This window comes from Halobacillus kuroshimensis DSM 18393 (genome assembly GCF_000425705.1).
Classification (GTDB): domain Bacteria; phylum Bacillota; class Bacilli; order Bacillales; family Halobacillaceae; genus Halobacillus; species Halobacillus kuroshimensis.
Genome location: NZ_AUDY01000008.1, coordinates 851031 through 908701, shown reverse-complemented (window position 1 = coordinate 908701; position 57671 = coordinate 851031). Strand labels below are relative to the sequence as shown.

The 57671-nt window shown below is 46.7% G+C and carries 64 protein-coding genes and 1 other RNA gene (2 of these 65 cut by a window edge); 57 read left to right on the top strand and 8 right to left on the bottom strand.

Going from position 1 to position 57671, the window contains the following annotated elements; all coding sequences use genetic code 11:
* The 16 genes from H615_RS0106590 to nth form a co-directional block, all read left to right on the top strand.
* Positions 1 to 261 carry the 3' portion of a nucleotide pyrophosphohydrolase gene (locus tag H615_RS0106590; RefSeq protein ID WP_035531332.1) on the top strand. It extends 69 nt beyond the left edge of the window, so the window shows 261 of its 330 coding nt (coding positions 70–330); its start codon lies beyond the left edge, outside the window; its stop codon occupies positions 259 to 261.
* Positions 261 to 1061, top strand: coding sequence for a 4-hydroxy-tetrahydrodipicolinate reductase (gene dapB, locus H615_RS0106585; protein WP_027954400.1), 801 nt, complete (start codon positions 261 to 263; stop codon positions 1059 to 1061). Before H615_RS0106590 ends, dapB begins: the two co-directional genes overlap by 1 nt.
* A gap of 15 nt (positions 1062 to 1076) precedes the next feature.
* Positions 1077 to 1490 (top strand): methylglyoxal synthase, encoded by a 414-nt coding sequence (gene mgsA, locus H615_RS0106580; protein WP_027954399.1) that lies wholly within the window; start codon positions 1077 to 1079, stop codon positions 1488 to 1490.
* A gap of 7 nt (positions 1491 to 1497) precedes the next feature.
* Positions 1498 to 2628 (top strand): N-acetyl-alpha-D-glucosaminyl L-malate synthase BshA, encoded by a 1131-nt coding sequence (gene bshA / locus H615_RS0106575; protein WP_027954398.1) that lies wholly within the window; start codon positions 1498 to 1500, stop codon positions 2626 to 2628.
* On the top strand, positions 2618 to 3817 hold the full coding sequence (locus H615_RS0106570) for a CCA tRNA nucleotidyltransferase (RefSeq protein WP_027954397.1): 1200 nt from the start codon (positions 2618 to 2620) through the stop codon (positions 3815 to 3817). Before bshA ends, H615_RS0106570 begins: the two co-directional genes overlap by 11 nt.
* Complete coding sequence (locus tag H615_RS0106565; protein WP_027954396.1) at positions 3793 to 4785, top strand: biotin--[acetyl-CoA-carboxylase] ligase; 993 nt, start codon at positions 3793 to 3795, stop codon at positions 4783 to 4785. Before H615_RS0106570 ends, H615_RS0106565 begins: the two co-directional genes overlap by 25 nt.
* Positions 4778 to 5599, top strand: coding sequence for a 3-methyl-2-oxobutanoate hydroxymethyltransferase (panB, locus tag H615_RS0106560; protein WP_027954395.1), 822 nt, complete (start codon positions 4778 to 4780; stop codon positions 5597 to 5599). Before H615_RS0106565 ends, panB begins: the two co-directional genes overlap by 8 nt.
* A gap of 10 nt (positions 5600 to 5609) precedes the next feature.
* Positions 5610 to 6476, top strand: a complete 867-nt coding sequence (gene panC / locus H615_RS0106555; protein WP_027954394.1) for a pantoate--beta-alanine ligase — start codon at positions 5610 to 5612, stop codon at positions 6474 to 6476.
* Between the two features lie 19 nt (positions 6477 to 6495).
* A complete protein-coding gene (panD, locus tag H615_RS0106550; protein WP_027954393.1) occupies positions 6496 to 6888 on the top strand; it encodes an aspartate 1-decarboxylase in 393 nt (130 codons plus the stop codon).
* Between the two features lie 80 nt (positions 6889 to 6968).
* Entirely contained in the window at positions 6969 to 9776 is a 2808-nt protein-coding gene (dinG, locus tag H615_RS0106545; protein ID WP_027954392.1) for an ATP-dependent DNA helicase DinG, read from the top strand.
* Between the two features lie 72 nt (positions 9777 to 9848).
* Complete coding sequence (locus H615_RS22015; RefSeq protein WP_084163023.1) at positions 9849 to 10019, top strand: YpmA family protein; 171 nt, start codon at positions 9849 to 9851, stop codon at positions 10017 to 10019.
* Positions 9982 to 10509, top strand: a complete 528-nt coding sequence (locus tag H615_RS0106535; protein WP_051254607.1) for a cell wall elongation regulator TseB-like domain-containing protein — start codon at positions 9982 to 9984, stop codon at positions 10507 to 10509. Before H615_RS22015 ends, H615_RS0106535 begins: the two co-directional genes overlap by 38 nt.
* Before the next feature lie 12 nt (positions 10510 to 10521).
* A complete protein-coding gene (locus H615_RS0106530) occupies positions 10522 to 11706 on the top strand; it encodes a pyridoxal phosphate-dependent aminotransferase (protein WP_027954390.1) in 1185 nt (394 codons plus the stop codon).
* A gap of 21 nt (positions 11707 to 11727) precedes the next feature.
* Complete coding sequence (gene asnS / locus H615_RS0106525) at positions 11728 to 13020, top strand: asparagine--tRNA ligase (protein ID WP_027954389.1); 1293 nt, start codon at positions 11728 to 11730, stop codon at positions 13018 to 13020.
* Positions 13021 to 13113: 93 nt separating this feature from the next.
* Complete coding sequence (locus H615_RS0106520) at positions 13114 to 13809, top strand: DnaD domain-containing protein (RefSeq protein WP_027954388.1); 696 nt, start codon at positions 13114 to 13116, stop codon at positions 13807 to 13809.
* Between the two features lie 9 nt (positions 13810 to 13818).
* On the top strand, positions 13819 to 14478 hold the full coding sequence (gene nth, locus H615_RS0106515) for an endonuclease III (protein WP_027954387.1): 660 nt from the start codon (positions 13819 to 13821) through the stop codon (positions 14476 to 14478).
* Between the two features lie 36 nt (positions 14479 to 14514).
* Here the strand turns inward: nth and H615_RS0106510 are convergent, their stop codons facing one another.
* Positions 14515 to 17187, bottom strand: a complete 2673-nt coding sequence (locus H615_RS0106510; protein WP_027954386.1) for a PBP1A family penicillin-binding protein — start codon at positions 17185 to 17187, stop codon at positions 14515 to 14517.
* Between the two features lie 17 nt (positions 17188 to 17204).
* The gene (gene recU / locus H615_RS0106505) at positions 17205 to 17795 is read right to left on the bottom strand and encodes a Holliday junction resolvase RecU (RefSeq protein ID WP_027954385.1); all 591 of its coding nucleotides are present in this window, start codon (positions 17793 to 17795) and stop codon (positions 17205 to 17207) included.
* A 491-nt stretch (positions 17796 to 18286) separates the two neighbouring features.
* Here recU and H615_RS0106495 point away from each other — a divergent pair, with 491 nt between their 5' ends.
* On the top strand, positions 18287 to 18553 hold the full coding sequence (locus tag H615_RS0106495; RefSeq protein ID WP_027954384.1) for a hypothetical protein: 267 nt from the start codon (positions 18287 to 18289) through the stop codon (positions 18551 to 18553).
* Positions 18554 to 18606: 53 nt separating this feature from the next.
* Entirely contained in the window at positions 18607 to 18969 is a 363-nt protein-coding gene (locus H615_RS0106490) for a DUF1798 family protein (RefSeq protein WP_027954383.1), read from the top strand.
* A 47-nt stretch (positions 18970 to 19016) separates the two neighbouring features.
* Here H615_RS0106490 and H615_RS0106485 read toward each other — a convergent pair whose 3' ends face one another.
* Positions 19017 to 22082 carry an efflux RND transporter permease subunit gene (locus H615_RS0106485; protein WP_027954382.1) on the bottom strand — a complete coding sequence of 1022 codons (3066 nt, stop codon included), beginning with the start codon at positions 22080 to 22082 and terminating at the stop codon, positions 19017 to 19019.
* A gap of 172 nt (positions 22083 to 22254) precedes the next feature.
* Here H615_RS0106485 and H615_RS0106480 point away from each other — a divergent pair, with 172 nt between their 5' ends.
* The 7 genes from H615_RS0106480 (at position 22255) to H615_RS0106455 (ending at position 27839) form a co-directional block, all read left to right on the top strand.
* Positions 22255 to 22656 (top strand): cytidine deaminase, encoded by a 402-nt coding sequence (locus H615_RS0106480; RefSeq protein WP_027954381.1) that lies wholly within the window; start codon positions 22255 to 22257, stop codon positions 22654 to 22656.
* Between the two features lie 252 nt (positions 22657 to 22908).
* On the top strand, positions 22909 to 23424 hold the full coding sequence (locus H615_RS0106475) for a CotD family spore coat protein (RefSeq protein WP_027954380.1): 516 nt from the start codon (positions 22909 to 22911) through the stop codon (positions 23422 to 23424).
* A 94-nt stretch (positions 23425 to 23518) separates the two neighbouring features.
* The gene (locus H615_RS0106470; protein WP_027954379.1) at positions 23519 to 24085 is read left to right on the top strand and encodes an SLOG family protein; all 567 of its coding nucleotides are present in this window, start codon (positions 23519 to 23521) and stop codon (positions 24083 to 24085) included.
* 81 nt (positions 24086 to 24166) lie between these two features.
* Positions 24167 to 24478 (top strand): cell division regulator GpsB, encoded by a 312-nt coding sequence (gene gpsB / locus H615_RS0106465; protein WP_027954378.1) that lies wholly within the window; start codon positions 24167 to 24169, stop codon positions 24476 to 24478.
* Between the two features lie 94 nt (positions 24479 to 24572).
* Positions 24573 to 24950, top strand: an RNA gene (gene rnpB / locus H615_RS22010) — RNase P RNA component class B.
* A gap of 112 nt (positions 24951 to 25062) precedes the next feature.
* Positions 25063 to 26217 carry a THUMP domain-containing class I SAM-dependent RNA methyltransferase gene (locus tag H615_RS0106460; RefSeq protein WP_027954377.1) on the top strand — a complete coding sequence of 385 codons (1155 nt, stop codon included), beginning with the start codon at positions 25063 to 25065 and terminating at the stop codon, positions 26215 to 26217.
* Between the two features lie 122 nt (positions 26218 to 26339).
* Positions 26340 to 27839: a carboxypeptidase M32 gene (locus H615_RS0106455; protein WP_027954376.1), complete on the top strand. Its 1500-nt coding sequence runs from the start codon at positions 26340 to 26342 to the stop codon at positions 27837 to 27839.
* 41 nt (positions 27840 to 27880) lie between these two features.
* Here the strand turns inward: H615_RS0106455 and H615_RS0106450 are convergent, their stop codons facing one another.
* On the bottom strand, positions 27881 to 28429 hold the full coding sequence (locus H615_RS0106450) for a hypothetical protein (RefSeq protein ID WP_027954375.1): 549 nt from the start codon (positions 28427 to 28429) through the stop codon (positions 27881 to 27883).
* A 120-nt stretch (positions 28430 to 28549) separates the two neighbouring features.
* Between H615_RS0106450 and H615_RS0106445 the strand changes: the two genes are divergently transcribed.
* The 5 genes from H615_RS0106445 (at position 28550) to H615_RS0106425 (ending at position 31770) form a co-directional block, all read left to right on the top strand.
* Positions 28550 to 29317 (top strand): SDR family NAD(P)-dependent oxidoreductase, encoded by a 768-nt coding sequence (locus tag H615_RS0106445; protein WP_027954374.1) that lies wholly within the window; start codon positions 28550 to 28552, stop codon positions 29315 to 29317.
* 169 nt (positions 29318 to 29486) lie between these two features.
* Complete coding sequence (locus tag H615_RS0106440) at positions 29487 to 30566, top strand: type III polyketide synthase (RefSeq protein ID WP_027954373.1); 1080 nt, start codon at positions 29487 to 29489, stop codon at positions 30564 to 30566.
* Positions 30567 to 31076, top strand: a complete 510-nt coding sequence (locus tag H615_RS0106435) for an isoprenylcysteine carboxyl methyltransferase family protein (RefSeq protein ID WP_027954372.1) — start codon at positions 30567 to 30569, stop codon at positions 31074 to 31076.
* A 90-nt stretch (positions 31077 to 31166) separates the two neighbouring features.
* Positions 31167 to 31343, top strand: a complete 177-nt coding sequence (locus tag H615_RS22290; protein ID WP_156896448.1) for a hypothetical protein — start codon at positions 31167 to 31169, stop codon at positions 31341 to 31343.
* A 145-nt stretch (positions 31344 to 31488) separates the two neighbouring features.
* Positions 31489 to 31770 carry a DUF6123 family protein gene (locus tag H615_RS0106425; protein WP_027954371.1) on the top strand — a complete coding sequence of 94 codons (282 nt, stop codon included), beginning with the start codon at positions 31489 to 31491 and terminating at the stop codon, positions 31768 to 31770.
* 11 nt (positions 31771 to 31781) lie between these two features.
* On the opposite strand, the gene H615_RS0106420 is transcribed toward H615_RS0106425, so the two are convergent.
* The 3 genes from H615_RS0106420 to H615_RS0106410 form a co-directional block, all read right to left on the bottom strand.
* Positions 31782 to 32192 (bottom strand): ribonuclease HI family protein, encoded by a 411-nt coding sequence (locus tag H615_RS0106420; protein ID WP_027954370.1) that lies wholly within the window; start codon positions 32190 to 32192, stop codon positions 31782 to 31784.
* A gap of 11 nt (positions 32193 to 32203) precedes the next feature.
* Positions 32204 to 32881, bottom strand: coding sequence for a queuosine precursor transporter (locus tag H615_RS0106415; RefSeq protein ID WP_027954369.1), 678 nt, complete (start codon positions 32879 to 32881; stop codon positions 32204 to 32206).
* A 150-nt stretch (positions 32882 to 33031) separates the two neighbouring features.
* A complete protein-coding gene (locus H615_RS0106410) occupies positions 33032 to 33232 on the bottom strand; it encodes a cold-shock protein (protein WP_027954368.1) in 201 nt (66 codons plus the stop codon).
* Positions 33233 to 33562: 330 nt separating this feature from the next.
* Between H615_RS0106410 and H615_RS0106405 the strand changes: the two genes are divergently transcribed.
* The 22 genes from H615_RS0106405 to H615_RS0106300 all read left to right on the top strand — a co-directional run bounded on the left by H615_RS0106405 (position 33563) and on the right by H615_RS0106300 (position 52636).
* Positions 33563 to 35233: a formate--tetrahydrofolate ligase gene (locus H615_RS0106405; RefSeq protein WP_027954367.1), complete on the top strand. Its 1671-nt coding sequence runs from the start codon at positions 33563 to 33565 to the stop codon at positions 35231 to 35233.
* A 50-nt stretch (positions 35234 to 35283) separates the two neighbouring features.
* Positions 35284 to 36138: a DUF72 domain-containing protein gene (locus tag H615_RS0106400; protein WP_027954366.1), complete on the top strand. Its 855-nt coding sequence runs from the start codon at positions 35284 to 35286 to the stop codon at positions 36136 to 36138.
* An 8-nt stretch (positions 36139 to 36146) separates the two neighbouring features.
* On the top strand, positions 36147 to 36770 hold the full coding sequence (locus tag H615_RS20965) for an HD domain-containing protein (protein ID WP_051254605.1): 624 nt from the start codon (positions 36147 to 36149) through the stop codon (positions 36768 to 36770).
* The gene (locus tag H615_RS0106390) at positions 36760 to 37719 is read left to right on the top strand and encodes a thymidylate synthase (RefSeq protein WP_027954365.1); all 960 of its coding nucleotides are present in this window, start codon (positions 36760 to 36762) and stop codon (positions 37717 to 37719) included. The genes H615_RS20965 and H615_RS0106390 overlap by 11 nt, the downstream gene beginning before the upstream one ends.
* A gap of 22 nt (positions 37720 to 37741) precedes the next feature.
* The gene (locus H615_RS0106385; protein WP_027954364.1) at positions 37742 to 38239 is read left to right on the top strand and encodes a dihydrofolate reductase; all 498 of its coding nucleotides are present in this window, start codon (positions 37742 to 37744) and stop codon (positions 38237 to 38239) included.
* A complete protein-coding gene (gene mobA / locus H615_RS0106380) occupies positions 38236 to 38850 on the top strand; it encodes a molybdenum cofactor guanylyltransferase (protein ID WP_084163021.1) in 615 nt (204 codons plus the stop codon). Before H615_RS0106385 ends, mobA begins: the two co-directional genes overlap by 4 nt.
* 88 nt (positions 38851 to 38938) lie before the next feature.
* Complete coding sequence (locus H615_RS22005; RefSeq protein WP_084163020.1) at positions 38939 to 39115, top strand: twin-arginine translocase TatA/TatE family subunit; 177 nt, start codon at positions 38939 to 38941, stop codon at positions 39113 to 39115.
* A gap of 31 nt (positions 39116 to 39146) precedes the next feature.
* Complete coding sequence (tatA, locus tag H615_RS0106370) at positions 39147 to 39335, top strand: twin-arginine translocase TatA/TatE family subunit (RefSeq protein ID WP_027954362.1); 189 nt, start codon at positions 39147 to 39149, stop codon at positions 39333 to 39335.
* A gap of 110 nt (positions 39336 to 39445) precedes the next feature.
* The gene (gene tatC / locus H615_RS0106365; protein ID WP_084163067.1) at positions 39446 to 40174 is read left to right on the top strand and encodes a twin-arginine translocase subunit TatC; all 729 of its coding nucleotides are present in this window, start codon (positions 39446 to 39448) and stop codon (positions 40172 to 40174) included.
* A gap of 109 nt (positions 40175 to 40283) precedes the next feature.
* On the top strand, positions 40284 to 40502 hold the full coding sequence (locus H615_RS0106360) for a YozE family protein (RefSeq protein ID WP_027954360.1): 219 nt from the start codon (positions 40284 to 40286) through the stop codon (positions 40500 to 40502).
* Positions 40503 to 40511: 9 nt separating this feature from the next.
* On the top strand, positions 40512 to 41666 hold the full coding sequence (locus H615_RS0106355; protein WP_027954359.1) for an exonuclease SbcCD subunit D: 1155 nt from the start codon (positions 40512 to 40514) through the stop codon (positions 41664 to 41666).
* Position 41667: 1 nt separating this feature from the next.
* Positions 41668 to 44784, top strand: coding sequence for an AAA family ATPase (locus tag H615_RS0106350; protein ID WP_027954358.1), 3117 nt, complete (start codon positions 41668 to 41670; stop codon positions 44782 to 44784).
* Positions 44785 to 44971: 187 nt separating this feature from the next.
* On the top strand, positions 44972 to 45658 hold the full coding sequence (locus tag H615_RS0106345; protein ID WP_027954357.1) for a uracil-DNA glycosylase: 687 nt from the start codon (positions 44972 to 44974) through the stop codon (positions 45656 to 45658).
* A gap of 63 nt (positions 45659 to 45721) precedes the next feature.
* Entirely contained in the window at positions 45722 to 46315 is a 594-nt protein-coding gene (vrrA, locus tag H615_RS0106340) for a VrrA/YqfQ family protein (protein WP_027954356.1), read from the top strand.
* An 88-nt stretch (positions 46316 to 46403) separates the two neighbouring features.
* Entirely contained in the window at positions 46404 to 47363 is a 960-nt protein-coding gene (msrB, locus tag H615_RS0106335; RefSeq protein WP_027954355.1) for a peptide-methionine (R)-S-oxide reductase MsrB, read from the top strand.
* Between the two features lie 75 nt (positions 47364 to 47438).
* On the top strand, positions 47439 to 48017 hold the full coding sequence (locus H615_RS0106330; protein WP_027954354.1) for a TetR/AcrR family transcriptional regulator: 579 nt from the start codon (positions 47439 to 47441) through the stop codon (positions 48015 to 48017).
* 109 nt (positions 48018 to 48126) lie between these two features.
* Entirely contained in the window at positions 48127 to 48726 is a 600-nt protein-coding gene (locus tag H615_RS0106325) for an alpha/beta hydrolase (RefSeq protein ID WP_027954353.1), read from the top strand.
* Positions 48727 to 48795: 69 nt separating this feature from the next.
* Positions 48796 to 48999 carry a DUF6501 family protein gene (locus tag H615_RS0106320; protein ID WP_027954352.1) on the top strand — a complete coding sequence of 68 codons (204 nt, stop codon included), beginning with the start codon at positions 48796 to 48798 and terminating at the stop codon, positions 48997 to 48999.
* Positions 49000 to 49134: 135 nt separating this feature from the next.
* A complete protein-coding gene (locus H615_RS0106315; protein ID WP_027954351.1) occupies positions 49135 to 50724 on the top strand; it encodes an amidohydrolase in 1590 nt (529 codons plus the stop codon).
* A 77-nt stretch (positions 50725 to 50801) separates the two neighbouring features.
* Positions 50802 to 51350, top strand: a complete 549-nt coding sequence (locus H615_RS0106310) for a histidine phosphatase family protein (RefSeq protein ID WP_027954350.1) — start codon at positions 50802 to 50804, stop codon at positions 51348 to 51350.
* 166 nt (positions 51351 to 51516) lie between these two features.
* Positions 51517 to 51756, top strand: coding sequence for a ferredoxin family protein (locus tag H615_RS0106305; RefSeq protein ID WP_008640010.1), 240 nt, complete (start codon positions 51517 to 51519; stop codon positions 51754 to 51756).
* Between the two features lie 139 nt (positions 51757 to 51895).
* Positions 51896 to 52636, top strand: a complete 741-nt coding sequence (locus H615_RS0106300) for an SDR family oxidoreductase (RefSeq protein WP_027954349.1) — start codon at positions 51896 to 51898, stop codon at positions 52634 to 52636.
* Between the two features lie 127 nt (positions 52637 to 52763).
* On the opposite strand, the gene H615_RS0106295 is transcribed toward H615_RS0106300, so the two are convergent.
* Positions 52764 to 53039 (bottom strand): acylphosphatase, encoded by a 276-nt coding sequence (locus tag H615_RS0106295; protein ID WP_027954348.1) that lies wholly within the window; start codon positions 53037 to 53039, stop codon positions 52764 to 52766.
* Between the two features lie 78 nt (positions 53040 to 53117).
* On the opposite strand from H615_RS0106295, the gene H615_RS20960 reads away from it, so the two are divergent.
* From H615_RS20960 to H615_RS0106270, 5 genes are all read left to right on the top strand, one after another.
* Positions 53118 to 54089, top strand: a complete 972-nt coding sequence (locus H615_RS20960; protein ID WP_035531323.1) for a P1 family peptidase — start codon at positions 53118 to 53120, stop codon at positions 54087 to 54089.
* A 5-nt stretch (positions 54090 to 54094) separates the two neighbouring features.
* A complete protein-coding gene (locus tag H615_RS20955) occupies positions 54095 to 54976 on the top strand; it encodes a gamma-glutamylcyclotransferase family protein (RefSeq protein WP_051254604.1) in 882 nt (293 codons plus the stop codon).
* Positions 54969 to 55823, top strand: a complete 855-nt coding sequence (locus tag H615_RS20950; RefSeq protein ID WP_051254603.1) for an alpha/beta hydrolase — start codon at positions 54969 to 54971, stop codon at positions 55821 to 55823. The genes H615_RS20955 and H615_RS20950 overlap by 8 nt, the downstream gene beginning before the upstream one ends.
* Entirely contained in the window at positions 55804 to 56850 is a 1047-nt protein-coding gene (locus H615_RS0106275; RefSeq protein WP_027954347.1) for a C45 family autoproteolytic acyltransferase/hydrolase, read from the top strand. The genes H615_RS20950 and H615_RS0106275 overlap by 20 nt, the downstream gene beginning before the upstream one ends.
* A gap of 71 nt (positions 56851 to 56921) precedes the next feature.
* Positions 56922 to 57671, top strand: the start of a protein-coding gene (locus H615_RS0106270) for a dynamin family protein (RefSeq protein WP_027954346.1). It continues 2838 nt past the right edge of the window; only the first 750 of its 3588 coding nucleotides appear in the window; the start codon lies at positions 56922 to 56924; its stop codon lies off the right edge, out of view.

The window sequence follows — 57671 nt, the reverse complement described above, 5'->3', positions numbered from 1 at the left end:
TTCTCACCTCTCAGCCTTCAGGCAAGGCTTACAGAAGAAGTTGGAGAAATGGCAAGGGAAGTTAATCACCGGTATGGGGAGAAACCTAAGAAAAAGACAGAGAAGGATAAAGCATTGGAAGAGGAGCTTGGCGATGTAATCTTTGTACTGACTTGTTTCGCGAACTCTCTTGATATCGACCTGTCAGAGGCATTTGAGCAGTCCATGAGCAAAATTGAAACACGGGACAAAGACCGTTGGACCAAAAAGGAGGAAGAGTAATGAAAACGATTAAGGTGATTGTAGCAGGACCTCGTGGTAAAATGGGCAGTGAAGCCTTGAATATGATGCAACGGGAGCAGCACCTGAGCCTGGCCGCATGTATTGACAGGGAAAATGACGGCATCAATGTCAAGGATATCCACGGACTCCCTGACTTGGACGCTTTGATCTACACGGATGCTGAAGCCTGCCTGAATGAGGTGGAGGCGGACGTACTGATCGATCTTACGACACCGGATAACGGGTATATCCATACAAAGCTTGCGCTGAACAATGGGGTGCGTCCGGTGGTCGGCACAACTGGGTTTACACAGGAGCAGCTTCAGGAATTGACCAGCCTTGCCGAAGAAAAACAGCTGGGTACCGTAATTGCTCCGAACTTCGCCATCGGCGCCGTTTTAATGATGCAGTTTTCCAAATGGGCCGCCAAGCATTTTCCTTATGTCGAAATCATTGAAAAACATCATGACCAGAAGCTTGATGCTCCATCAGGGACAGCGGTGAAAACGGCGGAATTGATTAAGGAAGTCCGCAATCCTCATCATCAGGGCCACAAGGATGAAAAAGAAACTCTGCCGGGCGCCCGTGGTGCTGATGAAGAGGGGATGAGAATTCATAGTATGCGTCTTCCGGGGCTCGTCGCTCACCAGGAAGTCGTCTTCGGTGGACTTGGGGAAACACTCACAATCAAGCATGATTCCATTCACAGGGAATCCTTCATGAGTGGCGTAAAGCTTGCTGTTGAAAAAGCTGTTGAACTGGATACGCTGGTTTATGGATTAGAGCATCTACTCGATTAAAAGGGGAGATTGACCATGAATATTGCTTTAATTGCCCATGATAAAAAGAAAGAAGATATCATTCAGTTTACAAAAAAGCATGCCGGTGTTTTTTCGAAGCATGAACTTTTCGCAACGGGTACTACAGGTATGCGGATTGCGGATGAAACGGGATTGGACGTCACACGTTTCCAATCCGGTCCGCTCGGCGGGGATCAGCAGATTGGAGCGAGAATTGCAGACGAACAAATGCAGATGGTCATTTTTTTCAGAGACCCGCTTACCGCCCAGCCTCATGAACCGGACATCAGTGCTCTTCTGCGCCTTTGTGATGTCCACCAGATTCCAGTTGCAACGAACCTGGCAGGCGCAGAGATTATGGTAAGAGCTCTCGATCATGACGATATTGAATGGAACAGCATCATAGAAGAGAACAGAAAACAGGAGTGAACGTAGTATGGCTAAAATAGGAATCACCTGCTACCCGACTGTCGGGGGATCAGGTGTCATCGCAACAGAACTGGGAAAGCTGCTGGCTGAAAATGGACATGAAATACATTTTGTGGCCTCACAGGTACCTTTCCGGCTGAACCGGGTGTATCCGAATATTTATTACCACGAGGTGGAGGTCAGCAGCTATCCTGTGTTTCAACATCCACCCTATGATTTGGCATTAGCAGCAAAAATGGCGGATGTCATCAACCGTGAAGAACTGGATATTCTTCATGTGCACTATGCGATGCCGCATGCGGTCTGTGCTATTTTAGCCAAGCAGATGTGTAACCGTGATGTGAAAATCATAACGACCCTTCATGGGACGGATATTACTGTACTGGGGATCGATACGAGCCTCCAGGAAATGATCAAATTCGGTATTGAGCAGTCTGACCGTGTGACCGCTGTATCCCATAGTCTCGTGGAACAGACGCAAGAAATGCTACATACAGATCGTTCCATTGATGTCATTTACAATTTCGTGGATGAACGTGAATATTACCGGAAGTCGAACCAGCACTTGAAGGACCATTACGGCATCAAGGATGAGGACGCTGTCCTGATCCACATCTCCAATTTCAGGAAGGTGAAGCGGGTGCCTGATGTGATCCAGACCTTTGCTAAAGTCCGGTCGGAAAGACCTGCAAAGCTCCTTCTCGTCGGTGACGGTCCGGAGTATTCCGCCTGTTATCAGCTTGTACAGGACCTCGGATTGGATGAGGATGTATTATTCCTTGGGAAGCAGGAAAATGTCAGTGATCTGCTTTCTATTGCTGATCTTAAGCTTCTCTTGTCCGAAAAAGAGAGCTTTGGGCTGGTTCTTCTTGAGGCGATGGCCTGCGGTGTTCCGTCCATCGGCACCAATATCGGGGGGATACCGGAAGTTATTGATCACGGTGAAACGGGTTATATAGCTGAACTGGGGAATATTGAACAGACGGCATATTTCGCCAATAGAATCCTGGCTGACAAGGACCATCATCACCAAATGTCTGAACGGGCGAAAACCGTTGTGCAGGATAAATTTGCCACAGCAACCATTTTGAATGAATATGAAGAATTGTATCGGCAGGTGCTCGCTGATGAAGCATGACCCTCTTTTTGAACAGGCCTTTGAGGTGATGCAGAGAATTGAGGAAGCCGGTGGAGAAGCATATATAGCCGGTGGTGCTGTTAGGGATCATGTAAGTGGTAGAGCGGTTGGTGACATCGATATCGCTTCATCTCTGCCTCCTTCGAAAATCCAGGAAATCTTTGAAAAGGTCATTCCTGTAGGTATCGAGCACGGCACGGTCATCGTCAGACACCGGTCCACCTCCTATGAGGTGACGACATTCCGTACAGAATCCGGATATGAGGACTACAGGCATCCCGATGAGGTGACCTTCGTCTCTGATATTCGAACAGATCTTGCCCGGCGGGACTTTACGATGAATGCAATGGCTATGGACCGACACGGTAGGATCATTGATCCTTTTGATGGTAGGAAGGCGATAAAGCATAAACAGATCAGGGCTGTCGGCAATCCTTACGACCGATTTCAGGAAGACCCTTTACGAATGATGAGGGCCGTCCGTTTTTCGAGCCAGCTTTGTTTTGAAGTGACAGGCACCACAAAAGAGGCGCTTGTAAAGCAGGCTTCACTACTCGCGAACATCTCAATGGAACGAGTTGCAGAAGAGACAAGAAAAACCTTCGCTGGTCAAGGCATAAAGAATGCATTGGGGCTTCTTGATGAAACTGGTCTGTTTCATCAGCTTCCTTTCCTTGAAGATATGGGCCTCCAGAAAAATCCTCCGCTTAGTCCTTTGAAATCGTGGCCCGAGATCGCTGTCTTCCTCTGTCTTCAGGATTCTTCTTTTTCTGTATCTGCTTTTCTTAAAACGTGGAAACGATCGAATCAGGAAAAAAGAGAGACGGATCAACTGAAGGAAGCCATGAACCTTTATACGGATGCAGATGATGTGACCTCATGGCTGGCCTACTGTCTTCCGGAATCATTGTACAGTTCATTTGACCGTGTGACGGAAGCGGCAGGAATGGACCGTGGCATAAAAGAACGCCTGTTGGATCGGAAGCATCACCTGCCAATATGCGATAGGAAAGACCTTGAGTTTGAGTCGGTGGACTTGATTGCCCTGCACCCGGATAAAAGGAAAGGCCCCTGGATATCAGAAACGATGAAGGCCGTGGAGCGCCGTGTAGTCGAAGGGGTGCTGGAGAACGATTATGAAAAAATAAAGGAGTGGGTCATCACATGGAATCCACCCGGAAACATTTGATTGAATTATTGACGAAGCAGGAAGGTCATATATCCGGCCAGCAGTTATCTGAACAGCTGAATATATCAAGGACTGCTGTATGGAAGCATATGAATGAATTGAAAAAAGACGGCTATGAAATCGAAGCGGTTCAACGGAAAGGGTATAAAATCCACGGGTTCCCGGACAAGATCAGCGAAAACACATTACAGTGGGGTCTTGAAACCCGGTGGATGGGACACCAGTTGTATCATTATGATCAGGTGGAGTCCACCCAGGAAATTGTCCATCATATGGCCAAGCAGGGGAAACCACATGGAACCGTTGTGGTCGCCGATGAACAGGTCGGAGGGAAAGGACGGATGGCCCGGAGCTGGGACTCACCGAAAGGGAAAGGGATTTGGATGAGCTTTCTGCTCAAGCCGGATCTGCCACCCGTGGAAGCGCCGCAGTTGACCCTTCTTGCGGCTACGGTCATTGCTAAAATGATTGATGAGCGCTCCGGTCTTGAGCCACAGATCAAGTGGCCGAACGATGTGTTGATCCATCACAAAAAGGTGTCGGGGATTCTTACAGAAATGCAGGCGGAACAGGATACGATCCAGTACATAGTGCTTGGCATCGGCATGAACGTCAACCAGGAGGAGGAAGACATCCCTTCTGACATCCGTTATAAAGCCTCTTCCTTTAAAATCGAATCCGGCCGTGATTGGAACATACAAAAAACGATCCAGCATTTTCTTACATTGTTTGAATCCTCCTACGACCAGTTCATCCGTGATGGTTTTCAATCGGTCAAGGAAGACTGGGAGAAGTATGGATATAAGATCGGGGAAAACGTCACGATTTCGACGATGAAAGAGACGTGGGAAGCGACTCTTCTGGGAATCGAACCGGATGGAGCTCTGCGCGCCAGGAGAAAGACAGGGGAAGAAGAGAAATTATATTCAGCGGAAATTCATTGGGGAGAAGGTGGATATCTTGCTTAACAAACAGCAGTTCCTTCAAATGAAACACGATCAAGAAAAAATAACGATGGTGACAAGCTACGATTATCCTTCTGCGAAACTAGTTGAAGCGGCGGGGGCTGATATGATTTTAGTCGGAGACAGTCTTGGTATGACCGTCCTCGGTTATGAATCCACGATTCCTGTGACCGTCGAGGATATGATCCATCACGGGAAAGCGGTCAGCCGCGGGGCAGGCCAAACCTTCAAAGTTGTAGACATGCCGTTCATGTCCTATCACATTTCCACAGCCGATACACTCAGCAATGCGAAAAAGCTTTACCAGGAAACGGGCGCACAGGCTTTGAAACTGGAAGGAAGCGGAGAAGTCTCTGAAACCATGGCTAAGCTTGTCAAAGCCGGCATTCCGGTTGTCGGACACATAGGACTGACGCCGCAGTCGGTCAATGTGCTCGGTGGTTACAAAGTGCAGGGAAAAGACAAGGAAACCGCTGCGCGTTTATTGGATGAGGCATTGGAAATCGAGAGGGCCGGGGCGATGATGCTCGTTCTCGAATGTGTACCTCGTCAGCTGGCCTCCTTAATAACCGAAAAACTGAATATCCCTACCATCGGTATTGGAGCGGGAGCCGACTGTGACGGGCAGGTTCTCGTCTATCATGATATTCTCAACTATGGAGTGGGGCGTCTTCCTAAATTTGTCAAGTCCTACACCGATGGAAATCAAGCTTTTGGTGACGGGATTTCCCGCTATGTACAAGAGGTTAAAAACGGGGAATTTCCTGAGGAAAAACATACGTTTACAATGAATATGTCGGGTCTTCCAAAGGAGTAAGTGATTGGGAATGAAAGTATTAGGTAACATTAGAGATGTACAGCAGCATGTGAAACAGGTGAAAAAGGAAGGACGCACCGTGGGATTTGTTCCAACGATGGGTTACCTTCATGAAGGACATCTGAAGTTGATCGAGACCGCCCGGAGCGAAAATGACATAGTCATCCTCAGCATCTTCGTCAATCCACTGCAGTTTGGAGCTGGAGAAGATCTGGATACATATCCCCGCGATGAAGAGCGGGACAGAAACCTAGCTGAAGAACACGGCGTGGATGTTTTATTTTTACCAACCACAGCCATGATGTATCCGGAGCCCATGTCAATTCAGCTGTCTGTCACGAAAAGGACGGACGTGCTGTGTGGGAAAAGCCGGCCCGGACACTTTGACGGGGTGGCCGCTGTTTTGACTAAATTATTCAACATCGTCATGCCTGATCAAGCTTATTTCGGGATGAAGGATGCTCAGCAGGTGGCAGTGGTTGATGCGCTGATCAACGACTTCAATTATGATATCCAACTCGTCCCTGTAGCTACAGTACGTGAGGAAGACGGCCTTGCCAAAAGCAGTCGTAACGTCCACCTCACAGCGGGGGAAAGAGATGAGGCCCCGGCGATTCAGGAATCCCTGCAGGTAGGAAGGCAGATGGTGGAGGATGGGGAGAGGAGCCCCGCCCGAATCATAGAATCGGTTACAAAGTTTCTCGAAAGCAGAACTCGTGGTAGAATAGACTATATTGAATTACTATCTTATCCTGAATTGACATCTGTGGACGTCATAGACAGGCCTGTTATTCTGGCCGCTGCCGTTTTTTATGAAAGGGCCCGGCTGATTGATAATGTGGTTTTTGACCGGAATGGAAAGATAACAACAGGGTGAGGCACAGGGAGGAAACAAGATGTTTCGAACGATGATGAAATCAAAAATTCATCGCGCCCGTGTTACGGAAGCGAATTTAAACTATGTGGGAAGCATTACGATTGATCAGGATATTCTGGATCAGGCAGAGATTCTTCCCCACGAAAAAGTCCAGGTTGTCAACAATAATAATGGTGCCCGGCTGGAGACCTATGTGATAGCCGGAGAAAGAGGCAGTGGCGTTGTCTGCCTGAACGGAGCAGCCGCCCGTCTCGTGCAGCCCGGAGATATCGTAATCATCGTAGCTTATGCCGTGCTTAGTGAGGAAGAGCTTGGGGAATTCCGTCCAAAAATTGCTCTCATGAATGAACGGAATCAGGTCGTGGAAATGATAGAGGAAGAGCCGCCTTTATCAACGCTTCCACTTTATTGAAAGCTTAAAGCATGAGAAGAGGATCTGTGCCTGTCCGTGAAGGCAGGGTCCTTCCTTTTTGTGGTGAAAGTAGGGGTAACATGACAACATTTGCAATCGTAGATTTAGAAACAACAGGAAACGCATCACCAAAAGGAGACCGGATCATTGAAATTGGAATCGTTCTAATGAATGAAGCAGGTTCCGTGATTCGTGAATTCTCTTCTTTGATCTATCCGGAAAGAGACATTCCACCTTTTATTACGTCTCTGACCGGGATTGATGAAGAGGATGTCATGGATGCGCCATTGTTTTCAGAAATTGCTGGAGACATTCATCCATTATTCAAAGATGCTTATATCGTGGCGCATAACATTGAATTTGATCTTGGTTTCCTGAATGATGAACTGCAGAGATGCGGATTTCCACGCTTACATAATCCCATCATTGATACAGTAGAACTGGCCAGGATCATGCTGCCGACTTCTTCTGCTTTTAAGCTCGGACATCTGGCCGAAAAGCTGGACATGGGCCATGACCGCCCACATCGAGCGCTGTCAGATGCCCAGGTGACTGCCGACTTGCTGCAGTATCTGCTGAAACAGATGCAGGCCCTTCCGGAAAGGACACTATCCCAGCTTCTGAAAATCGAGGGGAAGCTGAAGAGTGACTTGAGGTCCTTTATAGAGTCTGCGGTAGAGGAAGCGAGGTATCGGACCCAAAACGACACCGATATCGAAATTTTGTACGGTATAGCTGTCCGGAGCCGCCGGCCGGATGAAGTGCGTTCCGCTTCTTCTTCAATCTTTCCACCATTTGAGCAGTGGAATAAAGAGGTATATGAAGGGGAGAATGGTCTGAAATCAATGGTTCCGGAATATGAAATCCGGAAGGGACAGCAGGAAATGACCTCCCATGTCCACAAGGCTCTGGAAGAGAACCGTCACGCTGTGATCGAAGCAGGGGCCGGTACCGGGAAGTCCGCCGCCTACCTTCTTCCTGCGGTCTATCATGCGGTGAAAAATGACGAGCGTATTTTAATAACGACACATACCAACAGTCTGCAGAAACAGCTTCTTGAAGAGGAAATTCCAAAAATTGAACGGATGTTTCCAAGACCAATCCGTGCCGTTTTATACAAAGGTAAAGGTCATTACATCAGTTTGATTCACTTTCAATATGAGCTTGAGCGCAGCTATCAGGATAATTATGATACAGCTCTGACGAAAGCCATGCTTCTCGTCTGGCTCACTAAAACGCGAACCGGTGATATTGATGAAGTTCAGCTTCCTTCGAACGGCCGTCAATTCTGGCATAAGGTTTCAGCCGAGCAGTCCTCCAAAACGGAACAGCTCGGGTATACAGATGATTCCTTTTTCCAATGGGCGTTGAGGAGAGCAGAAGAGGCTGATATCATCATTACCAACCATGCTCTCTTCTGTCTTGATATCATCAAAGAAGAAACATCCCTGCCTTCCTATGATCGTGCCGTTGTGGATGAGGCCCATCACCTGGAAGCCGTAGCAGGAAGGTATTTCGGCCTGCGGATGAACTACAGGGATCTCCAGAGGTATTTAACGCAGACGACGGAACTTGCCCAGAAAAGTCTGTATAAGGGATGGCCTGTCCCGCAGTCCTTTTACAGCCACCTGAATAAACTCCAAAAGGCCGTTGATGAAGCTAAGGAAGAACTCAGCCAGTTTTCCAGGTACATTTACCAGCATGTGAAAAAACAAAGGAATTCAAGCAGAGGCAGAAGTGATGTGGGGCGGACACAGATGACTCTGGAAAAAGAACGGTCTGCCTCGTTCATGCAGAGTGCGAAGGAAATGTCGAACCGCTTTTTGTCTGCTGTGTTTGTCATAACCGAGCAGATGACGTCCATGCAGAATGAACTGCAGATCCTTCTTACATTAAAAGAAGACCACGGCATTCCTATCCTTCTTTCGAGAATCCATACACAAAAGGATGTCTGTCTGGATATCCGGCATCAGTTGATCGACTATTTTGATAGTCAGGATGAAGAGAGTGTCCGCTGGATTGAAATTGAAGGGGAAGGGGCGGCCAATTCGATTTATTTGTATAGTGAGCCATTGAACACTCCCGGCATTTTGAAGGAACGGTTGTTCAATCAGAAGAAGAGCGTCGTACTGACCAGTGCCACGCTTACAACCGGTGATTCCTTCAAATACATCCGTGATTCGCTGGGGCTTGGGGATGAACCAGATGTCATCGAGACATCGATTCCTTCTCCATATCCTTTCCACGAACAGGTGCAGCTGTTGGTCCCGGATGACTTCCCTGATATTAAAAACGATCCCGATACATTTATCGAAGCTTTGAGTGAAGCGATATATTCGACAGCACATGTCACAAACGGACGGATGATGGTGCTTTTCACCTCCTATGATATGCTCCGCCGGACATATAGTCTCTTAAAGGAATTCATAGATCCTGAAGAATTTATGATTTTCGCACAAGGGATTTCGAGCGGAAGCAGAGACCGTTTGAAAAAGAATTTCCAGGCATTCGATCAGGCCATCCTTCTCGGGACCAGTTCTTTTTGGGAAGGTGTAGATATTCCAGGGGATGATTTGTCTTGTCTCATGATGGTCCGGCTGCCCTTTGCACCCCCGGATCAGCCTGTGCAGAAGTCGATCGATCAACGGCTAAAACAGGAAGGGAAAAATGCGTTTATGGAAAAGTCCCTTCCGCAGGCGATTATCCGATTTAAACAGGGGTTCGGGCGGCTGATTAGAAGCAGCAGTGACCGAGGCGTTGTCATCGTGTGTGATCAGCGTCTGATGGAAGCGAAATATGGGAAGTATTTTCTATCATCCCTTCCTGATATACCGGTCGTTTATGACTCGACAAAAAAACTAATGGACCGGATTGAAAACTGGCTGTAACTGATACCCTGGTGCTTAAAGAGCTGTTATAATTACAATCGGGCACAGGCCTGGTAAAGGGAGGATGACACGATGGAAAACAAAATAGAAACGTTATCTACGGTTAAAATTAAAAAGACAGATGACCTCTATAAAGTGGTAGACACATTGAATCGTACATTGAAAGAAGATAATCTAATGTTTGGAATGGCGCTGGATGATGACGATGCTGAAACCGCAGTCTTCACCATATACCGTACCTAGTTGGGTCAAATGGATCGGCGGAATTATCGCTGGACTTGTCCTTCTTTCACTTATTTTTTTCATCTGGATGTATACACAAATTAATCAGGACAGAACCGCAGGCCACGAACAGGCCGCAGCCTTTGCCGTCCAGAAAACGAATCTGACGGCCGTCGATCAGGTTGAAACGTACAACGGGGAAACAGAAGTGTTCGTCGTAAAAGGGGAAGGGTCAGACGGAGAAGCCTCGCTCGTTTTCATCAATGAAGCAGTCGACACGGTTTTGACCGATGTGAATCAAGCTAAAGTTCTCTCAGAAGAACAACTGATCAGCCGGTGGTCCTCGAACTGTCCGGACTGTCGTTTCAAGGATGTCTCCTACGGTTACGAAGAGGAGCAGCCTGTCTATGAGCTCGTTTATACTGATGAGCAGGGCAGATATGTACTTGATTATTTTACATTAAGCGGAGACTCCTTTGATCAGAGGTTTGCGTTCCGACAAAACAATTAAGGAGTGAGGTTCATGAAGTTAGCAGAACGTGTACAATCATTAACACCATCTACGACATTAGCGATTACAGCCAAGGCGAAAGCGTTGAAGGCAGAAGGACATGATGTCATCGGACTTGGAGCGGGAGAACCGGACTTCAATACGCCTTCCTATATACTGGACGCCGCTAAAAAAGCGATGGATGATGGATTGACAAAATACACACCAGCGGGTGGAATTCCTGAATTGAAAGTAAGCATCACCGATAAATTGAAGCGCGATCAGGCGCTGACGTATTCCAACGAACAAATCATAGTGACAACAGGAGCCAAACACGCCCTGTTTACGCTCTTCCAGGTGATTTTGAATCCAGGTGACGAAGTGATCGTTCCTGCCCCTTACTGGGTGAGCTATCCGGAACAAATCAAACTGGCTCAAGGTAATCCGGTGATTGTTCCAGCAGAAGAAGCCAATCACTTTAAATTGACACCGGAGCAGTTGAAAGCGGCCATTACAGATCAAACCAAAGCGGTGATTATCAATTCACCGAGCAATCCGACAGGTATGATGTATTCTGAAGAGGAACTGAAAGCTCTGGGAGACATCTGTCTTGAACACGGACTGTTAATCGTTTCGGATGAAATTTATGAGAAATTGATTTATACCGAAGAAAAGCATGTTTCCATTGCGCAGCTATCAGATGAATTATACAATCAGACAGTGATCATCAATGGTGTATCCAAATCCCATTCCATGACAGGATGGAGAATCGGATTCGCTGCCGGTCCAAAAGAAATTATTAAAGGGATGACCAATTTGGCTTCCCATTCCACATCAAATCCAACTTCTATTGCCCAGTATGCGGCACTTGCCGCCTATAAAGGCTCAGAAGAAAAAGTAGTGGAAATGAAAAAAGCATTCAAGGAAAGGCTGGACGTTCTTCATGAGCTTCTTCTGGAGATTCCTGGAGTGAAGTGTGCCAAACCTTCCGGGGCCTTCTACTTGTTCCCGAACGTTCAGGAGACCGCTTCCCTATGCGGCTTTTCATCTGTGGACGACATGGTGAAAGCATTATTGGACGAAGAAAAAGTCGCTCTGGTTCCCGGGTCCGGCTTTGGAAGCCCTGAGAACGTCAGGCTTTCTTATGCAACTTCCCTGGAGCAGTTGGAGGAAGCAGCCGGACGTATCAAGCGATTCGTCGAAAAACATCAATCATAAAGCAGTGTTGGAGGTATTAGTGTGAAAACAACGATTTCAGAAGCAGCAAAACATATTGGAGAAGAAGTCACCATTGGTGGCTGGTTGAGTAATAAGCGGTCAAGCGGAAAGATCGCCTTCCTGCAGCTCCGTGATGGTACAGGATTCATGCAGGGGATCGTCGTAAAAGCGGACATCGGCGAAGAAAAGTTTCAGGAGGCCAAAGGGCTTACCCAGGAAACCTCCCTTTATGTGACCGGTGTGATTGCAGAGGATACAAGGTCCCCCCTGGGCTATGAAATGCAGGTGACAGGGTTTGAAGTGATTCAGGAAGCGGTCGACTACCCGATTACGCCAAAGGAACACGGAACAGAATTCCTAATGGATCACCGCCATCTGTGGCTCCGTTCCAAGCGTCAGCATGCGGTTATGAAAGTGCGGAACGAAATTATCCGCGCAACGTATGAGTTTTTCAATACAAACGGATATGTCAAAATTGATCCACCAATCCTGACCGGTTCCTCAGCAGAAGGATCCACGGAATTGTTCCATACGAAGTATTTCGAAGAGGATGCCTATCTTTCTCAAAGTGGACAGCTCTATATGGAAGCGGCAGCCATGGCCTTCGGACGCGTTTTCAGTTTTGGACCAACGTTCCGTGCGGAAAAATCCAAAACCCGTCGTCACTTGATTGAGTTTTGGATGATTGAGCCGGAGATGGCCTTTATGGATCATGAGGACAGCCTGAAAGTCCAGGAACAGTATGTCAGCCATGTGGTCCAGTCAGTATTGGACAACTGCAGAATCGAACTCGATACGCTCGGCCGTGACACAGAAAAACTGGAAAAAATCAAGGCACCGTTCCCTAGAATCAGCTACGATGATGCAGTAACACTGTTGAAGGAAAAAGGCTTTGATGACATTGAGTGGGGAGAAGATTTCGGTGCACCGCATGAAACGGCGATTGCCGAAGCATATGACAAACCGGTGTTCATCACGAATTACCCGGCAGAAATCAAAGCGTTTTACATGAAGCCGGATCCGGAACGTCCGGAAGTAGTATTATGCGCAGACATGATCGCCCCTGAAGGGTATGGAGAAATCATCGGTGGGTCCCAGCGTATTGATGATCTTGAACTGATGAAACAGCGTTATGAAGAACACGGCCTCTCCGGAGATGCCTATAAATGGTACCTTCAGCTTCGTGAGTATGGCAGCGTGCCTCACTCAGGTTTTGGACTGGGGTTAGAACGGACAGTCGCCTGGATCGCAGGTGTCGAGCACGTGCGTGAAACCATTCCATTCCCGCGTCTGCTTAACCGCCTGTATCCATGATAAAATAGACGGCAGAGAAAAACACCGATGTCCAGCCTGAGGCTTATCGGTGTTTTTCATTCCATGAGCAAGTATAGGAACGGAGGGATTCATTTGGGAAAATACCAAAGCTTTCAAGACATCCTTGATAACCAAATAGTCGTTCCCAAACAGCTGCTGATGCATTATCACCAGTTGAATATGGATGAAACCGAATTGGTTGTCCTGCTGCAGATTCACAGGTTCGGAACAGAAGGAAATGATTTTCCGACACCTGAACAAATCGCAGAGCATTTATCTATCACAAGCCAGGACTGTTCAAAAGTTCTGCGCAGCCTTATTCAAAAACGATTGATGACCATTGAGCAGAACCATAATGAACATCAGGTGCTCAATGAGCGTTATTCTCTTGAACCATTATGGGAGAAACTGTTCACCGTGAACACAGCGCGTCCGCAAAAGGAAACGAATTACGAGGATAACATCTTTCCATTATTTGAACAGGAATTCGGCAGACCTTTGTCACCATTTGAGATTGAAACGATCAACATCTGGCTGGATGAAGAGGAGCAGTCACCAGCTTTAATTAAAGCGGCATTAAGAGAAGCTGTATTGATGAGTAAGCTTAATTTTAAATATATCGACCGGATTTTGAGGGAATGGAAGAAAAAAGGAATCCGCACGGTGGAGCAGGCCAGGGAGCAGGGAAGGCAGTTCCGTCAGGGTCAGCCCGCCCAGCGGACACAGAACCAGGAAAGAAAAAAGAGAGATATTTCTCTCTATTACAACTGGCTGGAGGAGGATTCATAAAAAAGGCTCATGTTAAATAAATCACAAATTCGTTACTGCCTGGATATTTTCGAATCGATGTATCCGGATGCTGAATGTGAATTGAATCATACCAATCCATTTGAACTTCTCGTAGCTGTCGTCCTATCTGCTCAGGCGACGGATGCGCTGGTAAACAAAGTGACACCGGATTTATTCTCCAAATATAAAAGTCCCGAAGATTATGTGAACGTACCGCTGGAAGAGCTTCAGAATGACATTAAGCGGATCGGCCTATTCCGTAACAAAGCCAAAAATATTAAAAAGCTGTCGGAAACCCTGCTTGAAAAGTATGACGGCGAAGTTCCCCCCACGAAAGAACAGCTGGAAAGTCTTGCCGGGGTGGGGAGGAAAACGGCAAATGTTGTTGCTTCGGTTGCTTTTGATGAACCAGCCATCGCAGTAGATACACACGTAGAGCGTGTTTCGAAACGGCTTGGCATCTGCCGCTGGAAGGACTCCGTCCTTGAAGTAGAAAAAACATTGATGCGGAAAGTCCCTGTAGAGGAGTGGAGCGTCACGCATCACCGGATGATCTTTTTCGGACGCTATCACTGCAAAGCCCAGCGCCCCAACTGTGAAGAATGCCCGCTGCTTTCCCTTTGCAGGGAAGGGCAGAAGAGGATGAAGAAAAAAGAAAAAAACGCATAAAAATACCCGTACGCATCATAGCGTACGGGTATTTTTTTACTCTTCTTCATCTTCTTCATTCTGTTGTAACTCTGTGTCATTTTCTTCCTGAGGGGGCTGCTCTTCTGAGCCGCCTTCATCAGAATTTCCTCCGGAATTTCCATTGTTGGTGTCCGGATTGCTGTTATCTTCATTATTCTGCTCGCTGTTTTCGTTCTCTTGATTGTTCTCCTGTTCTTCTTCAGGGGTGGTTTCACTATCCTCACCGCTGCCTTCTTCTCCAGCGGAGTTTTCATCAGATTCTCCGCTTTCTTCTTCTGCTGGTTCCTGCTCATCAGAAGGCGGTTCTTCATCACTATTTTCTTCGTTCTCTTCGGTTTCCTCCGGTTCTTCTTCCGGTTCTTCATCTCCGATAGAGCCAGGTGTCTGAACACGAACAGTGGCAGGATCGCTGTTTTCAGCTTCTTCGTTATCACTGATGGCAACGACCGAGAATTCATAGGTGGCAGCAGGATCGATGCTGGTAATTTCCACGCTGGTATCCTTCGTTGTCGTAAGCTGTCTGCTTTCACTGCCGTTAATGGATGCAGCGATACGGAAGGTCACGCCATCACTACTGCCATAATTCCAACTCAAATCAATCGTCGATGACTCTTCATTGAATTGACCGGACAATCCTTTAACTGGGTCAAGCTTTTGGAATACCTGTGACACTTTGGATGGTTGATTGTCTACATGGAAGAGCTCTGTAACAATCCGGCTTTCCGGTGTATAATCACTCGGAAGGCGGGCAGGATTGGATCCTTCCTCAACATCCACCCAGGCTACGGAATCAGGTTTCGTAAAGTCAGCTGTATCCGTGCCTTGAGATATCTGGGTCATCAAAGGTTTAAATATCTGTTTCGGAATATTTCTAGCTGCATCTGACAGTCCACGGGAGTTATCTTCTCCATACCCCGTCCAGATGGAGATGGAATAATTCGTCGTATAACCGCTGAACCATGAGTTGTTGGCTACATCTCCAATGTTCGTGGTTCCTGTTTTCCCGGCTTCTGTAAGGTTGGGAACGTTGGCAGCCGAACCTGAGCCTTCACTCATCGTCGTCTGCAGCATGTTGGATACCATATAAGCCGTCGCACTGCTCATAGCTGAAGTCGGTTCAGGTTTTAAATCAATCGTACCTTCTCCGGGAATTTCAACACTTTCAACAGTGTAGGGCTCCACATAGACGCCTTCATTACCGAAGGCCGCATAAGCACCTGCCATCTGCAGGGGATTCATACCTGTTGATCCTCCTCCAATGGCATCGTTCAAGGACATGCCTTCTTCTCCGAAATCAACGCCGAGTCCTTCGGCAAAGTCTTGAGCCTTATCCACGCCGACTTCCTGCAGAAGTTTAATGGTAGGGATGTTCAGTGAGCGGCTTAAGGCATAGCGGGCAGAAACCCATCCTCTAAACTGATTGTCAAAGTTATTCGGCGACCAGTCACCAAAGTCTGTCTGTTCATCATTGAGCTGGTGATAGGTGGAAATTTTATTGTATTCAACCGCCGGCCCGTAAGCAGCAATCGGCTTGAAGGTGGAGCCAGGCTGACGGTTGATATCCGTTGCAAAGTTAAAGCCTTCTTTCTGATAGTTCCGTCCTCCACCGATGGCTTTGACAGCACCTGTCTTGGTATCCGTTACAGCAAGACCGGTTTCCAGTTCATCGTCTGGCCAGGAAATACCGCCTTCATCGCTGAGGAGCTGCTGGACATAATCCTGTGTATCCGTGTCCAAGGTTGTATAAATGTTCAATCCGTCTTTGTAAATATCAGCGCCATCCATTTTTTCCTCAACTTCCTTGGCAACTTTGTCAATGAAGGCCTGATAAGGAGTGGCTTCTTCCTGTTGCCTCTCGATCAGCATGTCCTCAATTTCAACATTCCTTGCTTCATCAGCCTCGGCTTCTGTGATTTTGCCGTGCTGTACCATCAGGCTCAAGACTGTATTCATCCTGTCTTTGGCGAGATCCGGGTTTTCAAAAGGCATGTATCCACTTGGACGCTGGGGCAGACCTGCAAGCAAAGCGGCTTCCGGCAGGGTTAGTTCATTCAGGTCTTTTTTACCGAAATACGTTTCTGCGGCTTCTGCTACCCCGTAGGCACCTGCGCCGTAATAGATCTTGTTCAGGTACATCTCAAGAATTTCTTCTTTGGAATATTCCTGGTCGAGTTTAATGGCCAGATACTGTTCCTGAACTTTCCGCTTAATCGTTTTTTCTGTTGTCAGGAAGGACTCCTTGACAACCTGCTGGGTAATTGTACTGGCACCTTCAGCTCCAAACCCGCCTGTGATGTTGGCTAGAATGGCTCCGCCGATTCTTTGGAAGTCAATACCGATATGATCGTAAAAGCGGACGTCTTCCGTTGCCAGCACAGCATCTTCCATGACCGCAGGAATATCATCGTACGTAATTTTTGTACGCCTTTCATCCCCGGCGAGATCAGCAATAAGCTCACCGTCATCGTCATACACTTTCGAAGAAAATGGATCGGATAATTTCTCTTCATCCAGAGCGGGGGCGGAAACAGCATAATAAGTAAATAATGCACCGACACCGATCATCAGAACGATTCCTATGGTTAACAGGGTCATAAAGATTTTTTTGAACTTTGATGTTCCTTTAGTTTTTTTCGATGATTTCATTTGTTTTCGTCGTGCTGTACGCGACTGGCTATCGTTTGCCATGTTACATATCCTCCATTTCAGAAATAAAGCTTATCCAAAACCCCGGCGTAATCAATCCGGGCCTGGTAACGAAAAGGAATACGAAAACCTTCCTTGTCAATACTGTGGTAGGGGATCGATTTCCGACCTCCGTTCTGCTGGTCATCCCAAAAGGCGAACAGCGTTGAAGAGGGTAGAAGATAGACCTCATCCCTGGGGGTGAATTTAATAATGAAAAAGCTGATGCCCCCGTGTTTTTCCACGGCTTTCATATGATCCACCTGATGCTGATGGACATTGCTGAGTGGAAAAGACGTTTTGTTCTTCGTCTCCTTTGCCTCAAAATCAATGTACCTGCCACGATAGACACCATTATAGTCTGTCGTGGACGCCTGTTTAAAATAAGCTTCCTTAATAACGGCTGCACTGCGCTTTGGGTAATCCACCTGAACAATCTGAACGGGTGTCGGTTTTTTGTGGATGACCGCCATTCCGGCCTGCAGATAATATTCATTCGTTAAATTAATGTCTTCTTCAAGGGTCATCCCTCTGTTGCTGAATTCTGGTTTTGTCTTTCCTTGGGGAGCAGCATGACGGCTTGAGCTGCGTCTCCCGTTGGGATAATTCAATGTTTTTCCCTCCCTGTAGCCATGAGAGTATCATACCAAAATTTACGCTCCACGCATATATACTAATGGTTCAATTCTTATAGACGTTTGAACCAGAGGAAAGTTTCATTTTGTCACAATTCCGACACAGAAAGATTCAGCACCAGGGAAATTTCCCTATGAACAGACATGTTAAACCTGTATATATAGTCCTTCGAAAATCCCTTTGCGTTTGTGAGGATAAAAAAACTGCTGCTAAAAGAAATAGCAGCAGCATCATCCTTATGTGGCCGGACGGTTTTCTCCCGCCAGCTTAGGATTGTCAGTCTCGGCTTTCACCGGTTTTTTCTTCTTCTTATCTTTTTTCCCTGCCATGTGGACTCCTCCTTTAATGTCGAAGGTATTAATGGATTTGACTTGTTTTGTTGCTTTAGTTCTAGTCTTGTCATTCCTAAAGGAGATATGCACGGGGAAGAGAATTTGTTACGTATCCAATAAAGGGGGAGATGCCCATGACCAAGCCGATTGTCGTCACGCCTGAGGAATTTGAGCGTCAGCTTTTCCAGCTGCAGGAAAAATTCTCACTCCTTGAAAGAAGAATGTCCTTGAAAGCGGATGAAATTGTTTTTTCCATGACAGTCGCCCACCGGAAAGAAGTGGATGAGTTAAAGGAAGAGGTTTTGAACCTGCAGGGAGAGTTGAGGCATATGAAAAAAGAAAAACGCCAGGCTTACATGGGAAGAATCGCGCAGCAGGCCAAAAAAAGGTCTGTCGGATAAAATTGATGCCATCCCTGCCCACATGATAAAGTAGAAGGGAAAGGTGTGGGAGGATGTCGTTAAAAGAATATACACGGGAATTAAAATCCTTAATCGATCAACAGCATAAACGCTTTCTCCAGACAGATGGACCTGTGGACAGAAACAACCGGGATTTCTTCGCTCATGTGAAGGAAAAAACGAAACCGATGTTCGAGGTCAACCATCAATGGATGGAGGAAGCGGAGCAGTTTGTGAAAAATAGAGAATCGTCCGTTCACCCGAATCAGGTGAAATCGACACATGAAAATATTGAGATGATCATTCTCCACAGCTATTACTTGGATGTGGATCGCAAACGGTTCAAGGAATTATACCAGTCATCCCATTATGTGCTGGATATGATTTTGAGTGATATCGAAAAAAGATCATCGTAAGAGATAAATAAAACCGGAGCTGATGAAGTCAGCTCCGGTTTTATTTGTTATGCCCGCTTTTCCCTTTTCGTCACTTTTGCGAAAATCAAATAGAAAGAAGGAACGAGCAGTAATGTGAGTATTGTGGAAAAAGCAAGTCCCGAAACGATCGATACAGCTAATGGTCTGAATAAGACATCGCCGGAAAAGATGATCGGAGTTAATGCAGCGATGGATGTCAGGGAAGTCAGGACAATGGGCCGGATTCTGGCACGCCCTGCTTCAATGACAGCTTCTGCCGTCGTCGCATAGGAGCCGAGGTTCTGCTCAATGAATTCCACCAGAATGACGGAATTTCGAACGACTATGCCTGACAAGGATACGATACCCAGTACAGCCAGGAAGCTGAGTGGTTCTCCTGAAACGAATAGTCCTACAATGGCACCCGTGACAGCGAGGAATACCGTTCCGGTAATCAGCAGCGGCATAAACAGGGAGTTGAATTGAACGGCAATGGTTAAATAGATCAGGAACAGAACGATTACAAATAACTTGGATACTTCAATGAAGAATTCCGTCTGCGCATCATTCTGTCCGGTTTCTACAAGAGAATAGCCTTCAGGCAGGTTCTCTTTAATAGAAGCAGTCACTTCTTCAGCTTTACTGGAAAATTCATCCTCGGAACCTTCCTGTGGATAGGCTTCGATCGTTAATGTGCGTTCTCCGTTCAAGTGAGGGATGACTCCGATGCCTTCCGTTTCCTCAACAGAGACTACTTCATCCAGTGTGAACGTCTCAGGTGGGCCGTTTTCACTGCTTGAAGCAGCTACACGGAGTTCTTCAAGAGCTGCTCCTTCTTCGCTGCCATCATCGAGGATGACTTGGAGAGGCAGGCGTGTGACGCCATTGTCGAATGTACCCAGCGGTGCACCCGAATTGGCCAGCTGAAGCTGGGACACTACGGTATCGACAGCAATTCCATTTTCAGCAAGCAGGGATCTGTCAGGGATATATTCAACAAACGGCTGATTTTTATCAGCGTTGATGGTTACAATTTCGGCTTCTTCAATAGAGGAAAACTCTTGCTTGGCCTGCTCAGCCGTTTCAAACAGCTGATTGATATCAGGGCCTTGAATTTTCACTTGAACAGGAGGAGAAGGCGGCGGACCTGACACGATGGTCTCCAGGAATATTTCCGCATTTGGAAACTCATTGCGAAGCGGTTCCTCCCATTTTTCAATAAAAGCGGAAGCGCTTGTCTCATCCCTGTCCACCCGGACGAGCACCTGTCCGGTATTTTCTCCAGTCTGCTGAAGTCCGGAGCTGAACAGGTTCGGAAGACCTGTACCTGCATAAGTGGCTGTTTCTGTTACGGGTTCCTCCGAATCCTCGATAAAACGAACCATATCCTGCAGGGTTGTCTCTGTGTCCTCAAGCGTTGTTCCTTTCGGATTTTCCACATTGATGGTTACTTCAGGTCTGTCGGCAGCCGGGAAAAATTCAAATGGAATTTTAACGGCAAGCAGAGCAAGCAGGATGCAGATCACGATTCCTGATCCAGCTGTCACCCATGGCCGTTTCGTCGTTTTAGGAAGCAGACGGCCGGCATAGACACGCTCAAGCCGGTCAAAAAGTCCGCCCAGCAAGCCTGTTTTAGATTTTTTCTTTTGTTTGGTCCTGCGTTTCCTCGCATACTGTACCGTTGGAATCAGTGTGAGTGCGATGATGGTGGAAGCGGTAATCGTAAAAATCAATACAGAAGGAAGCGCTCGAATGAAATCGCCGTTGGTCCCTGAAAGGAACATGAGCGGAAAGAAACTGAAAATGATCATTAATGTAGATGTCACAATTGATTTCCCAACTTCTCTTACTCCTCGTACCGTTCCTTCAAGAGGGCCGTCTCCCAGTTGAAATCTGCGTTGGATATTATCGTTGACCACGATGGCGTCATCAACAAGAATACCGATGGCTATGATCATGCCGATGATGGAAATCTGGTTAAGGTCAACTCCTACATATGGCAGTGGAATCAAGCCGATAACGATGGAAACCGGTATAGCCAGTGCCACCAGAACGGCCGATGATAGAGGCAGACCCAGTACCATGATTACGATAACAGCAAGAAGCGATATTCCAAAGGAAGTGATTAAGTTCGTAAACACTTCTTCAATGACGGTACTTTGTGTATAAAATTGTTCGACTTCTATGTTTTCAGGAAGGTCGCCGCTCAATTCCTTTATCTGCCCGGTGATCTGTTCCTGTAAAGCGGATATGTTGACGCCTTCTTCGGCGAGAATCGTTACAGAAAGAGCCGGCTTTCCTTCGTAAATAATACGGTCTTCCAGTGCTTTGTCTGTGACCGCCGTTTCCCCTACATCGGATAAGGAAAGAGGGGAGCCGTCAGCGCCGGTGCCTATATTTAACCCGCCCAGTTCCTCTGCACTTTCGTACTTTTGAAACAGCAGCTGCTTGATTTCACCATTGGTTTCCTCTGTTCCAATAGCGGAAGGACTGATTTCCTGCTGGAGTTTTTGAATGACAGCCACAGGTGTGAGCTGGTTTTCCGAGAGGGCTTCATTGTCTAGAGAAACGGTCAACTGCTCGTCCGGCAGCCCTTTGACCAAAATCGACTGGACCCCTGTGATGGAGGTGAGTTTTTCTTCCCACACCTTTATGTCACTGCGCAGGTCATAAAGACTTTCCTGTTCATCTGCAGTCAGGTTATAGGAAGCGACAGCAGACATAGTCGTGTCTGTATTGACTTCAGGTTCCTGAACCTCATCAGGGAACCCGCGGGAAACATCGGATACGGCTTGTCTGATTTTAGAATTCACCGTATCCACAGATGCCCCGCCTGCCAGGGACGCTGTCACAGAACCGAAGCCTGATGTAGAAGCGGAGGTGAGTTCGTCCACACCTTCAAGCGAGGATAATTCCTCCTCAAGAGGGTTGATTATGGTACTTTCCACTTCCTGAGGCGTGGCTCCAGGGTAAACCGTGGAAATAGAAGCGACGTTCACGTTAATTTCAGGGATTTCCCTTTTGGGAAGCTGCAGGTACGTAAAAATACCTGTAAACAATAATAGTAAGATAAATACCCATACAATCTTGTTGTATTGTAAAAGTGTCTTCATGTGTTTTCCTCCCTTATCTTATTCTCTATGTGCTTCTCCAGTATACGCTTTTTTCCGACACATGTGTCAAATATCAATCTGCTCAATGTGCCGGGTTCTCTCTATTGAAATCGCTTTACTTTTGTTTTTCATTCATATATAATGACCTTCCCACTAATAGGGAGGGATGACGTTGGAACAAAAACAATTGATGAAACATGCCGTTGAAGCCAGAGGTACGGCTTACACACCTTATTCTAAATTTCCTGTAGGAGCAGCGCTCATTACAGAGGACGGCAGCCTTTATACGGGGTGCAATATTGAAAATGCCGCGTATCCGGTGTCCTTATGTGCAGAGCGCGTGGCAATATTCAAAGCCATTTCCGATGGACATAAAAAGTTCAAGTCTCTTGCTGTAGCGGCTGACACAGGAAGGCCTGTACCTCCCTGCGGATCCTGCCGCCAGGTGATGAGTGAATTTTTCGATTCCTCAGTAGCGATTTATACAACCAACTTAAACGGTGATTCCAAAACATTTACGATGGATGAAATCCTGCCGTTTTCCTTTGCACCTTCTGATCTTCCGGAAGAGTAATGGATCATGATGACGATAAAGGCTGTCGAAATTACGGCAGTCTTTCTTTTATGTATTCTCTGACATTCTTTGGACGTTGGAATGTGAATCAGCGACTTACGTATGCTTTCTACCGTACAAAAGAAGCTCATTCCCTTTCCAATTATTGGTGTACAAGCAGAGGGAGAGGGAGATATGATGATTTCGCCTAGTACATCCTTCCCGTTTATGACATACGCTGATAAGGAATAACAGAACAAGGAGTGAAGGAGAATGCATCATCATTCAATGCATGACTCGTGCGGCTGTGGACCGATGTCACAGTGCAGCAACCGCTGTCCAATTGTATGTCCGGTCCAACATTGTGTTGTAGACAATTTTTTCTGTGAAAATCAGGATTACATTCACCCGACACACATTCTCGTAAGAAACAACCACCTGTTGAACAATAACCATTACTTCCCATACATGGTTTCCGAACAAAACAATTTCCAAACGCAGGAATTTGCCTACCCTCAAGGGTCTTCTCCAGACTATAATTGGATGGAAAACATGAACCAGCAGGGTGCGGGCCCTATGGGAGATATGGAAGAAGGCGGAATGGCAGATATGAACGGACAAATGCCAATGAACCAGATGCCGGGAATGAACGGAATGAACGGCCAGATGCCGATGATGAATCAAGGTCAGATGCCCGGTATGAACGGTCAGATGCCGATGATGAACCAAGGTCAGATGCCTGGGATGAACGGCCAAATGCCGATGATGGGTCCGGGGTTCGGAGAGTAAATCAATAAGCCACCATACCAGTGGCTTATTTTCTTTTTGCCTTAAACCTAGGTAAAATAGGGAAAGCAAGGAACAAATGAAAGGCGGTGCGGCCGTGAGAACGTTAGTGGTGACCGGTTACAAACCCATGGAAATAGGGATATTCAAGCAGCAGGATGATAAAGTCTCCTTTATAAAGGAAACCATCAAAAGGCGTCTGGTTACATATATCGATGAAGGTCTTGAATGGGTGCTTGTTTCCGGGCAGATGGGTGTGGAACTCTGGACAGCTGAGGTCGTTCTTGACCTGAAGGATGAAGATTATGCGGTCAACCTCGGCGTCATTCCTCCTTTTGAGAACCAGCAGGAGCGCTGGCCGGAAGATCTGCAGATGATTTATGAGGAAGTTACGATGACGGCTGATTTTTACCAGCCTGTTTATAATAAGGGATATGAAGCACCGTATCAGTTCAAAGCGAGAGATCAGTTTCTTATTGAACACTCGGATGCCTGCCTCGTTTTATATAATGAAGAGACCGAGGGCAGTCCGCGCTTCTTTCTAAATATGGCAGAAAAAGCTGTGGAAAAAGGAAATTATCAGATTCTATATATTACCCCGTTTGATTTGGAGGAAACCGTTGAGGAAATGCGGATGGCTGATCCGGATTTTTGGAGTCAGTGATTTTTTTATACAAAAATGAAATTGACAATTGGGGCTCCATTTGAAAAAATGTAGGTAATGTGTGGAACAGAGGTGAAAAGAATGAACTTAGAAGAGTATCATTTGACAGGTAAGGATATACTGGAAAAAGACTTTAAAACATCCATGCGGGGGTACAATCAGGAAGAAGTGGATGAGTATCTGGACTTAATTATTCAGGACTATGACCGCTTTCAGCAGGAGATTGAACGCCTCCAACACGAAAATGACCGTTTGAAGAAAATGTCCTCAAGAGAGACTGCTTCCAGGCAGAAGCAGAACACAGGCAGCACACCGCAGGTCAATTACGACATTCTGAAGCGGGTATCCAATCTGGAAAAAGCTGTGTTCGGAAACAAATACGCCGAAGAATGACAAAAAAATCCACATGACAAAAACGAAGGATTCTGGTATACTCTATCAGTGCGTCATTAAAGCGTAAATGAAACAGATGACAACATACATTTGAATACTCGGGTAATCGCTGCGCAGCTTGACTGCGCAGAGGAAAGTCCATGCTCGCACAGTACTGAGATGTCTGTAGTGTTCGTGCCTGACGAAATCATAAGTCAGGGGAGTTCTTTTGAACTTACGGCAGGGAAAATTCCTACGTCTACGGATAGGGAATGACTACCTTGAAAGTGCCACAGTGACGGAGCCGGTATAGAAATATGCCGGGTGGAACGAGGTAAACCCCGCGAGCGAGCAACCCAAATTTAGGTAGGGGCACTTTTTGAAGGGAAACGAACCTGAGAAAAGGCCGTTTTACGGCAGATAGATGATTGCCACCGGAGTACGAGGCTGACCACCGCTGGCAGTACGATGGAACAGAACATGGCTTACAGAGTATTCAAAGGTCGTTCATTATGTATAAGCTACCCTTCTGGAAAGCCCTATGCTTTTTAGAAGGGTTTTTATTTTGACTTTCATATGTAAATGGAAAGGCAGGGAGAAAAAAGATGCCGGGAAAAGTAACATTAATTGCGACAGCGGCGATGGGCCTGGAGTCAATCGTCAGTAAAGAAGTGAAAGCGCTCGGGTATGAGGATGTGGAAGTGGAAAATGGACGTGTCATTTTCCAAGCCGACGTGTCAGCCATTCCGCGAACGAATTTGTGGCTGCGGACAGCAGACCGGGTTAAACTGCTTGTCGGCCGGTTCAAAGCGACAAGTTTTGATCAATTGTTTGAAGAAACGAAAGCCCTGCCATGGGAAACGTTCATTGAAGAAGACGGAGAGTTTCCCGTTGTAGGAAAATCGGTTAAATCGAAACTGTACAGTGTTCCGGACTGTCAGGCGATTGTTAAAAAAGCGATTGTGGAACGATTGAAGAAAAAGCATGGAGTGGCCTCGTGGCTGAAGGAAACCGGCTCCTTTTACAGAGTGGAAGTGGCTATTCATAAAGATGAAGCCCTTCTTACAATCGATACATCCGGTTCAGGCCTCCATAAGCGCGGCTATAGAGTGGGACAGGGGGAAGCCCCGTTGAAGGAAACAATGGCCGCAGCTCTCGTTCAGATTACGAACTGGCATCCGGACAAGCCGTTTGTCGATCCTTTCTGCGGCTCTGGAACCATCGCAATCGAAGCCGCTTTGATCGGGCAGAATATTGCACCAGGGTTTAATCGCGAATTTGCATCGGAAGGCTGGGGGTTCATCCCGCAAAAAGCCTGGGATGATGCCTTTCAGGAAGCGGAAGATGCCGCGGATTATGACCAGCCTCTGGATATTACAGGGTCAGACCTTGATCCGAAAATGATTGAAATCGCCAGAAAAAATGCGATGGAAGCGGGACTTGGTGAGCTTGTCTCGTGGAAGCAGATGCAGATGAATGATTTGAAACCGAAGCAGGACGGCGGATATATTGTATCCAACCCGCCTTACGGGGAGCGGATCGGTGACCGTGAAGAAGTGGAACAGATGTACAGAGATCTTGGCATGATCATGCGTGATTATCCATCATGGAGCGTTTACATCCTGACGTCCCACGAAGGCTTCGAAAAACTGTACGGCCAGTCCGCAACGAAGAAGAGGAAGCTCTTCAATGGATATATCAAGACGGACTATTATCAATATTTCGGGAAGAAGAAAAAACAGACAGCCAAAGGCTTTTAAAGAGTGAAGGAGAAGATCGTCCGGATAACCGGGCGGTCTTTTTCTATTCCTGTGTGTAGAGAGAAAGACTGCTATAATGAAAAGGTATCTACATAACGATGTTGGAAAAAGGAGAGGGTACTGTGAGCAGTCATACCGAGAAGGAATTTCAGGATCTGCTGAAGGAACAGGCGTCCTATGAAGAAGCTATTGGTTTAATGGCATGGGATATGCGGACAAAAGCACCGAAAAAAGGGATAGAAGGACGTTCAGAGGTGATTGGAGTCCTTTCTTCCAAAGTGCATGAAATCCAGACTTCTGATCAGATGAAAGCGATGATCAGCGAATTAAAGGGGCGGGCATCCAGTCCGATGATGGAGAGAGCGGTCGAAGAAGCGGAAGAAACGTATCTTCGCACGGTGAAAATACCGGCAGAAGAATACAGGGAATATGTGACACTGCAGAGCCGGGCGGAATCGGTCTGGGCGGAAGCAAAGGACAACAATGACTTTGCCCTATTCCAGCCCTATTTAGAGAAACTGGTGGACTTTAAGCGCCGCTTTGCTGAATATTGGGGATATGAAGAGCATAAATATGACGCACTCCTGCACAGTTATGAGCCTGGCATGACCGTCCGGATTCTTGATGAGGTTTTTCCTAAGGTAAGAGAGGCGTTGACAGGTCTGCTGTCTGATATTCAAGCTTCTGATAATAAACCCGATCCATCTGTTCTGGAAGGACATTTCCCTAAAAATCAGCAGGCTGCCTTCAGTGAGGAGATTTTGAAGCGGATGGGCTATGATTTCGAGGCGGGGCGGCTGGATGAAACCATCCATCCATTTGCCATCGGTTTGAACCAGAATGATGTGCGGGTAACGACGAAATACGATGAGAAAGATTTTCGGACCGCTGTATTCGGTACCATTCATGAAGGTGGTCACGCTCTATATGAGCAGAACATTTCAAAAGACTTAGCCTTCACTCCTCTGGCGGATGGGACAAGCATGGGAATCCATGAATCCCAGTCCCTTTTCTGGGAGAACTTTATCGCAAGAAGTGAAAGCTTCTGGAAAAACCATTACCCCGTCTTCAAGAACTATGCACCCGAAAGCTTTAAGGAGCTTCCTTTGAGTGACTTTTATAAAGCTGTAAATGAAGTGAAGCCTTCGTTCATACGAATTGAAGCGGATGAGCTGACCTACTGTCTTCATATTATGGTCCGCTATGAGCTGGAGAAAGCCTTGATCGGCGGGGAAATTGAAGTGAAGGATCTGCCTGATTTATGGAACAGGAAGATGGAGGACTACCTTGGCATCATTCCTTCCAACGACGGTGAGGGAGTGCTGCAGGATATCCACTGGTCAGGGGGGGATTTTGGTTACTTTCCTTCCTACGCTCTCGGCTATATGTACGCAGCCCAGATGAACGCGGTGATGAGGAAAGATATTGATGTGGATGAATGTATGGAAAAAGGGGATTTCAAACCGATTCAGGAGTGGTTGACGGCGAACATTCACAAGTATGGAAAAATGAAGAAGCCGCTTGAAATTATCCAGGATCTGACAGGAGAAGGGTTGAATCCCGATTACCTCATTACGTACGTAACTGAAAAATACCAGAACATCTATAAGTTATCCAAGTAATTAAAAAGATACCCAGCTGCATGCAGCTGGGTATCTTATCATTATGACATTTCACCAATTAAATCCGGGGCTGCTGGGAAGTCGGCATCTTTTAGAATCTGACCAAACTGCTCATTGAATTCCGTTGCTTTTTCTTCAGCAGCTGAGAAGTCGGCCTCTTCTAGATTTTCATCCAATGCTTTTTCTACTTCCTCGTAGTAAGCCTGAAGAGAAGGCATGGCTTCCTGGATTTTTGTTTTCGTTTCATCAGGAAGTTCGGTTTCTACGGTGTAGTCTGAAGCGGCAGCCGCTGCTTCACCAGCGGCTGTTTTCGCTTCTTCGCCTGCTGATGTAATGGTTTCTGTATCCGGCTCTTCCTCAGCAGCCGCTGCTTGATAGGCGGAAATTTTCTGCTGGTGCGGTTTAAATGTATCGGTCAATTCCATCTGGGCATCCATCAGTGATTTTTTTAGATCCTGGCTGTTATTTTCTTCTGTTTCAGCCGTTTCTTCGTTTTGTCCTTCTGAATCACTGCTTTCTTCTGTGTCTCCGCTGCATCCGGCTGTTATCAATGCCGAAGTTACACCGAGAGCAATCAACCATTTTTTCAAAGTTATGACCCCCTTATGTAGTTACAACGTTTATTGTAAAAAAGCAGGAGAAAAATGTAAAGAATTAGCAAAAATGTTACAATATACTGAAAATTCATCGAATAAACAGGAGGATGACCTATGTATCTGCCAAATTTCAGACTGGATCACCGCTTAGCTGTTGTCACTGGAGGAACGAAAGGGATCGGAAGGGCCATTACGCTGGCCTTTGCTGAATCCGGTGCTGACGTTATCGTCATTGCGAGAAACAGCGAGGAGCTTGACCAAGTAAAGAATGACGTAGAGGAACTGGGGCAGCGGGCTTTTCCAATAGTAGAAGACATTAATCATTATGATCTTATCATTGAAAAAGTCGAGAAAATCAGGCGGGGACGGCCCATTGACATCTGGGTGAATAACGCCGGCATGAATATCCGGAGTGAAGCCGCCTCTGTCTCCGAATCGGAGTGGGACCAGATCATCAATACCAATATGAAAAGCGCCTTCTTTCTTTCTCAATATGCCGGACGGATCATGATGGATAACACGGCAGGTAAGATTATTAACATCTCTTCTGTAGGGGGGCACACCGCTCTTCGGACTGGTGTGGTTTATGCCATGACGAAGAGTGCGCTCATTCAGATGACTAAGAATCTTGCCCTTGAATGGGGGAAGTACAACATCAATGTCAACGCGATCGGGCCGTGGTACTTTCCAACATCCTTGACAGAAAAGCTGCTTCAGGATGAGGAGTATGTGAAAGAGATTCTCGCACGGACGCCGTTAAACAGGATTGGAAAGCTGGAAGAACTCAGCGGCGCAGCCGTATTTCTGGCTTCAGATGCCGGCAATTATATGACAGGACAGACGCTCCTTGTAGATGGAGGCATGACCATTTACGGCTTTTAAAAAATGAAAAAACAGCCATCATCCATAGCGGAATCTTTGCCTTTTAACCCCAACTTAAAACTTAGTAGCAACTCCGAATTATAAAAAAGAAAAAACCATCACTTAAGAAGAAATCCATACAAACATAAATCTCCTTTTTTTACACATAGTAAGAAAAAGGAGGATGACAATGCCTTACATTATTGCTGCAGGAACGGCCCGTGCGGAATATTCCTGTCCTCAAACAGATGTCCAGCACCTGGTAAAAGAACTTTTTCCCATGAAACCTCACGAGATGAAACGACTGCTTCCCATCTTTGAACATGCGGAAGTAAAAGAACGACAGTTTGCGCAGCCATTGGATTGGTATAAAAAGCAGCACGGATTAAAAGAACGAAATGACCTGTACGTCGATAAAGCTCTCCAGTACAGTTTAGAAGCGGTGAAAAACTGTGTAGGAAAGGTGTTTGGAGGAGATTTTGACTATGGATCCATCGATCACGTCATATTTGTCTCATCAACAGGAATCGCCACTCCAACTCTCGATACCTACATAATGAATGAACTGCATTTTAAGGAGAGTGTGAAACGAACCCCGATTTTTGGTCTTGGCTGTGCAGGTGGAACGAGTGGAGTAGCAAAAGCTTATGAATGGCTGCTGGGACATCCGGATAGCTGCGTGCTGGTGGTTTGTGTGGAACTGTGCAGTTTGACATTCCAATTGGATGATGCAACAACAAGCAATTTTGTGGGAACAGCATTATTCGGAGACGGTGCTTCTGCCGTACTTGTTTCGGGCGATACATGGAAAATGAACAACCAGCTTCAAGAAACGGTTCCTTCGATAATCAGTGCCAGCTCCAAAACAAAACGGAATAGTGAAGATGTGATGGGGTGGCGTGTCGTGGACAATGGCTTTGAAGTTATTTTCAAAAAAAGTATTCCACGGTTAGTGAAGGATTTCTGGAGTGTCCATGCACGTGAAGTATTGAATGAGCACCAATGGGATATCAACGGGCTTCCATTTATCGTCGCGCACCCCGGAGGGAAGAAAGTACTGGAGGCGTACAAGGAGGTTCTCCAACTGGAAGATTCTGTGCTGACTTCCTCCAGAAACGTATTGGCGCAGCATGGAAACATGTCTTCACCAACCGTCCATTTTGTCCTGGAGCGTATTATGGACCAGCGTCCTGAAGCGGGCACGCGTTCGTTCATGACATCTCTCGGACCTGGCTTCAGTTCAGAAATTATCAGTTTGGAGTGGGTATAGATGGAGATGCTGTTGTGGCTGATCTTTTCGTTGATTATTTTTCAGCGCTTTGGTGAACTTATTCTGGCAGCAAGAAATCGGAAATGGATGCTTTCTCAAGGCGCGAAAGAATGGGGGAGTAATCATTATTATCTGTTTATCCTTCTGCATGCCCTGTTTTTTCTGTCCATCATAGCAGAATACACGTTTACTACTTTTGTGTTTCAACCCATCTTCTATCCCGCCGTTTTTCTTTTTATAGTTCTCCAAGGGATGAGAATATGGTGCATATCTACACTTGGGAAAAGGTGGAACACAAGGATTCTCGTTCTTCCCGAGGAGAAACCGATCAGTCGTGGGTTATATAAATATATGAAGCATCCTAATTATGTGATTGTATTTTTTGAGCTTCTGGTCATCCCTGTGTTGTTTCATGCTTATGCGACTGCACTTGTTTTTCCTTTTCTCCATCTTATGGTTTTAACGGTCCGGATACCGGAAGAAGAAAAAGCGCTGAAGGAGCGGATATAGGAGAGATTTTACGTTGCGGACCTGCCGAAGCTCTGCTATAATTTCTAAATAGAAATGAAAATCATTTTCAATTAGAAAGGTGTGCAGATGATGGTTCTGCTTCTTCTTGCTGTGACGATGGTGTACAGTGTTCTTATGATCTATATAACAGCTAAAGTCGGGGCTGCGCCGGCCGTTTCTGTCATCGACAGATTGAAATTACAAAAGCGTGCATCCCTTGAGGAAATGAGAAAAGAATATGAAACGTCCATTTCCGCCAGGCCCTAGGACCTGGCTTTATTTTTGAAAAAGAAGCAAAGACAGAAGAAATTTGTCGAATAAAAATGCTATAATGGGGACGGACAGAAGGAGTGATTTTGTACTCTTTCGCGAACGTGAAGGGTTCAACGATCTATGCACGAAGGAGCGTCCTATGAATCGAAAACATGACTTGGCTTATTTTCTTGAGGATCTATGGAGCAGAGGCTTTAAACTGAGTGATGAGGATGTACAGTTTATTTACTTTGGTAAAAATTCGACGAATGCAGCTGAATGGAAAACCATTATTGCTGTCCGGACAACATTGAAAGCACAGCAGTCCTTTGATGCCAGCTTCTTTATCAGTGTGCTGGAACTTATTGCAGACGCATCCATTACAAGCAAGCGCCGGGCCTATGAAGTAGTGGAACAGAAGCTGGCTTTAAAGAAGTCATAACAAAACCCAGATCAGGATTGATCTGGGTTTTGTGCGTGTTTCAACAGGCATTCGCGGGCAAGCTTGTCCGCATGCCGGTTTTGTTTGTCTGGTATCCATTTATAAAATACAAAAGAAAAGGACTGTTCCAGCTCCTGAATGTGCTCGAATAAAGGAAGGAACTTTTTGTTTTTCGTATATTTCCGATCCAGTGTATCCACAACGATTTTTGAATCAGAGCGGATGGAAATGATCTCACCGGGATAATCCGATCGGCACAATTCCAGAGCACGGCTGACCGCAAGGAATTCCGCTTCATGATTGGTCCATGTTCCAAGAAAGAACTGGTGTTCTTCGGTTTGATTGTTGGTTTTGATCACAATCCCCGCGGCGCTCATGCCCGGATCGCCGCTGCAGGCAGCATCTGTGTGTACTTCAATCATCAAGACCCTCCTCACTCAGAGCGTGGAAATTTTTTTGCTATATAAAAGAATGGGGTATCCAAAGCCGATACAATAAATTTAATGACGTAGGTCGTCAGGAATATTTCCAGCCATATATCAGCTGGATAAACGCCGTAAAAGGCGATGAAGCAGAAAACCGCTGTGTCCAGCAGCTGGCTGATCATGGTGCTTCCGTTGTTGCGGATCCATAAATATTTATCATCAGCAAACCGTTTCTTCAACCCGGCGTAGAGCCACACATCAAAATATTGACTCACCAGATAGGCAGCCAGACTTCCGGCTGCTACTCTCGGAACAATACCGAACAGCGTTTCCAGTGCGGGTTGAGCGATATCATTTGTTCCTGGCGTGAACAAGAGAGCCCCCTGCATAAGGACTGTCATGGCAAGCAGAGAGCTGAAACCGAGCCAAACCGCTTTTCCAGCTTCTTTCTTTCCATATTTTTCATTTAATATGTCCGTAGCTAAAAAGGCTGTTCCATAGACGATGTTCCCAAGTGTCGCCTGTAGACCGAACAACTCAATGGTTTTCACCACCTGGATGTTGGCCACCACTGTAGCCATACCGATCCAGACAAACAAGCCTGTTCTACCGAATATCCGGTAAACTCCAAGCAGAAGTATGAAGTTTATGATTGCAAAAATGAGCCATATCATTTCGTTATTCATGCTGCAATTCCTCCTAGTTTTGGTAACGCGGGAGTTCCCGAACCGCGTATGCGTACAACAGCGCTAAATTATACGACGGAATAGGCAGGAATGCAAGGATAACGAAGAATGAAAAAAAGCAATCTCAAAAGAGACTGCTTTTTTGGTGATTTATGCTTTTTCAACGTTGGCCGCCTGTGGACCGCGGTCGCCTTCAACGATTTCAAATGTTACGGCCTGTCCCTCTTCAAGGGATTTGAAGCCTTCCTCCTGGATCGCAGAGAAGTGGACGAATACATCGTTGCCGCCTTCTACCTGGATAAAACCGTAGCCTTTTTCTGCATTAAACCATTTTACTGTACCATTCTGCATGTTGTTTCCTCCTAAATCTTGCACGTCAAACGTGGGAATTACAAATACACACCGAAATAAAAAAACCATACAAGTGCGGAAAATAAATTCCGGTCACTCCTATGGGCTTTACCAGTCATTTATCTTTCCGATCGTGATATTTGCTTACTACAAATATATCTTATGAGGAAAAAAGCGTCAACATTCTGACTATACTTTTTTCTTTTAAAAAACCTTTCAGATTAAGATTAGGAAGCGGATACACGCAGAGAGGGTTCACAAGAGTGGATGACTATAACTATCAAGCGGTGTAAGGTACAATAGAGGTGGAAAAGAGAAAGGATGATACATATGAATAAAGACATTGATATAGCCCTTGAAGCACAAATGAAACCCATTAAGGACATAGCTGCCGGATTGAATCTCTCCGAAGAGGACTGGGAACCTTACGGGCATTACAAAGCGAAGCTGTCTGACAAACTTGAACAAAAGCTGGAAGGTCGTTCATCCGGGAAGATTATCCTTACAACCTCCATTAACCCGACGCCTGCAGGTGAAGGGAAGTCCACGGTTACTGTGGGGCTTGGACAGGCATTGAACAAGCTGAACAAAAAGGCGGTCATCGCTTTAAGGGAACCCTCCCTTGGGCCGACGATGGGACTGAAAGGCGGAGCCGCCGGTGGTGGGTATTCCCAAGTGGTCCCGATGGAGGAAATCAACCTTCACTTTACAGGAGATATTCATGCGATCACTTCTGCGAATAATGCCCTCTCGGCTTTTATAGATAATCACATACACCAGGGCAACGAGCTGAATATCGACCCTCGTCGTATTTCATGGAAGCGTGTGGTGGATTTGAACGACCGGGCGTTAAGAGAAGTGGTCGTAGGACTGGGAGGGCCTGTCAAAGGTGTACCGCGGGAAGATGGATTTATGATTTCTGTCGCCTCTGAGATTATGGCTGTTCTTTGTCTGGCTTCAGATCTTCAGGATTTAAAAGAACGCCTGGCCCGCATGGTCATCGGCTATACGCATGACAGAAAACCTGTAACGGTACAGGAACTCGGTTATGAAGGTGCTCTGACTCTCCTATTGAAGGATGCTGCTAAACCCAATCTGGTTCAGACTTTGGAAAATACCCCGGCAATCATACACGGAGGGCCGTTTGCCAATATTGCGCACGGATGCAATAGTGTCAAGGCTACGAAGATGGCTGCGAAACTCGGCGATTACGTCGTAACAGAAGCCGGGTTTGGAGCGGACCTGGGCGCAGAGAAATTCCTGGATATCAAAACACGTGCAGGCGGATTTGAACCCGATGCCGTAGTGATTGTGGCGACGATCCGTGCCTTGAAGATGCATGGGGGTGTAGATAAAAAGGAGCTTCACAACGAAAATACAGCTGCTTTAATGGAAGGGGCTGCCAATTTAAAAAAACATATGGAAACGATAGAGCAGTTCCAAGTCCCTTATGTTATTGCTATCAATGAGTTCCCGACAGATACTAAAGCAGAGATTGATACCTTGACAGCGTGGTGTAATCAAGAGGGGGCACCCGTCTCTCTTGTTCAGGTCCATGAGAAAGGCGGCAGCGGTGGATTGGATCTTGCTGAAAAAGTCATAGCTGCAGCGGATCAAAAACATCAGCCGCTTGCCTACACCTATGAGCTCGAAGATTCCATAGAGCAGAAAATAGAAAAAATTGCCCGCAGGATTTATGGGGCCGCCGGCGTTGAATTCTCATCCAAAGCTGAAAAACAGATGCGTCAGATGAACAACCTGGGCTTTAACAACCTGCCGATTTGTATGGCCAAAACCCAGTACTCTCTTTCCGATGATCCATCGAAGCTTGGGCGTCCGGAAGATTTCACGATTACAGTTAGAGATTTATATCCTTCCATCGGTGCTGGATTCCTGGTAGCTTTGACGGGAGATGTCATGACGATGCCGGGTCTACCTAAAAATCCGGCAGCTCTCCAGATGGATGTTGATGCGTCCGGAGTTGTAAAAGGATTGTTCTAATCTTTGATCATCTTCCTGTGGACGCTGTTATACAAAGAGGAGGGACATCGATGACGATCAATATTGGACTTACCGGGTGGGGCGATCACGCCTCTCTCTATTCGGAGAAAACACGTTCAGAAAACAAGCTTTCCGAATATGCTTCTCATTTCCCTGTAGTCGAAGTGGATACAGCTTTTTATGCGATTCAGCCGCTGTCCCGCTACGAAAAATGGCTGAAAGAGACACCGGACTCGTTCTCTTTTGTTATTAAAGCATTCAACCAGCTGACAGGACATGACAGGGAATCCAGGTCCGTTCAGGAAGCGAGAGATCTTATGCTCCGTTATGAGGAGTCGGTCCAACCGGTATGGGAAGCTGGAAAAGTAAACGCCCTGCTGTTTCAGTTCCCTCCGTGGTTTGATGTAAGAAAAGAGCATATCCGCAAATTAAGGTATATACGGGAGTGGCTGGAGCCGTATCCGATCGCTCTTGAATTCCGGAACCGAACGTGGTTTCAGGAGGAATACAGGGCGCAGACACTTTCTTTTATGAAGGATCAGCAGTGGATTCACAGCATCTGTGATGAACCACAGGCAGGAGAAGGGTCCGTTCCCCGTATTCTTGTGCCGACCCATCCCAATAAGACGCTCGTGCGTTTTCATGGACGGAATACACACGGGTGGAACAAAAATGGCCGTAAAGACTGGCGTAAAGTCCGTTTTCTTTACCGGTACAGCCATGATGAGCTTGCCGAATGGGCGGAGCGGGCCCGGGAGCTCGAACAGGAGACCCCTGAAGTTACGCTCCTATTCAACAATAATTCCGGCGGGGATGCCGCAGACAATGCCAAACAGTTTCAGGAAATGCTGAACATCCATTACAACGATTTAAATCCAAGACAGATGGATTTATTCAATTTTTAGGAGGTTCTATGAAGAAGACAGAGATGTTGGAAAGAATCCGGACCTATACGGCCTCGCAGTTTTCAGGGGACGCGACCGGCCATGATTACGAGCATATGAAACGGGTCGCCTTCTGGTCGGCTGCGATTGCCAGGAAGGAGAAGGGGGATCCCTTTATGTGTGAAGCTGCCGGCTGGCTCCACGATATTGGAGACCGGAAGCTGACAAAACATCCTGAACAGGCGTTGAAAGAAAGAGATTCGTTTCTTCTTTCCCTGTCCCTGACCCAAAGAGAGGTAGAAGAACTGGATGCATCGATCCGTGATGTGTCGTTTTCAAAAGGACGTATCCCTCAAACGTGGACAGGAAAAATCGTCCAGGATGCTGACCGGCTGGATGCGATAGGTGCCATTGGTATCGCACGCACGTTTGCTTATGGTGGAGCGCATGGACAGCCGTTGTATTCAGAAGATGGATCCCGGGATTCGTTCAGCCATTTCGAGGAGAAGTTACTGAAACTGGTCTCTCTTATGAATACGGAAACAGGCAGAAATGAGGCCTCCAGGCGCCATTCATTTATGGTACAATTCCTTGAAGAAATGCGAAATGATATTTTTATCACCAATGAGGAGGTTCATCATCATGACAAATAACGAACAGGCCTATCTTGATTTGTGCCGGCTCGTATTGGAAGAAGGCAGTGAAAAATCTGACAGGACAGGGACAGGTACATATTCTGTGTTCGGCCATCAGATGCGCTTTGATTTAGAAGAAGGTTTCCCTCTTTTAACGACCAAACGGGTGCCGTTCCGTCTGATTGCGAGTGAGCTGCTCTGGTTTATTAAAGGAGATACAAACATTAAATATCTTCTGCAGCACAACAACAATATTTGGAATGAATGGGCGTTCAAGACCTGGGTGGAAAGTGAGGACTACCACGGGCCGGATATGACGGACTTCGGCCGCAGGAGTCAGCAGGATCCGGAATTCCAAAAGGTTTATGAAGATCAGATGAATCTTTTTAAGGAAAAAATCCTTACCGATGATACGTTCGCTGATACCTACGGTGAGCTTGGTTCTGTTTATGGAAAGCAGTGGAGGGAATGGAAGACGAGCAGGGACGGCAGCATCGATCAATTGAAAAATGTGGTGGAAAGCATCAAATCCAACCCTGATTCCCGCCGCCATATCGTAACGGCATGGAACCCGGAGGACGTCCCTTCCAATATGGCACTGCCCCCTTGTCATGCCATGTTCCAATTTTACGTAGCGGATGGTAAGCTTTCCTGCCAGCTTTATCAGCGAAGCGGCGATATCTTCCTGGGTGTGCCTTTTAACATCGCCAGTTACGCCCTTTTGACACACTTGATCGCTCACGAATGCGGGCTCGAGGTCGGAGAATTCATTCATACGCTTGGAGATGCCCATATTTACACCAATCACATAGACCAGATTCAACGACAGCTCAGCAGAGAACCCCGAGGGCTGCCGAAGCTTCAGCTGAACAGTGAAATCTCAAGTATTTTCGACTTTGAGATGAAGGATATTACAATCGAAGACTATGACCCTCATCCGGGAATAAAAGCACCGGTAGCGGTGTAAACCATAGAAAGGCTGTGAGACTGTGATTTCATTTATTTTTGCGATGGATCGTCATCAACTAATCGGAAAAGATAACGACCTTCCCTGGCATATCCCCAACGATTTTAAATTCTTTAAGGATATGACCTGGGGGAAAACCATCATCATGGGAAGAAAAACGTTCGAATCCTTCGCCCGTCCGCTTCCTGAAAGAAAGCATATCGTCTTGACGTCAAACGAATCCTATGACAGGGAAGGCTGTACGGTTATTCACTCCATAGACGAGATTCTGAAACTGGAACAGGAACAGCCGGATAAGGAATGGTTCGTCATCGGAGGCAGTGTATTATTCGAGAAAATGCTTCCTTATGCCGACCGTATGTATCTTACGTATATTGACGCTGAATTTGAAGGCGACACGTACTTCCCGCCATTCAATTACGATCAATGGACGTTATCCTCCGAAACAAAAGGCATGAAGGACGAAAAAAACCCTTATGACTATTACTTCCGAACCTACGACCGGAAGCGGATTTCATGAAGCCCGTGTGCGGAGCTGTTCTGAATGAAGGGGGGTCCACGAGGATGGGCATGGATAAAAGTTCTTTGCGGCTCGGTCACACATCGGTGCTGGAAAGAATTTTGTGCCGCCTTGCAGTATTGACGCCGCATTTGATTATTAATCAAAGCGATGCACACCCGGTCTATCCGACGGCTCCGGAACATTTTGAGCAGACGGGGCCGCTCGGGGGCATCCATGCTGTCATGAACCATGCAGAAGAGGAGTGGATAGCCGTCACGGCCTGTGATACACCCTTTCTTTCCGCGGAGGTTTACCACCACCTGCTTACGTATGCGGATTCCCAAACAGACGCGGTGATTCCCGTCTATAACGGCCGCAGGCATCCATTATCCGGGCTGTATCACAAACGGACGGTACATACCCTGGACACATTCATACAGCAGGGTGGAAGAAAAGTTGGGGAATTCCTGGCCGGGATCCGAACGCAGGAAATCAACGATTTTTCTCCCATCCCTTCAACTGTCCTGGACAAGCATTTCTTCAACATGAATACACCGTCCGATTACAGAAAGGCGGAGGAATGGTTGAAAAAAGACGAAGGGATAGAGACAAACCCCCGTCATGAATGATATGATAAGGCTATCAAGAGAATTTTTCCAAGCATCAACGACGGTTCGGTCCAACGATCAGTCGTTTTGAGAAAAAGGCGGTGAGGATATGCTCTCAAGTATTGGTATTCCCGGGTTGATTTTAATTCTGACGATTGCTTTGGTGATATTTGGTCCCAAGAAACTTCCTGAAATCGGAAAGGCTGCCGGAGAGACATTAAAGGAATTCAAGAATTCGGCCCGCGATTTGACTAGTGATTCAGAGGAAAAGAAGACCGAAAAATAACCACCACCCTGTAAAAACGGAGTGATTTTCCATGTTATCCAGTATTGGAGTACCCGGGCTGATTCTGATTTTGATCATCGCCCTGGTCGTGTTCGGCCCTTCCAAGCTTCCTGAAATCGGCAAGGCCTTTGGAAGCTCTCTGAAGGAATTCAAAAAAGCGACCGGCGATATCATGTCCGATGAGGACAATGGGAAAACTGAAAAGAAAAAGACAGACTAAATGAATAAGGGAGATGTAAGGGTTTCCCCTTGCATCTTCCTTTTTGTCAGGCTGGAGCAAGCCTGGAGGTGAATGATTTGTCCGACGACAATATATCTCAAGATATCGAAATGAACATAACCGACCATTTAAGTGAATTACGTAAACGTGTGATCTGGACGTTCGTCTTTTTTGCCGCCTTTTTTATTGCCGGCTTCTTCTACGTAGATCAGATTCAATACTTCTTCATCAAAGATCTACCTTTTGAACTGAACATGACCAGTCCAGGTGAAATCATCTGGATCATCTTCACATTCGCCACACTGGTTGCCGTTGTCGGAACTCTTCCTGTTCTGTCTCTGCAGCTGTGGCTGTTTATTAAACCTGCGTTGACCCCTAAGGAACGGAAGGCATCTCTTTCCTACATACCAGCCATCTTCATCCTGTTTCTAGGAGGGCTGACGTTCGGGTACCTCGTTTTCGTAGAGTTGATCCTTCCATTTCTGCTGTCGCTGAACAATGGGATGTTCAATGAGATTTATACAGTGGAACGATACTTCCGATTTTTATTCCGGGTGACCATACCGTTTGCTGTGTTATTTGAAATTCCGGTCATCGTCATGTTCTTAACCAGTCTGGGGATTGTAAACCCTGTCCTGCTCGTGAAAATCAGGAAGTATGCCTACTTTGTGCTGGTCATTATCGGCACGATTATATCTCCGCCGGATTTCATTCTGCAGCTGGTCGTGGCCGTGCCCTTAATTATTTTATATGAAATCAGTATCGTATTATCGCGGATGGTTTATCGGAAAAAACTTGAAAAGCACAGAGAATTTATGGAATCGGATATCGAAGAATAAGAAAGATCCCCGGCCGGGGATCTTTTTTATTCAAGGAAGACCGGCTTGAATTTTTGCCGGCTTCTTTTATTCGTGATAAAACTATAGAAAGAGAGACAGGAGGATTTGTATGAAATCTTTTTATCATTATATGATGCGTTACCGCGGAAACAAGAGAATGGATGAGGAGAAGCAGCTGGCTGAGTGGATGTTCAAAGATCACAGCTTTCCCAAACAGTCGGTCTCCTATGATGAAATCAGCCGCTATTTGGAGTGGAATGCTCCTTTTGCAGGGGCTCTCAGCCTTTTTGACCGGCTTTATGATGAATATGAACAAGTAGAAGAATGAGGTGATCCAATGAAGTTCCTTCACACCGCCGACTGGCATTTAGGAAAAATCGTCAACTATGTACATATGACGGATGATCAACGTTATATGCTTGAGCGGTTCATTGATATTGTCAAAGAAAAAGAGCCCGATTGTATTATTATCGCTGGCGATTTATACGATCGTTCCATACCTCCTAAAGAGGCTGTGGAGCTGTTAAATGATACGCTGACGACGTTGGTCAATGATCTGCAGATCCCTGTTCTTGCGATTTCAGGCAACCACGACAGTCCTGATCGTCTACAGTTCGGAAGCGAAATGTTCCGCAGGCAGGGACTGTTTCTAGATTCTAAATTAAAGAAAGATCGGGAGCCTGTCACGTTATATGACGATCACGGGCCTGTCCATTTTCATTTAATTCCTTATTTAGAGCCGGCAGAAGCGGCAAAGGTCTTTGATGATGACTCGATAAAATCCCATCACCAGGCAGCTGAAAAAATCATCAACGATATTGAACACCGTTTTGATTCGGAGGAGAGACATGTCTGGATCGGTCATTCGTTCCTCGCCGGAGGGATGGAGTCCGAATCAGAAGAACGGCTTTCAATGATCGGGGGCAGCCCTTATGTGGATGCGTCCTTGTTTACGAATTTTGCGTATACGGCGCTCGGTCATCTGCATCAACCCCAGCGTGTGACCCGGGAATATATCCGCTACAGCGGATCGCTGCTGAAATACTCGTTTTCCGAAGCCAGTCACAATAAATCCGTAACCCTTGTCCATATGGATGAGGATGGGATGTGTGAAATTGAGAAAATCCCTTTACACCCGCTGCGCGATTTCAAAGTGATCGAAGGGTATTTTGAAGATCTTCTTTCGGGTGAGGCGGTGTCCAATCAAGAGGACTATCTGCATGTTCGTCTATTGGATGACGGACAGCTGCTTGATCCGATGGGAAAACTCCGTCAAGTCTATCCGAACATCCTTCATTTAGAAAGAAAAAGATCGATGTCCAATCCTGAAATGGACGATCTGGAGCATGTGAAGAAAAGACAGACCCTCTCTCACTCGGAACTTTTCGCCTCTTTCTATGAAGATATCAAAGGAGATCCCCTTCCTGAAAAGCGGAAGGACATGATTGAACAGGCCGTTCATGCGTTAAAGAAAAAGGAAAGGGAGCAGTAATATGAGAGCCATAACGATAACGATGAATGCTTTCGGGCCATACAGAGATAAGCAGACGGTCGACTTTACGACCCTGGGCAGTGAATCGATCTTTTTAATTACAGGACCGACTGGAGCCGGTAAGACGACGATTTTTGATGCCATGTGTTTTGCTCTGTACGGGCGGGCCAGCGGGAGTGACCGTGACCAGGATACCTTAAGAAGTCACTTTGCTTCTCCTGAGGACCTCACGTATGTGGATTATCTATTCGAATTGAGAGGCAGGACCTACCGCATCAAGCGTCTGCCGAAGCAGCAGAAGAAAAAGGAACGCGGTGAAGGATATAAAGAAGAGCCGGCCCGGGCGGAGCTGTATCAGATCATGGATGATGAAGAGCAGCTGCTTGCTTCAAAGATCAAGGAAGTGAACGATACCATTGAGGAATTGATGGGGCTCGACTATGAGCAGTTTCGAAAAATGATCATGATTCCCCAGGGAGAATTCAGGAAACTGATTTCAGAAAATAGTAAAGAAAGGGAAGAAATTCTCCAACGCATATTTAAAACTGAATTTTTTGCCGCTTTGACCTCTCACTTCAAAGCTGAAGCAAAAAAACTTGAAGATGAGATGAAGCAGTTTGAATGGAGAATTGAGCAGGAGAAAGAGAAAATTCACTGGCACCCGGATCAGCAGGAAGAAGAAGAAATCCAGGAGCTCTCAAAAGTGAGAGACCGTCTGCATCAGCGGATTATCGACCAGGAAAATCATTATCATGAAAAGCAGGAGAAACTGCAGGAAATCAAAAAGGAGTCAGACGCTTTCCAGGAACATGTCTATCAACAGCAGCGGGTGACAGAACTTTTCCAGGAAAAAGAGCACCTGGAGCGTGAACAGCAGCAGATTGAAGATCTGCAGCCTGAAATGAACCGTCTGCAGGAGAAAAAACAGTGGGCGGCAAAGGCTGCGGAAATCCTTCCTTATGAAAAGGATTATCTAAATCGTAGAGCTGAGCTGGAAAAATGGCAGACGAGCCTCCAGGAGAAAGAAGAGCGGAGAGCTTCCCTATTGAAGGAATATCAGGAAGCTGAAGAAAAATACCGTGCGGAGGAACAGAACGCCCCGCATCGTGAATCGTTGAAAAATAAATGGAAAAAGAAACAGGAAGAAGAACAACTGTTGAAGGAATACCTTTCGCTGGCGGAGGTGCTCAAGAAGCATAAGGAAAGTTTCCGCCGAAACCAGGAAGCCGTCGAAATCAATCGAAAAAAGCTGCTGGACGCATCTCACACGGTGGAAATGCTGAAGGAAAGCGTTAAAGAAGATCCTTCTCTCGCTGAAAAAGAATATACATTAAAGCAGAAGCAGGAAAACATGGGTGATAAAAAGCAGAAGCTCCAGCAATTGAGCCGGGAATGGGAGCAGTTGAAGAAGCTCCGGAAAACCTACCAATCGTTCATGGTCCGCTTTGACTCAGCCAAAAAAGACCAGCAGAAATCCAAGGAGGCCTATGAATCTGCTCTCGAAGAGGTGCAGAGCCACCACGCCTATACGCTTTCCGTGAACCTCGTTGAGAACACGCCTTGTCCGGTATGTGGTTCGAACCACCATCCTCAACCTGCCCGGAAACCGGCAGCTGTTAAAAGTGCAGCAGACATCCAACAGCTTAAAGAAGCCTATCGAAAACACGACGAGCAGCTCTCCAAGCTTCAAGAGGAATTTGTCCAGGTGAAATCAGCAGGCGAAACCCAGCGCCAGCTCACTGACCGTCTGTACCAGGAACTGCAGGAGGATCTGACAGACATGTCGGATGCATCGATTCAAAAAGCTGTGCACACGGCCGGGGAGCATCTTGACTTTTACAATAAAGAACTTCAGAGCCTTCAAGAAAAGAGAGCCCGCCTCCAAAAAGAAAACAAACAGCTGGAAGAGCTGGAGGGTACGATCGTTCAGTTCCGCGGGGAGGCAGAGAATCTTCAGGAAGCTCTCCAGTCTTCCCGCCAGAAGACTGCTGATGTTCAAGCTGACATCAACGCGATGGAAAAGAATGGTTCCTTTGAAACGACGGATGCAGAGACATTGAAAAAGGAAACAGAGAAGCAGGAAGCTTTATATCTTGCAGCAGAACAAAGCTGGGAAAAAGCACAGGCCGTATATCAGCAGAAAAGGGAGGAACGGCAGCAGGTCCAGACTGCCGTAGAAGAAGGCCGTGCGTATGTAGAGGAAATGAAAGCAGCCGTAGAGGATCGGAAAAAACGAATGAATCAAACGCTTGACCAATTTTCCTTCCCCTCCACGGAAGCGTACAGGGAGGCTCTTAAACCAACTGCTGAACGGGAAGCTATGGAGAAAAGAATCCTTGAACATGATAAGCGGAAAAGCATGGTAGAAGAACGGCTGGGCGTGTTGGACCGTGAGCTGAAAGAAGCCGAAAAACCTGATATGGATGCTCTCCATAAGGTATTGGAGGAAAAAAAGGCTGCCCGGGACGCCAGGCAGGAGCAGTTAAATGAAATTCAGGTTATGTTGAAGCAGAACCGGGACGTTGAGAAAAATATAACCCGTCTCGTGGAGGAAGTTGGAGCACTGGCTGCTGATTACTATGATGTGGCTGAACTTGCCCAGCTTGCTGCTGGAGATAATCCTATGAGGCTCTCGCTTGAACGATATGTGCTGGCTTCTTTCCTTGATGAAATCCTAGTCCAGGCGAATATCCGCCTTGATCAAATGACTGATCACCGATACCAGCTCATCCGGAGCGGGTCAATCGCCAAAAGAGGTGCTCAGAGCGGCTTGGACCTTGAAGTGATCGATCATCATACAGGGCAGCAGCGTTCTGTGCGGACACTGTCGGGCGGTGAAGGCTTTAAAACCTCACTCAGTCTCGCCCTGGGTATGGCTGATGTTGTCCAGTCCCATGCGGGAGGGGTCCAGCTTGATACCTTATTTATTGATGAAGGGTTCGGAACCCTTGATGAAGTATCTCTGGAGCAGGCCATCGGTTGTCTGCGGACACTTCAGGATGGAAACCGCATGCTCGGGATTATTTCCCACGTGTCTCAGCTGAAAGAAGAAATCCCGGCCAAACTACAAGTTTATACCGGTCCTAAAGGTTCTTCACTTCAATTTGTTTTTCAATAACCGGTAAAGAACGGTTTTGCTCCTTTATAGTTGAGGAGCAAAACCTGCCGGGAAAGTACAGGGGCTGACGTTGTCCAACAAAATTCGTCCCGGTGAGAAGGTCCGGCTCTAAGACTATTGTCTAATGATGCGCTTGCCCGGGAAATAGTTGGTCCACCCCTGCCAATGATAGAGAGGAGAGAGCGGATTGCTTACGATTGAAAACGACTGGAAAACGGTGCTGCAGCAGGAAAAGCAGAAAGAATATTTCCAGGAGCTTGAAAAGGAAATCGAAAGAGAATATGAACAGGTGCATGTGTTCCCTGAGCGCGAGCACGTGTTAGCCGCTATGGAGGGAACGGCACTTTCAGATACGAAAGTTGTCATCTTAGGACAGGACCCTTATCACAATGAGGGTCAGGCTCATGGATACAGCTTTTCGGTCCGTCCCCACGTGTCTATTCCACCTTCTCTTCGTAATATCTATAAAGAGCTGGAACATGATTTGAACATAAAAAAACCCAATCACGGATGCCTCCAGTCATGGGCTGCGGAAGGCGTCTTGTTACTTAACGATGTCTTGACGGTGCGGGCGCATGAGCCCCATTCCCATAAAGGAATCGGCTGGGAAAAGTTCACCGACGCTGTAATCCGGAAGGTCAATGAAAAAGAACAGCCTGTGGTGTTCATATTGTGGGGAAAACATGCTCAAAAGAAAGCTGATTTTGTAGACCGGGAGCGTCATCTCGTTTTAGAATCTTCCCACCCCAGCCCGTTTGCTGCCCATCGTGGATTTTTCGGCAGCCGCCCTTTTTCCAAGGCTAATGAATTTCTGAACGTGCATGGGGAATCCCCTGTGAACTGGGCGCTTCCTGTCAATCCTGAAGAGGCTTGAGCCCAGACCATACGGTTACCCAGGGCATATGTTACAGTATTCTAAAGTTTCGGAGGGGTTGTTATGTTTCCTACTGGTCAACCACCATACCCTCCCATGGGGGCGTTCCCGGGCTTTCAACAAGCAGCTGGTCCACAAATGATGCGTTCTATGGGATCTCTCGCAAATGCCGGTTCCCGTGGATTCGGAGGTCTGCCGGGTCTGCTCGGTAAAGGCGGTTTTGGCGCTGGAGCTCCCGGGTTTTTCGGGAATGCCGGATTAGGATCTGTACCCGGAGCGGGCCTCCTCGGTGGCGGAGGGCTTGGTTCCAATGCGTTGAATGCGGCCGGCGCCGCTGCCAAAACGGGAGGGGCCGGGTGGCTTGGGCATATGCAGACAGCGCTGAAGGCCGTCCAGACTGCCGCGCCGATGATGCAGCAGTACGGTCCGATGATCAAAAATATCCCAGCAATGATTAATATGATGAAAATCATGAATGAGCCGGATGAAGAAGAGGCAGATGAGTCATCAGAAAAATCGGGTGAATCATCGTCCTCCTCCTACAGCTGGGAGTCCAGAGAAAGCTCCAGCAGGGGGAAAGGGAGGAGTAAAGATACCGCCAAATCCCACAAAAAGAAAAAGAGTCAAGGAACATCACAGCCTAAATTGTTTATTTAGGCTGTGCGTGTGGCTTGATTTTTTTTTATGAATTAGCAAGAATAGGAACAAAGGTCATTGATTACACAATGCCGGAGGAGGCTTCATATTGACTAATACATTACAAAAAGCAACATTCGCCGGAGGATGCTTCTGGTGCATGGTGGAACCTTTCGATGAACGACCTGGGATCGAATCCATTGTTTCTGGTTACACCGGGGGACATACGGAAAATCCGACGTATATGCAGGTGGTTTCAGAAGCAACCGGACATAGAGAAGCTGTTCAAATCGTATACGATCCGGAAATCTTTCCCTACGAAAGGCTCGTAGAACTATTCTGGCAGCAGATAGACCCGACAGATGACGGGGGGCAGTTTGCTGACCGCGGCCATTCCTATACAACAGCCATCTATTATCATAACGAAGAACAGAAAGCCGTCGCTGAACAAAGCAGACAGGAGATTGAGAAATCAGGGAGATTCAGCCGGCCGATTGTTACTGAAATCCTTCCCGCTGCCGTCTTTTATGAAGCGGAGGACAAGCATCAGGAGTATTATAAGAAAAATGCGTTCCACTACAAGCGTTACAAAAAAGGATCCGGACGTGCTGGATTTATTCAAGACAACTGGAGTTATAAAAAGGATCCTGAAGATCTAAAAAAACGACTGAGTGATATTCAATATAAGGTAACACAGGAAAATGCAACGGAACGTCCTTACGATAATGAATTTTACGATCATGAAGATGAAGGCATCTATGTGGATATTGTTTCTAAAGAGCCGTTATTCAGCTCGAAGGATAAATATGACGCCGGTTGTGGGTGGCCGAGCTTTACCAAGCCGATCGAGAAACAGCAGGTCAAAGAGGAAGTAGATACTTCCCACGGCATGTTCCGTACGGAAATCAGGAGCGGTGGAGCCGATTCGCACCTCGGACACGTCTTTGAGGATGGCCCTGCAGACAAGGGAGGACTACGATACTGCATAAACTCTGCAGCGCTCGAATTCATTCCTAAAGATCAGATGGACGAAAAAGGTTACGGCTATTTGAAGCATCTTTTCCGCTGAATGGTTTGTTCAGAGAGTCAGGGTTAGAAGCAGCTGTCATCCAATGCTATAATGATTGGATGAGGAGGAACGACCTTGGGCAGAAAACGAATCCTAACCAAAGATGACATTTTAAACGTAACTGGGGAAGTACTTCGAAACGGTGGTATCCAGGAGGTTCATTTCAAAAAACTGGCTGAAGAGCTTCAAGTCAGCCGCAGCACCCTTTATGAGTATTTTAAAAATAAAGAGGAGCTGATTCTCTCGTACATGAGAGCAATGATGGATGAAATGAATCGAAAAATCCAGGCGGTGCCGCCGGATCTTCCTCCGAACGAAAAATTAAAGCAGCTGCTCCACATTTTTCTGGAGCACGCCGATACGTATCACATTGATCAAATGATTCACGAACTTCAAACGAGCGATAAGCAGGTGGCCCTGTTTTATAAAACCGAGGTTCATAAGGATCTCATGAAAACCCATCAACTTATGGGCAGCTGGATTGAAGAAGCCAAAGAAGCTGGAATATGGACGACAGATGTTTCCTCCACGCTCATCTCCGACGTTATTTTTCATTCGATTTTATTTTCCAACAGAAAAAAAATCGGGGCAGAGGATATGACAGAGCAATTATTCCAGATGATGGAAAATGGTTTGTCGAAAAGAAACGAATGAACCCGCCGCTTTGTAAAAGGTGGGTTCTTTCTTTGACAATATCTCGAATTAAAGATATTATGTTTTTAGTTATGATGATAAAGAAAAAAACGGAGGGATTCACATGAATATAAAGCACATCTTTAAAGAAGGGCAGAATGAGAAAGTTCTTCTGCTTCTGCACGGGACTGGGGGTACAGAACAGGACCTTCTACCACTCGCTGGGATGATCGATCCCGAAGCCTCTGTCTTGTCTGTCCGGGGGAATGTTTCTGAAAACGGAATGCCGCGCTTCTTTAAGCGGCTTAGAGAAGGAGTTTTCGATGAGGAGGATTTGGTTGAGCGGACGAAGGAATTAAACGAGTTCCTGGATGAAGCTGCCGCTCATTACGGCTTCCGCCGGGATCAGATTGTAGCCGCAGGATACTCCAATGGGGCGAATATTGCAGGAAGTCTGCTGTTTCATTATGAAAAGAGTCTGCTTGGGGCAGTGTTGTTCCACCCGATGGTGCCAAGAAGGGGGATAGAGCTTCCCGACCAGACGGGGATTCCTGTATTTATTGGTGCCGGTGAAAACGACCCGATCTGTCCGGCTTCTGAAACCCAGGATTTAAAATCACTGCTTCAAGCTTCCGGAGCCCATGTCACGGATCACTGGGAGCGGATGGGGCACCAGCTCACTGAACAGGAAGTCCGGGCAGCCGCCGAGTGGTATGCGGCGCAGTTTTAATGGTGCCTGTATTGAGTCCGATCCTTGTTCCGTGTATGATAGAAGGCAGGGAACAAAGGAGGTAGTGCTGTGATTCATAAAGATTGGGAAAACAATAAAACGATAAAACGAATCGAATGCGTCCATAATGATGCCGCTAAATTCGTTGTCAACAACGTCCTCACCCCAGGTAAGGTGTACGACGTTAAAAATGAGAGCGAAGAATTTTACTTTGTAGTGGACAACTCCGGCAGAATCGGTGGTTTCTACAAAGATTACTTCAAAGAAGTGTGAGACAAGCTGAAGGGCATCCCTTCAGCTTTTTTATTAGCTGTAAGGATGTCGAATGTTGTGAAGATTGGACGTTTACATTCAAGATTGGCAGGGGTATGGGGGTATAAGCCTACAGGAAGAAAGGATGCCTTCTTAATGATTATGAATAATGTCCGAATTTACGATCCTTCCCACCCTTATGATGATCAAACGTATGCGGTTAAAATAAATGGGAAAACGTTCGAAAAAATCTCTGAGGAGCCTTTAGAAGGCGGGGAGGTCATAGATGGGAAAGGGAAAGTCCTTGCCCCCTCCTTCAATGACAGTCACATGCACCTTTTACGCTACAGTCTTTTGAAAAAGGAGCTGGATTTGACCGAAGCGAAAAGCTGGAAGGAAATGAAACAGATGGTCGAGGACCACTATGACAAAATTGAACAAAATGACTGGATTTATGGAAAAGGGTTCAATGATGGGAACTTTGACGATTTGGATGGTCTGCTCACAGCTGAGGACTTGAACGAGATCCACGTTGATGCCAATATGTACTTCATGCATCAAGATGGACATGAATGCGTAATCAGTCAGAAAGCGTTGGAGCGTTTGAAAGAGGAGGAAGCGTTTAAACAGGAACCGGATGAATTCAAGGAAACAGATGAAAGCGGGGAATGGAACGGACGTTTTAAGGATACTGCTGTTCATTACATTAAACACCATTTCTGGGGCCGTTCCGCCGCGGATGCGAAAGAGGCGCTGAAAACCGGAATTCCCTACTTAAGCCGATACGGTATCACATCGGTTCATACCGATGACATCAACTTCATCGGGTCTTATCAACGCCTGTGGGAAGCGTATACACAGCTGGAACAAGAAGGAGAACTTCCTATCGATGTTCATCTGCACCATTATATATTCAATATCGATGATTTGAAAAACTACTGCCTTCATAATGAACTCCGTACAGGCGGGGGGACAGAACGAGTACGGGTAGGCTCTGTGAAAATCTTCCTTGACGGGACACAACGGTTGTTTACAGCAGCCATGCGCAACCCTTACCCTGTTCAACCAGATAAGGACGGCATTCTCATTTACACCCAGGATCAATTGAATGAAATGGTCCGTTATGCGAGTGAACAAAAAATGCAGGTAGCTATGCATGCGATTGGAGACCGGGCGGTGGAGCAGGCGTTGACAGCCCTTGAACAGCCGGAAGCAGAAACAGAAAGGTTCCGCCACCGGATTATTCATGCCCAGACGCTCGCTCCTGATCTTATCCAACGCATGAGAGAGGCTGCCCCCTATATTGAAACACAGCCTTCCTTCCTGCTTGATGAATGGGATAAAAAACAAAACTGGTCACCGGAAAGTCTCGTTCCATTCGCTGACGCTTATGAAAGTCTTCTGAAGGAACAGATTCCGATTACGTTGAGCTCGGACCTTCCTATCGGCGCCCTGGATCCTTTCGTGACGATTTTTTCAGCGGTCAACCGGACCGGCTTGGACGGGCGCCCTGAAGGTGGCTGGATGCCGCAGGAAAAGATCAGCCTTGAAGCGGCCTACACCGGATTTACAAAAACACCGGCAGAACTCGAATACAATGAAGATCATAAGGGCATCATAAAAGGTGGTTATCAGGCTGACTTTGTTCTTCTGGATCAGCATCCAGAGGAAATCAAACCGGAGCACCTGCACGAATTGAGTGTCCTGGAAACCTGGCACAGAGGACAAAGGGTCTATAAAAGATAAGTACGACTTTTCTTGTAAACACTCGTTCCATCATCCATAATAAGAGTAAGGTGACGGAAAGGGGAGGATGGGTAGAAATGGATAAACTAATTATCGTCCGCCACAGTGAAACAGAAGGGCAGCATGAAGACTCACCCTTAACTAAGCTTGGAATACGTCAAGCACAGAAACTGGCGGTCCTGCTGGATCAGTCTGGTGTAACCATTGACCGGATAATCTCAAGTCCCTATTTGAGGGCCGTTGAGACCATCAGACCCTATGCCCGGTCCAAGGACATGGAAATTGAAAGAGACTACCGCCTGGAGGAAAGGGTTCTCAGTCACGAACCATTGGATGACTGGGAAGAAGTCCTTCACGATACGTTTCAGGATCCTGATTTAAAGTTAACCGGAGGTGAGTCCTCTGTAGAAGCGAAGGACAGGGTCCTCTCGCTCATTGAGGAGCTGGAAAATCAAGACTGTGGAAATGTCCTCCTCGTAACGCACGGGAACCTTCTTGCACTGCTCCTGCAGAAGTATAACCGTGAAATTGGATTTTATGATTGGAAACGGCTGTCACGCCCGGATGTTTTTCTTGTCCAGAAACAGGGCGGAGAATATATTGTGGAACGCATTTGGGAAGATTGACAGCTCGGCTGTCATCTTTCCTTTCTTTATTTCTCCTGTTGTTAGACCTCGGATTGCGATTTTGACATAAAATCGTTATGATAGATTGTGGTGTTTATCTTAGCTATTCAAGGTGAATATAGAAATGTAAGCACACTTAATTCCACTTAAAGGAGGAGAAAACGAAATGGCATTTGTTATTACATCCCCTTGTAAAGATGAAAAAGCTGGAGAATGCATGGATGTGTGCCCGGTTGACTGTATCGAGGAAGGAAAAGATATGTTTTATATCGATCCTGCCATCTGCATAGATTGCGGCGCATGTGAAGCTGTGTGTCCGGTAGAGGCTATTTATATCGAGGATGAAGTTCCTGAAGAGGAAACCCCATACATCGAAATCAACCGCAAGTTCTTCGAAGAACAATAAGGCACATACTGAAAAACGCCCCCTTACGACTAAGGAGGCGTTTTTTTATTATCCACTTTCTTCACGGCCTTCCAATGAATAATTATCTTGAATTCCGGGTAGATACATAATGAATTCGGACATAGGAGGCTATTATTTTATGACAACGTTACAAAATCAAACAGCTGTTATTACAGGAGCAAGCAGCGGAATCGGTAAAGCGATCGCCCACTCCCTCGCAGAACAGGGGGCTCATGTCGTATTGGCAGCCCGCCGTGCGGAACGCCTGCGGGAGCTTGCTGACGAAATTACAAGTCAATATCATGTAGAAGCGAAAGTGGTGGAAACGGACGTTACAAAGCGGGAGGATGTTGAAAATCTCGTGAAGGAAACGAAAGATGCCTTCGGCCGTTTGGACATTTTCATCAATAATGCTGGTGTTATGCTGCTTTCCTTCCTGAAAAATGATCATGTAGACGAATGGGAACAGATGGTGGATGTGAATATTAAAGGTGTGCTGTACGGCATTCATGCCGGACTGCCCGTTATGCTTGAACAGGATTCCGGCCATATCATCAATGTTTCCTCTGTGGCGGGACATGAAGTGTTTCCATCCAGCACGGTGTACAGTGCGACCAAGTACGCTGTTAAAGCGCTGTCCATGGGTATGGAAAAAGAACTCGCCAAAACCGGTGTGCGGGTCACCAACATTTCTCCCGGGGCGGTGGAAACAGAGCTCACCGATCACATCACTGACGGAGAGGTTCTGGATATGTTTAAAGACCGCAGTATGCAGCCCCTTGAAGCTGCGGATATTGCCAACGCCGTTTCGTATGCTGTGACACAGCCGAAATCCGTGAATGTAAATGAAATCATTGTACGGCCGCTGCATCAGGCATAAGCAAAAATGACCGCTTGCAGCGGTCATTTCAGCCTGCAGAAAAAAGCAGCGTCTTAATATAAAAAAAGCTTGTAGAAAAACAGAAGTTTTCCTACAAGCGGAGATGACCGCGGGAAGCGGTCATCTTTTAATGGACAACTTTAAATCTGCTGTACCCCTGAATTTCATCATGAGTTGTTATATCAAGGGATTCAACCTGGCTGAAAGGAGTTGGACCTTCGTTGATCTTTTCAATGAAACGTTTCAGCTGACCCTCTTCAGCTTCAGCTTCGATCAGGACGGTTCCGTCCGGCTGGTTTTTGACCCAGCCTGTTACGCCGAGTTGTTCAGCCATCTGCTTGGCAGAAGCCCGGAAACCGACTCCCTGAACGCGTCCATGTACAAGAATTCTATTGTTTTCCATTGTGTCAGCACCTCCAGTTCCTCTCTAAACAATTCCCTGCATCCCCCTGCAGGCAAACCTCAATAAGGAGGAAGAAGGATGAAAGAAATAAAGATTACGGATCTGTCCCCGTTTAAAATCGGACAGAAAGAAGATCCATCGGGCCGTACCGGCTGTACTGTTGTGCTTCATGACACAGGTGCAGTCGGAGGTGTAAGCGTCCGGGGCGGTGCACCGGGAACAAGGGAGACCGACCTCCTCCGGCCGGAAAACCTTGTCCAGCATATTCATGGTCTCTTCCTTTCAGGCGGCAGTGCTTTTGGACTGGATGTCGGTTCGGGTGTCATGAAATTTCTTGAAGAAAAAGGAATCGGGTTTGATGTGCAGGTGGCTAAAGTTCCGATCATCCCAGGAGCTATTTTGTTTGATCTGACCGATGATCCCGCCGTCAAACGTCCGGACGCACAACTCGGCTATGAGGCCGCACGTTCCGCTTATGAAGCACCTGCTTTTCAAATGGGAAATTACGGAGCGGGTGCCGGGGCTTCGGTAGGAAAAGCGCTGGGAAAGACGCACAGTATGAAAGGCGGAATCGGAAGCTGGGCCTGCAGAATTGGGCAAGTGGAAATCGGAGCTGTAGCAGCGGTGAACAGTTTTGGCGATGTGGTTGATCCGGCCACAGGAAAAGTGATCGCAGGTCTTTATGAAGGAAATGAGTTTTTACATACAGAAAAGCAGCTTCTTCATCAAATGGAAGATACGGATACCAATCGTTTCAAAGGAAATACGACCATTGGGACCATCCTTACAAATGCGGCTTTGACAAAAGCGGAGGCATCTAAAGTGGCCGATGCGGCTCATGACGGTCTGGCAAGGACAATCCGTCCCTCTCATACTTTTGTGGACGGGGATACGATTTTCTGTATGTCGGACAATCAAGTTCCCTGTGACACGAACGCCCTGGCTGCTGCTGCTGCCCTGTGTATGGAAAAAGCGGTCCTGAATGCCGTCCTCTCCAGTGCTTCCACAGAAGAATATCCAGCCGCCAGGGATTCTCACAAGAAAGGATGACACACGTGTACGTATTTGTTTATGGATCCTTATGTTCAGGGCAGGACGATCATCACCTTTTACGAGAGGCAGAACTTGTATCCGCTCAGGCTTTTGTGAGGGGCACTCTTTATTCCGGTCCCTTGGATGAACCGCTTCTTCTTGAAGACCAGTCTACATGGACGTATGGTGAACTCTATCATATTCGGCACTCCTTACTATCAGAGCTTGATGATTACGAAGGCTTTCAACCAGGCAATGAAGATGGGGAATGGTATAGGAAAGAAACAGAAGTCTTTTCGGACACAGACTCCGTAATGGCAGAAACCTTTTACTGGAACGGAGTGACGAAAGCATCGATTTCTCACAACGACTGGAAGGTTCATCAGTTCCTCCAACAAGACTCCTACATTTATTTCGCCTACGGGTCCTGCATGGATGATGCCCGGTTCATTACCCAGAAGGTCCACCATCTCTTTGCGGATGTTATAGGAACAGGAACGCTTTATGACTACCGTCTAGCTTTTTCTTATCATTTGAATGATGGAGCAAGAGCGGATATCAGGGAGGGCGCGCACCAAAAAGTGGAAGGTGTCCTATATCGAATCAACAAGCAGGCCCTTCATTACCTTTTTTTAAGGGAAGGGGTGGAAGCGGGGGCATACAGACCTTCCATTGTGCCAGTGGAAATGGATGATGGTTCAGTCCTGCAGGCTGTCACATTCACTGTGCTCTCTAAGAAAGAAGACATGCCTCCGCCCTTTCATTATGCCGAAGAGATTGTCCGCGGTGGCGAACGTTATTTATCCTCGGAGTACATCGAGGCGTTGAAGCAGAGGTTTCTCGATGATTTAAAAGTGCAGCATTTTCAAGAATACATGGAGAAAAGGAGTCGTTCCTATGACTGAAGCCAGATGGAAAAGCTATACAGCGCGTGATTTTTCTACCCTTTCCTATATGTCTTCCCATCAATCCGATCATTGTGAGGAGGCGTTAATCATCATTCACGGCATCACGGCAGAATTAACAGAGCAGAAAAAGTTCGCCTCCGCCTGCCGGAGAGATGCGGATGTTTTTCTTCCGGTCCTCAGAGGCTATGACCATAAAAATAAGCGCGGTGACCTGGATTATATCGGACAGTATGATGATGATTTGTTTGATTTCATTCACTATATCAAGAAAAAAGGCTACAAGCGGATCACACTGATGGGGCATTCCATGGGGTGTGCCAACCTGCTCCGCCTGATCAAGAAAAATCCAGCCATCGGAGATGCCTACATCTTCACGGCTCCATTTTTCCATCCGGCTGTTCCCGTTTATAAAAACGAAGCTTCTGATCCTTCCGGAGAAGGAGATGATGTCGAGTACACCGTCTATACGAAAAAGGTCATGGTGTTAATGACTTTATATAAAATGAATGTTCACCGATTTGAGAAGGCTTCAGCCGCTGAAATTCCTGACGAATTCGCCAGCACCGGCCGGCTGTCCCTTTCCTTCCGGTTGTTGGTTTCCCGATTTCCTGAGAAAGTGACCTCCGCTCTGTTGAAAGGTGTGCAGGCACCAGTGACCATTGCTGTCGGCAGTGAGGATGAGGTGATTGAAGCAGAAAAATTGAAGAAGTGGGCCGAAGATATCTGGGACCGTCCAGTCGATATTCTTCCAGGGGCCGATCATAACGACATTCTGTATGATGCCGGATTTCATAAAATCATTCATGAAATGGACGATTCTGTCAGTGAAAAAACTTTACAGTGAAGTCATCCAGTTCAAGGGCCGAGCTGATGATTTCGGATACGAGCAGGGAAAAAGACTGAAAGAGACCCTGCTTTATGAAAGTCATCTTCTGCGCAGACCGCGGTCCATCCGACATTATCAAACAGATACAGAACACGTGAAAGCGATGCTTATGCACTGGGCGCCGCTCCTTTGGGAAGAGCTGAGGGGACTATCGGAAGGTTTGGAATGGCCTCTTGAAGAAACCGTTCATGAATACAGCGGGTGGCAGCAGGAATGGGATCGTTCCGGATGCTCTATCATGCTTGGTCGTAACTATATGATCCGCAACTATGACTACAACCCGAAAACCTATGAAGGACGGTTCCTGATTTACCAGCCGGACGACGGGACCGCATCCATCGGGCCGGGGCAGCGGGTCATTGGACGCACCGATGGCATGAATGAACATGGACTGTGCGCAGGGTACAACTTTGTCAATCGTCTTCACCCGGAAGATGGATTCATCTGCTGTACATTGACTAGAATTCTTTTGGAGAGCTGCCGGGATACCATTGAAGCAGAGAAGCTGCTGAAAGAGCTCTCCCACCGGCATTCATTCAATTATGTCCTGTTTGATAAAGCCGGCAGATCTTCTATTTTAGAGGGATCTCCCAGAGGGGTGATCAAGAAAGAAGGACGGGCTTGTACCAACCACTTTTCCCACATGCCGGAGGAAAACCGCAGACACTTGTCAGATTCAGAAGCGCGGCTTTCTCAAATGAAGGACAGGCAGAAGGAGGAGTGGGAGGCTCATGACGCTTTTCGATTTTTAAACGACCGTTCGGGTCCGATTTTTTCCGATCAGTATCAACGGTCTTCGGGTACGATTCATACAGCTGGTTATTCCCCGGAGACGCTTTCTCTCCGATTCGGACTTGGCGGTGATGCACAGGCTGTTTCGTTTTCCTTCGACAACTGGATCAAGGGACGCCGTTCACCTGTGAAAAAAATGTTCGGCTGGATTGATACAGTTATGGATATTCCCTATCTGGACGGCATCACCTGAAAAACCATATTGAGATGAAGGGGTCTGCGGCGTACAATAAGGATAGACGTAAACCGTAAAGGAGACCTTTGATGCACACAACGACACGTAAAAATGCCATGAAACTTCAAAACCTTTATGCCTTTTTAAAACAAGAAGGGATGAGCAGACAAAAAGATAAAGTTATGGATCTGATTAAAAAAATCAAGCAGGAGGAAATGGTCATCGGCTTTGCCGGTCACTTTTCCGCCGGCAAGTCCACATTGATCAATACGCTGCTGGAAAGCCGGCTGCTTCCTTCGAGTCCTATTCCAACGAGCGCCAATATTGTCCGTTTAAGAACAGGGCCCGTGTATACAAAGGCTTATTTCCTTTCAGATGCGCCTGTGAAATACGAAGCGGATGTAGAGCCGGAGACTATACAGGCATGGTGCAGGGACGGTGAAAGTGTGACCGGACTGGAAATCAGCCGTCCGGATAGTCTCCTTCCACCCCACGTTTCTGTCCTGGATACCCCTGGCGTAGATTCTACGAATGATGCAGACAGGCTGATCACCGAATCTTCTCTGCACGTGATGGACTACATGTATTATGTCATGGATTACAACCATGTTCAGTCGGAAGTAAATCTACTGTTCTTATTGGAAATGCAGCAGAGGAAGACCCCTTTTAGCGTTGTGATCAACCAGGTGGATAAGCATGTAGAGGACCAGCTTCGGTTTGACGACTACCGAAAAAGTGTCGAAGCGGCCTTTCAACAGTGGGGAATTCACCCGGAAGCGGTCTACTATACATCCATGAGAGATTTTACTATGGAACAAAATGAGTACAGGCAGTTGAAA

Bases quoted from the DNA above. Each gene is read 5' to 3' on its own strand.
- H615_RS0106475 (WP_027954380.1), top strand. From the start codon at position 22,909: ATGCATCATCATTCAATGCATGACTCGTGCGGCTGTGGACCGATGTCA.
- H615_RS0106300 (WP_027954349.1), top strand. From the start codon at position 51,896: ATGACAACGTTACAAAATCAAACAGCTGTTATTACAGGAGCAAGCAGC.
- H615_RS0106420 (WP_027954370.1), bottom strand. From the start codon at position 32,192: ATGATTGAAGTACACACAGATGCTGCCTGCAGCGGCGATCCGGGCATG.
- H615_RS22015 (WP_084163023.1), top strand. From the start codon at position 9,849: ATGGAAAACAAAATAGAAACGTTATCTACGGTTAAAATTAAAAAGACA.
- H615_RS0106495 (WP_027954384.1), top strand. From the start codon at position 18,287: ATGACCAAGCCGATTGTCGTCACGCCTGAGGAATTTGAGCGTCAGCTT.
- H615_RS0106350 (WP_027954358.1), top strand. From the start codon at position 41,668: ATGAGAGCCATAACGATAACGATGAATGCTTTCGGGCCATACAGAGAT.
- H615_RS0106295 (WP_027954348.1), bottom strand. From the start codon at position 53,039: ATGGAAAACAATAGAATTCTTGTACATGGACGCGTTCAGGGAGTCGGT.
- H615_RS0106445 (WP_027954374.1), top strand. From the start codon at position 28,550: ATGTATCTGCCAAATTTCAGACTGGATCACCGCTTAGCTGTTGTCACT.
- H615_RS0106415 (WP_027954369.1), bottom strand. From the start codon at position 32,881: ATGAATAACGAAATGATATGGCTCATTTTTGCAATCATAAACTTCATA.
- H615_RS0106435 (WP_027954372.1), top strand. From the start codon at position 30,567: ATGGAGATGCTGTTGTGGCTGATCTTTTCGTTGATTATTTTTCAGCGC.
- dinG (WP_027954392.1), top strand. From the start codon at position 6,969: ATGACAACATTTGCAATCGTAGATTTAGAAACAACAGGAAACGCATCA.
- H615_RS0106305 (WP_008640010.1), top strand. From the start codon at position 51,517: ATGGCATTTGTTATTACATCCCCTTGTAAAGATGAAAAAGCTGGAGAA.
- panD (WP_027954393.1), top strand. From the start codon at position 6,496: ATGTTTCGAACGATGATGAAATCAAAAATTCATCGCGCCCGTGTTACG.
- H615_RS22290 (WP_156896448.1), top strand. From the start codon at position 31,167: ATGGTTCTGCTTCTTCTTGCTGTGACGATGGTGTACAGTGTTCTTATG.
- panC (WP_027954394.1), top strand. From the start codon at position 5,610: ATGAAAGTATTAGGTAACATTAGAGATGTACAGCAGCATGTGAAACAG.
- H615_RS22005 (WP_084163020.1), top strand. From the start codon at position 38,939: ATGCTCTCAAGTATTGGTATTCCCGGGTTGATTTTAATTCTGACGATT.
- tatA (WP_027954362.1), top strand. From the start codon at position 39,147: ATGTTATCCAGTATTGGAGTACCCGGGCTGATTCTGATTTTGATCATC.
- H615_RS0106405 (WP_027954367.1), top strand. From the start codon at position 33,563: ATGAATAAAGACATTGATATAGCCCTTGAAGCACAAATGAAACCCATT.
- H615_RS0106310 (WP_027954350.1), top strand. From the start codon at position 50,802: ATGGATAAACTAATTATCGTCCGCCACAGTGAAACAGAAGGGCAGCAT.
- H615_RS20960 (WP_035531323.1), top strand. From the start codon at position 53,118: ATGAAAGAAATAAAGATTACGGATCTGTCCCCGTTTAAAATCGGACAG.
- H615_RS0106410 (WP_027954368.1), bottom strand. From the start codon at position 33,232: ATGCAGAATGGTACAGTAAAATGGTTTAATGCAGAAAAAGGCTACGGT.
- mobA (WP_084163021.1), top strand. From the start codon at position 38,236: ATGAAGCCCGTGTGCGGAGCTGTTCTGAATGAAGGGGGGTCCACGAGG.
- H615_RS20950 (WP_051254603.1), top strand. From the start codon at position 54,969: ATGACTGAAGCCAGATGGAAAAGCTATACAGCGCGTGATTTTTCTACC.
- vrrA (WP_027954356.1), top strand. From the start codon at position 45,722: ATGTTTCCTACTGGTCAACCACCATACCCTCCCATGGGGGCGTTCCCG.
- H615_RS0106535 (WP_051254607.1), top strand. From the start codon at position 9,982: ATGCTGAAACCGCAGTCTTCACCATATACCGTACCTAGTTGGGTCAAA.
- H615_RS0106485 (WP_027954382.1), bottom strand. From the start codon at position 22,082: ATGAAGACACTTTTACAATACAACAAGATTGTATGGGTATTTATCTTA.
- nth (WP_027954387.1), top strand. From the start codon at position 13,819: ATGTTAAATAAATCACAAATTCGTTACTGCCTGGATATTTTCGAATCG.
- tatC (WP_084163067.1), top strand. From the start codon at position 39,446: ATGAACATAACCGACCATTTAAGTGAATTACGTAAACGTGTGATCTGG.
- gpsB (WP_027954378.1), top strand. From the start codon at position 24,167: ATGAACTTAGAAGAGTATCATTTGACAGGTAAGGATATACTGGAAAAA.
- H615_RS0106565 (WP_027954396.1), top strand. From the start codon at position 3,793: ATGGAATCCACCCGGAAACATTTGATTGAATTATTGACGAAGCAGGAA.
- H615_RS0106425 (WP_027954371.1), top strand. From the start codon at position 31,489: ATGAATCGAAAACATGACTTGGCTTATTTTCTTGAGGATCTATGGAGC.
- mgsA (WP_027954399.1), top strand. From the start codon at position 1,077: ATGAATATTGCTTTAATTGCCCATGATAAAAAGAAAGAAGATATCATT.
- H615_RS20965 (WP_051254605.1), top strand. From the start codon at position 36,147: ATGAAGAAGACAGAGATGTTGGAAAGAATCCGGACCTATACGGCCTCG.
- H615_RS0106390 (WP_027954365.1), top strand. From the start codon at position 36,760: ATGACAAATAACGAACAGGCCTATCTTGATTTGTGCCGGCTCGTATTG.
- H615_RS0106490 (WP_027954383.1), top strand. From the start codon at position 18,607: ATGTCGTTAAAAGAATATACACGGGAATTAAAATCCTTAATCGATCAA.
- H615_RS0106570 (WP_027954397.1), top strand. From the start codon at position 2,618: ATGAAGCATGACCCTCTTTTTGAACAGGCCTTTGAGGTGATGCAGAGA.
- dapB (WP_027954400.1), top strand. From the start codon at position 261: ATGAAAACGATTAAGGTGATTGTAGCAGGACCTCGTGGTAAAATGGGC.
- H615_RS0106530 (WP_027954390.1), top strand. From the start codon at position 10,522: ATGAAGTTAGCAGAACGTGTACAATCATTAACACCATCTACGACATTA.
- bshA (WP_027954398.1), top strand. From the start codon at position 1,498: ATGGCTAAAATAGGAATCACCTGCTACCCGACTGTCGGGGGATCAGGT.
- H615_RS0106355 (WP_027954359.1), top strand. From the start codon at position 40,512: ATGAAGTTCCTTCACACCGCCGACTGGCATTTAGGAAAAATCGTCAAC.
- H615_RS0106360 (WP_027954360.1), top strand. From the start codon at position 40,284: ATGAAATCTTTTTATCATTATATGATGCGTTACCGCGGAAACAAGAGA.
- H615_RS0106400 (WP_027954366.1), top strand. From the start codon at position 35,284: ATGACGATCAATATTGGACTTACCGGGTGGGGCGATCACGCCTCTCTC.
- H615_RS0106440 (WP_027954373.1), top strand. From the start codon at position 29,487: ATGCCTTACATTATTGCTGCAGGAACGGCCCGTGCGGAATATTCCTGT.
- H615_RS0106315 (WP_027954351.1), top strand. From the start codon at position 49,135: ATGATTATGAATAATGTCCGAATTTACGATCCTTCCCACCCTTATGAT.
- H615_RS0106460 (WP_027954377.1), top strand. From the start codon at position 25,063: ATGCCGGGAAAAGTAACATTAATTGCGACAGCGGCGATGGGCCTGGAG.
- H615_RS0106510 (WP_027954386.1), bottom strand. From the start codon at position 17,187: ATGGCAAACGATAGCCAGTCGCGTACAGCACGACGAAAACAAATGAAA.